The sequence below is a fragment of the Sphingomonas sp. genome (assembly GCF_042096255.1).
Classification (GTDB): domain Bacteria; phylum Pseudomonadota; class Alphaproteobacteria; order Sphingomonadales; family Sphingomonadaceae; genus Sphingomonas.
The window spans coordinates 1-48,076 of sequence record NZ_JBELLZ010000018.1; the positions used below are offsets into that span (position 1 = coordinate 1).

Consider the following 48,076-nt stretch of genomic DNA (forward strand, 5'->3'; position numbering starts at 1 on the left):
CAGGTGGCGGCGCTGGTAACGGCGTGGAGGTTCGAGTCCTCTTCTGGGCACCATTCTCCGACATCGTCAGGATCCCGATGGCTGCGGCGCCCATCTGCTAGTCGTTCCGACTAGCCGTCTAGTCGGAATGCTGAGCGCGGCCGTGGGGGAATGGCGGCATAGGTCCGCTCGAAGGCTTTGGGCGCCCGCATCCGGCGGGACGCAGCTTCGGGAGGAAATCGCGATGACCGGTATCACCGCCAACATGTTCGCCGCAGGGCTCAATACCGCCCGCGCGGGTTCGCCGCTCGACACGCTCGCCGGGCAGATCGCCGTGGGCATTTTCGCCAGCTTCGCCAAGCCGCTGGGCTGCGGGCCGTTCGCGCAGGCAATGCTGCCCAGCCTGTTAATGTTCCAGGGCTGCCGCTGCCCGCAGGGCGGCGGGCAGGGCGCGACACCCCAACCGGTTGAGACCGCCAAATGGACTGCGACGCTGCAGGGCGGCGGCAAGGGCGCGATCGACCTGGGCGATGGCTACACCCTGGATCTGAATGAGCATAACTCCGAGATCACCATCCACAACGCCAACACCGGCGAGACCACGCAGATCTGGGGCGATCCGCACGTCAACGTCGACGGCAAGCACGCGTTCGACTTCTGGGGCACCACCACCTTCGAGCTGGAGAACGGCACCAAGATCACCATCGACACCGAGCAGTTCGCCGGCAACCCGGACATGTACGTCGCTAGCGGGGTGACGATCACCAAGGGCAATCAGGCGCTGGAGGTGAAGGGCATCAGCCAGAACGAGATCGGCGACCTTTCGATCACCCAGTCCAACAATGGCCGTTCGATCGACGACCGGACCCGCGACGGCTTCGTGCTGCACGAGAACGCCACCGGATCGGGATGGCGCTCCGAGTTCACCGGCCAGATTGCGACGCAGGAGGACCTGAACGCGACCAAGGTGGGCGAACTCTACGGCCCGGGCAGCACCATGCCGAGCCTTGGCGAGGTGAGCGAACTGCTGTCCGCCTTCCTGCTGCTCGGTGCGCTGGGCGCGCTGGCGGATGACGTGGGCGGCGGCCGCGCCGCGCGCCACTGAGGTCCACCGCAAGACACCGTGCGCCCCGGGGTGTTGCCGCACCTCGGGGCGTTTTGCGTCTGAAATCTGCGGGTTGCCTCAGCTAGGCGCGGTTTACCGCCAATCAAGCACGGCTGGTCGTGGTGTATCCGCAACGCTTTGATCGCGATCCGTCACGCCAGCGCGATTGTAGCAAAACTGCCATCAACCTGAAGGGAAAGCGTCACCTTCCGGTTCCAGGGGGTCTCGCGTGTCGGCTGCGGAACGCGCTGGCTTGCGGTGCAAGGCGCCGGGGAAATCAGGGAGATACATCATGGTGCGACTGTCGCGTAAGAGCGCAATGCTGCTCGGTACGGCCCTTCTTCTGTCTGGCTGCGGTGCGGATGACGTCGCCTCGCCGGGTGAGGGCGTGATCGTTCAGCCGGCTCCTACCCCGTCGCCGTCTCCCAGCCCGTCGCCCTCGCCGACTCCCGGTGGTGTGACCCCGGCCGCCAGCTGCCCGACCCTGCCGGGCGCCAACCAGCTCGTCGATCGCGGCACCATCCAGGGCCCGACCGGCACGTGGCGCAACTGCGCCTTCCCGGCGCGCTTCACCGCCTCCACCCAGATCCCGAAGGTCGCGGGCGTCATCTATTCGCTCGACGGCCGCGTAGACGTCGGCACTGACCAGGGTGCCGCCTCCACCGGCACCCAAGTCCGGTTGGACATCGATCCGGGCGTCATCGTGTTCGGCGCCACCGGCGTGTCCTATCTCGTCGTCAACCGCGGCAACCAGATCAACGCGGTGGGCACCCAGACCCAGCCGATCATCTTCACCGGCCGCGGCAACGTGGTCGGTACCGCGGATGACCAGACCTCGCAGCAGTGGGGCGGCGTGGTGCTGCTCGGCCGTGCGCCGATCACCGACTGTCTCGCCCCGGGCGCAGCGCCGGGCACCGTGGATTGCGAGCGTGACACCGAAGGCACGTCGAACGCGCTCTACGGCGGTGCGACCCCAACCGATAACTCGGGCCGGATGAGCTACGTCCAGATCCGCTATTCGGGCTTCGCGCTGGCGCCCAACAACGAGCTCCAGGGCCTGACCCCGTCGGGCGTCGGCTCGGCCACCCAGCTCGATCATATCCAGGTCCACAACTCGTCGGACGACGGCATCGAGATCTTCGGCGGCCGCCCCAACCTGAAGTATCTGGTGCTGACAGGTAACGAGGATGACAACCTCGATACCGACGTCGGCTACAAGGGCTTCATCCAGTTCGTGCTCACCATCCAGCGCGCCGGCGGCGCGGTCGGCGACACGATGATCGAGGCCGACTCGAACGGCAACGAGAATGCGGTGCCGCGCCAGAACGTGCGCCTCGCCAACTTCACCTTCATCCAGCGCTCGACTTCGGGGACGGGCACTGCGGTGCTGCTGCGCGGCGGCACCGACTATACCGCGGTCAACGGCCTGATCGTCACCCCTGCGAACATCGGCTGCCTCAGCCTGGGCGGTTCGACGGTGGCGCAGGCGGCTGACGCCAGCCTGGACGAGCAGGGTCCGCCGGTGTTCAACTCGGTGCTGCTGTCGGGTTGCAACCCGGCGTTCGTCCAGAACAGCGCCACCGGCAGCCCGTCGGCGTCCGACATCCAGACGATCTTTAACCGCGGCAGCAACAACAACGCCTCGTTCACCTCGACGCTGACCAACCTGTTCGTCAACGGCGCGGGTGAGAGCGCGGCGACCGCGTTCGACGCGTCGACGCTGAACGACAGCACCAACTTCCTGGTGCGCACCAACTATGTCGGCGCGGTCAGCGGCGCGGACGACACCTGGTACCAGAACTGGACCTGCAACTCGGCCACGGCGAACTTCGGTGGCAGCGGCACCGCCTGCACCACCCTGCCGACCAACTGACCTGATCCGGCGGGCACGGCATGAACCCCGTGCCCGCCGGTCAACCGACATGCGGGATGCGCCCATGCTGAAAACCAGTCTTGCGAGCCTTTTGCTCGTTTCCACCGCGATCGTCGCCCCGGCGGCGCTCGCCCAGTCTGCAAGCGGCCCGCAGACCGGCACTACTCCTTCGCCCAGCGTGGACGCCGATCCCAGCCCGTCCGCGGACGGCAGCCAACCGCAACCGGACAGCGCGGTGGCCGGTCCCGGTGCGACGCCGGAAGCCGCCGGTGCTCCCGAAGCGACGGACCCCGCCGCCGAGGACGCGCAGGCCGCCGACCAGCCAGATGTCTCGGTTCCCGGCGGCGACATCGTCGTGGTCGGCCGCTCGCGCCGCAACATCGTCGAACAGTCGCCCCAGGTCGTCTCGGTCCTCTCCACCGAGGACATCGCGCGCACCGGCGAGGGCGACATCGCCGGCGCGCTCCAGCGCGTCACCGGCCTTTCGGTAGTCGGCTCGGGCTTCGTCTATGTCCGTGGCCTGGGCGATCGCTACAGCCTTGCGCTGCTCAACGGCTCGCCGCTGCCCAGCCCCGAGCCGCTGCGCCGCGTCGTGCCGCTGGACCTGTTCCCGACCGACGTGATCGCGTCCAGCCTGGTGCAGAAGAGCTATTCGGCCAACTTCCCCGGCGAGTTCGGCGGCGGTGTGATCAACCTCACCACCACCTCGACGCCGAAGGAGTCGTTCCTGTCGATCAGCGGCGGCATTTCCGGGGACAGCGTTACCACCGGCAATCTCGGCTACGATTATTACGGCAGCCCGAGCGACTGGACCGGCTTCGACAACGGCACCCGTGACGTGCCCGGCATCCTCCAGCAGGCGCTGAACAGCGGCAACCCGATCCTGGAAGGCGCGGCCTTCAGCCGGCAGGACCTCCAGGCCATCGGCATGAGCCTGGTCAACGCGCGCACCTCGGTGCTCCAGCGAATCCAGACGCCGGTGAATTTCTCGGGCAACGCCACCGGCGGCACCGCCTTCGACGCGGGCAGCGTCCGCTTCGGCGTGATCGCCACCGCCGGCATCGACAACAAGTGGCGCACGCGCCAGACGCTACAGCAGCTGTCGCTCGACCCCGAATTGCAGGGGACGCCGCAGACCGACTTCGATCGCGTCATTACCGACAATCGCGTCGTGGTGAACGGCCTGCTCGGCCTGTCGGCGGAGTTTGGCGACCACACGATCCGCTCGACCAGCCTCTACATCCGCGACACGATCAAGCAGTCGCGCCTGGCAGTCGGCACCGACGAGAACCAGCCGGGCCGCGACCTCCAGGTGCAGGACACCGCCTGGTACGAGCGGCAGCTGATCAACACCCAGCTGGTCGGCGAATTCCGCTTTGGCGACCTCGGCCTGGACCTGCGCGGCAGCTACGCCAACTCGCAGCGCGAGGCACCGTACGAGCGCAGCTTCACCTATGTGCGCACCAACCTGCCCAACGACCCGATCGGTGACCGCTACGTCAACGATCTCGGCGGCAACAAGGGCGATGCGACCATCGCGTTCAGCGACCTGAACGAGGATCTGTGGTCCGGCGGCGCCGACGTGACCTATGCGATCACGCCGGACATCCGCCTGGGTGCGGGCTATGCCTATCAGGACAACCAGCGCACCTCGGTCCGCCGGTCGTTCCAGTTCCGCGCCAACGGCCTGCCGATCACCGTCCAGCAGCTGCGGCCGGACTATCTGCTGTCGGATGCGTCGATCCAGAACTTCGACATCATCCTCCAGGAGACGTCGGCGCAGGACGGCACCGCGGCGTTCGACGCCGGCCTCACCGTCCATGCGGGCTATGGCCAGGTCGTCGCCGACCTGACCGACGCGTTGAATGTGACGGCGGGCGTACGCTTCGAGGACGGAAAGCAGACCGTCACCGCGCTCGACCTGTTCAACACCGGCCAGACCACCGGCTTCAACACCAACCTGAAGAACGACTATTGGCTGCCAGCGGTCACGCTGACCTACAAGCTGGCGCCGGCGATGCAGGTGCGCCTGTCGGGTTCGAAGACCATCGCCCGCCCGCAGTTCCGCGAGCTGATCCGCCAGGTCTATATCGACACGGACACCAACCGCGTGTTCCAGGGCAACCCCAGCCTGGTCGACAGCGAGCTGTGGAACGCCGAGGCCCGGTACGAATGGTTCTTCGCGCGTGACCAGCGCTTCACCCTCGCCGGCTTCTACAAGAAGATCGACAACCCGACCGAGACCTATTCGTCGATCTCCTCGTCCAACATCACCACCAGCTTCGCGACCGCTCCGGAAGCGACTTTGTGGGGTATCGAGGTCGAGGCACAGAAGTACATCCCGCTCAACGGCATCTCGGACGGCGACTTCTTCGCCGACCGCCGCCTGTCGCTGATCGGCAATTACACCTTCACCGACTCGAAGCTGAAGGTGAATGCGGGCGACACTACGGTGATCAACGGCGTCACCCAGGCCGCATCGAACTTCTTCCGTGACGGCGCGCCGCTGACCGGCCAGTCGGACCATCTGGTCAACGTGCAGCTGGGCATGGAATCGACCGACCATCTGTCGCAGCAGACGTTCCTGTTCAACTATGCCACCGATCGCGTCACCACCCGCGGCCCCTCGGGCCAGTCGGACGTATACGAGCGGCCGGGCCTGCGCATCGACTTCGTCGCGCGCGAGGGCATCACGATCGCGGGGCTGGAGAGCGAGATCAAGTTCGAGGCGCGCAACATCACCGCGACCAAATATCAGGAGTTCCAGGAATTCGACTCGCGGCGGATCTACTACAACCGCTATGATGTCGGCGCTTCGGTGGCGCTGGGCCTGGGCGTGAAGTTCTGATCCGACGCGCCTGATCTGAACACATGAGGCCGCACGTGTCGCCCGATACGTGCGGCCTCTTCGTGTTCAGAGTGGGTTGTCGGCATTCCCGTTTGGAGGAAAGGACGCGCCGACATGCGCCTCGCCGCGTTTCTCGGCGAGCGCGGTCTGACGGTGACGCTCGGCATAGCCGGCGCGCTGTTCCTCGCTGCGTGCGTCGTGGCAGCGCGGGCAGCTGATCCCCTCGCGGTAGAGCGGCGACGCGCGAGCCGCTTCGTTCACCGGCATGCGGCAGGCATGGCACAGCACATGGCTGCCTGGCGCAAGGCCATGGCCGACCGCGACGCGCTGGTCGAAGACGAAGCATTCGCCCTGCCAGCGGCTGTCTTCGGGCGCGACCCGCTCCAGATAGGCGAGGATGCCGCCCTTGAGGTGGTGGACGTCGTCCAGTCCTTCCGCCTTGAGCAGGGCTGTCGCCTTCTCGCAGCGGATGCCGCCGGTGCAGAACATCGCGATGGTCGGCTGGCGGCCCTCCGCAAGCAGCGCGTCCTTGCGCTCGCGCAGCCAGGTGGGGAATTCGCCGAAGCTGCGCGTGCCGGGGTCGATCGCGTTCCGGAAAGTGCCGACCGCGACTTCATAGTCGTTGCGCGTGTCGATCAGGATCGTGTCCGGCGCGTCGATCAGCGTGTTCCAGTCCTCCGGCGCGACATAGCGGCCGGCGGCGAGCGGATCGATGCCGGGCTCGCCCATGGTGACGATCTCGCGCTTGAGCCGCACCTTCATCCGGTGGAACGGCATCGCCGCGGCCCGGCTCTCGGCGACATCGAGGTCGGCGCAGCCGGGCAGCGCGCGGATGTGCGCCAGGACTTGGTCGATCGCCGCATCGCTGCCCGCGATGGTGCCGTTGATCCCCTCCGAAGCCAGCAGCAGGGTGCCGCGGACACCCTCCGCGACGCAGGCACGTAGCAGCGGTGCACGCAGCGCCTGCGGATCGGTAAAGCGCGTGAAGCGATAGAGCGCGACGACGCGGATCGGCGGCATGGACTCGGGGACGTTGGTCAAGCGCGCTCCCATAGCCGAGGGCGCCGCTGCCGCCCAGCTCTGCAATGGCGTGGACCCGCCCTCCGCGCGGCGGCATAGTGCGACCGAACAGCGGGAGCAGGATGATGTCGTTTTCCCTATACGAAGCCGTGGTGCCGTCCAACCTCCAGATCCTGGGCGCCGTGGACGGCCTGCTCGACAAGGCGGAGGCGTTCTGCGCCGAACGCGGCCGGACCGCGACCGACCTGATCGATGCGCGCCTCGCGCCCGACATGCTGCCGTTCGGCTATCAGGTGAAGTCCTGCGCCGTGCATTCGGTAGGCGGCATCGAAGGCGTGCGCGCCGGCTCCTTCTCGCCTGACCGGTCCGCTTGGCCCACCGACTTCGCCGGACTGCATGCGGTGCTGCGGGCCGCCATCGAGGAACTGAACGGCATCGACCGTGACGCCTTTGATGCTCTTGCGGAGAATGACACGCAGTTCCTGTTCGGCGAGAGGAGCATGCCGTTCACCGGCGCCAACTTCCTGCTCTCCTTCTCGCAGCCCAACTTCTACTTCCACGCTACCACCGCTTACGCGATCCTGCGCGCGCAGGGCGTGACGCTGGGCAAGCGCGACTTCATGGGCATGCCGCGCATCAAGCGCTAAGGTGCGGGCGCGGCAGCCGCCTGCCGCGCCGCCTCGCGCTCCGCCGCCTCCATCACGCGCAGCACGTTGCCGCCGGCAAGCTTGGCGATGTTCGCGTCGCTCCAGCCGCGGCGCATCAGCTCGGCGAGGAGGGCGGGGTAGGTGGACACGTCCTTGAGCCCGGTGGGCAGCTGACCGCCGACACCGTCGAAGTCGGAGCCGATGCCGACATGGTCGTGCCCCGCCACCCTGGCGACATGCTCGATATGGTCGGCGACCTGGGAGAGCGTCACTTCGGGCGCGGGGTGCGCCGCGAGCCAGGCGGCATAGTCCGCCTTGGCCTTCTCGGGCTGGCCGATGTCCAGCCCGGCATAAGGCGGCGCGTTGAGCCGGGTCTTCTCCGCCGCCGAGTCCGCCGCCCAGCGGCGGTAGGCATCGGAGACATAGGGCAGGGCGTAGTCAACCATCACCACCCCGCCATTGGCAAGCAGGAGGCGCAGCACGTCATCAGGCACATTGCGCGGATGATCGTTGAGCGCGCGCGCGCCCGAATGCGAGAAGATCACCGGTGCCTTCGACTCGGCGATGGCATCGCGCATCGTGTCGGGCGAGACGTGGCTGAGATCAACCAGCATGCCCAGGCGGTTGAGCTCGCGCACCACCTGCCGGCCGAAATCAGTGAGGCCGCCGTGCTTGGGATCGTCGGTCGCCGAATCGGCCCATTCGATGGTGCGGGCGTGGGTGAGGGTGAGGTAGCCCGCACCCAGCGCCGCGTAGCTGCGCAGCACCGACAGGTTGCCGTCGATCTGGCCGCCGCCTTCGACGCCGATCATCGAGGCGATCCGGCCCGCCTTGTGCGCGCGGCGGACATCCGCGGCGGTGCGGGCAAGCGCGAACCTGTCCGGATGGCGGGCGACGATCGCGCGGACGAGATCGATCTGCTCCAGCGTCTGGATCACCTGCTCGTGCCCGGGCAGGTCGGGAGACACCCAGACCGACCAAAATTGCCCGCCAAGTCCGCTGCGCTTCAAACGGGCGAGATCGGTGTCATAGCCGTCCACGCCGGATGGAAGCTCGGCGAGATCCAGCGTCCAGCGCGTCTCCGGCGCCTTCTCGCGCAGCGCCTCCGCCCAATCGTTGTGGCCGTCGATCAGCGGCGTCGCCTTAAGGATGCGCGCGACGCGGGTTGAATAGTCCTGCGCAGTGGCCGGCGACGCCGCGACGAGCGCGACGGAGAGGGCGGTAGGGAGAAGCCGGCGCATCAGCGCTTCGCCTTCAGGCGGCGCGGGGCGGGGCCGTCCTCGTTGGCCGGTACCGCAGCCTGGCGCTGTTCCTCGTGCAGGTGGAGCATCGCCTCCATCAGCGATTCCTCGGAGCTGGACATCACGCCGAGCACCTCGGCCTCGTCGCAGCCTTCGGCAGCGAGATAGGCGTGACCCATGTTCGAATCGATGTAGATCGACTGGCCCGTATCCAGCACCACCGGATCGTAGAATTCGGTCTGCACCACGATCCTGCCGCTGAGGACATAGATGAACTCCTCGCCCGAATGGCGCACCAGCTCGCCGAACTGCTCGGCCGAACGCGCGCGGATCTTGGTGACTACCGGGATCATCCGCTTCCGCCGCAGCTCGGTGCACAGATAATAATAGTCGTAATTGGGCGTCTCCACGCGCACCGAGCGGGCGACATCGCCCAGGCTGCGGCGGGCGGTGACCGGCTGCGGCGCCTCGCCGTCGTCCTCGGCGAACAGCTCCGACATGCGCAACCCCAGTCTTTGGCCGAGCGACTGAAGCTTGTCATAGGTCAGCGTCAGACGGTCGTGCTCGATCTTGGACAGCGTCGAAACCGGGATGGCGGTCTTCGCGCTCATTTCCTTGAGCGTCCAGCCCTCGCGGGCGCGCAGGCCCTTTAGCAGGGCGCCCAATGTTGGGGGCGAGGTTGGCACGGGAAATCCTTTCAAGGCCATTGACGCATTTTCCAATCAGGATAACACTCGCCCGATCGGATCAACTTTCCCGATAGTATCGACGCGATCTTGTGGCGGCAACGGGCAGAAAGAAGGGCGATGGGGATGAAGCGGATAGGGACCATAATGGCCTTGGCCGTGGCGCTGATCGGCAGCGCGGTGGCCGCGCAGGGGCCGGCCTCAGGCCCGGGAGCGCCGTTGACGCCGGAGCCAGCCGCCACCGCCCCGCAGGTGCCCGTGCGGGGCGGCGGCGTCCATCCGCTCACCTCTGAGGACCTGAGCGGCTGGCTCGACGGCTACATGCCTTTCGCGCTCCGCTCGGGCGACATCGCCGGCGCAGTGGTGACGGTGGTGCAGGACGGCCGGGTGGTTGCCGCCAAAGGCTATGGCTATGCCGACATTGCCAAGCGCAGGCCCGTCGATCCCGCGACCACGCTGTTCCGCCCCGGCTCGGTTTCCAAGCTGATCACCTGGACCGCGGTGATGCAGCAGGTGGAGCAGGGCAAGATCGACCTCGACCGCGACATCAACACCTATCTCGACTTCAAGATACCGCCGCGGAATGGCCAGCCGGTCACCATGCGCCAGGTGATGACGCACACCGCCGGCTTCGAGGAAGCGATCAAGGACCTGATCAACACCGATCCCAACGGATCGCTTCCCCTAGGCACTTATCTCAAGCGCTGGGTGCCAACGCGGATCTTTGATGCGGGCACGACCCCGGCCTATTCGAACTGGGCGACCTCGCTGGCCGGCTATGTCGTCCAGCGGGTATCGGGCATGCCGTTCGACGATTATGTCGAGCGACGCATCTTCGCCCCGATCGGCATGCGCACCGCCACCTTCCGTCAGCCGCTGCCCGCGCGTCTCCGGCCGCTGATGGCCACGGGCTATCCGCGCGCGTCCGAACCAGCAGAGAAATTCGAGATGGTGGTGCCCGCACCGGCGGGGTCGATGTCCGCTTCGGGTCTCGACATGGCGAAGTTCATGGCCGCGCACCTCAATCAGGGCCGCGGCCTTTTGCGGCCCGAAACCGCGGCGGCGATGCACGACAGTTCGCTCGCGCGCGTCGACCCGATGTCGCTGATCCCGCCCTTGAACCGGATGGAACTCGGTTTCTTTGAGACGGACATCAACGGCCGCTCGGTCATCGCGCACCTTGGCGATACCGAGAATTTCCACACCTCGCTGCACCTGTTCATGTACGAGCGCACCGGCCTCTACGTTTCGTTCAACAGCGCGGGTAAGGAAGGCGCGGCGCATACCGTCCGCAGCCAGCTGTTCCAGGACTTCGCGGACCGCTACTTCCCCGGCCCGGCGCCGACCGGCCGCGTCGATGCGGAGACTGCGAAGCGGCACGCACAGATGATGGTGGGGCTGTGGGAAGGCAGCCGTCACTCGCAATCGAACTTCGTCGATATCCTCAATCTGGTTGGTCAGACCGCAATCTCGCTGGACGACAAGGGCGGGCTGGTGATCGCCGACCTCAAGGGACCGGGCGGCGAAGTGCGCAAGTGGGACGAGATCGCGCCGTTCGTGTGGCGCGACCGCAATGGCCATGACCGGCTCGCCGCCAAGGTGATCGATGGACGTGTCGTGCGCTGGAGCTTCGACATGGTGTCGCCGTTCACCGTGTTCGATCCGGTGCCCGCGCACCGCGCGCTGTCGTGGCTCAAGCCTGCGCTGATCGCCGCCCTCGCCGTGCTACTGCTGAGCGTGCTCTACTGGCCCGCGGCGGCGATCCTCCGCTGGCGGTTCAAGGCGGCACCGTCGGTGAGCGGACCGGCGCTGCGCACCTATCGTGCCACCCGGCTGATGGCGCTGCTGACGCTGGTGATGCTGGGCGGCTGGGCGTGGTTCATCATTTCCGCCTTCTCCGACCTCGACAAGCTGAGCAGCAAGGCGAACGGCACGCTCTGGTTCCTCCAGATCGCCAGTGCGATCGTCTTCGTCGGGGCGGTGGGCGTGGCGGCGTGGAATGTGTGGCTGACATGGACCGACGGGCGGAAATGGACGCGCAAGCTGTGGAGCGTGCTCGTTCTGCTCGCCGCCTTGCTGGTGCTCTACGTCGCCGCCACCTTCCACCTGCTCGCGATGACGGTGAACTACTGATGTGGCTGTCGGTGGAAACGCAGACGCTGCGGCTGGCCGAGCCGTTCCGCATCTCGGGCTATCTGTTCGAGACCGCGGACGTGCTGGCGGTGACGCTGGCGGACGGGCGGCACCGCGGCCGCGGCGAGGCGGCGGGGGTCTATTATCTGGGGGACGACCTGCCGCACATGCGCCGCGAGATCGAGCGGGCGCGCGGCGCGGTCGAGGCCGGGGTGACGCGCGAGGCGCTGCGCGCGATCCTGCCACCGGGCGGCGCGCGCAACGCGGTGGATGCGGCACTGTGGGAGCTGGAGGCGGCGCGCGCCGGGCGACCGGTGTGGGCGCTCGCCGGCATCGACACGCCGCGCGCGATGCGCACCACCTTTACCGTCAGCGCCGACACGCCCGAGGCGATGGCCGCGCGCGCGACCGGCTATGCGTCCGCCAAGGCGGTCAAGGTGAAGCTGACCGGCGAACTCGACCTCGATCTCGCCCGCGTCGCCGCGATCCGCGCCGCGCGGCCGGAGGTGTGGCTGGGAGTGGACGGCAACCAGGGCTTCGCGCGCGGCGACCTCGATGCGTTGATTCAGGGGCTGGTCGGGCAGGGGGTCGCGCTGCTCGAACAACCGCTGCCGCGCGGTGAGGAGGCGGCGCTGGAGGGGCTGGACTCACCTATCCCGATCGCGGGCGACGAGAGCCTGCTGTCGCTCGCCGACGTGGCCGGCGCGGTCGGTCGATTCGACGTGGTCAACATCAAGCTCGACAAGTGCGGCGGGCTTACCGAGGGGCTGCTGATGGCCGCCGAGGCGCGGCGGCTCGGGCTGGGCGTGATGGTCGGTACGATGATCGGCACCAGCCTTGCCACCGCCACCGGCTTCGTGCTGGCGCAGCTGGCGGACCTGGTCGACCTCGATGGACCGACCTTCCTGGCGCAGGATCGTTCGCCCAGCGTCACCTATGCCGACGGCGCCCTGTTCGCCGGCGACGAGGTGTGGGGCGCGGGAGCGCTCGCCGCCGCATGACCATGGTGAGGGCAGGGGCGCAGCCGACCTGGTTCGGCCAGCCGCGCGGGCTGACGATCCTGTTCCTCACCAATATGTGGGAGCAATTCTCCTATTACGGCATGCGCGCGCTGCTGGTCTATTACATGACCAAGCAGCTGCTGTTCGCGCAGGGCCATGCCTCGATGGTCTATGGCGCCTATACCGCCTGCGCCTATTTCACGCCGATCGTCGGCGGCGTGATCGCCGACCGCTATCTCGGCAAGCGGCGCGCGATCGTGATCGGCGGATCGATCATGGCGGCGGGCCATTTCCTCATGGCGTTCGAGCCGCTGTTCTACCTGGCGCTCGGCACGATCGCGTTGGGCAACGGGCTGTTCCTGCCCAGCCTGCCCAGCCAGATCGACGACCTATACGAGCCCGGCGACCCGCGCGTCGGCTGGGCGTACAACGTTTATTACGTCGGGGTGAACATCGGCGGCTTCCTAGCGCCGCTGGTGTGCGGGACCTTGGGCGAGCTCTACGGCTGGCATTGGGGGTTTGGCGCGGCGGGCGTCGGCATGCTCGCCGGCCTCGCGATCTATCTGTGGGGTCAGCGCTACCTGCCCGCGCAGGTCCGCCACCCGCCTGCCGAGCGGGGCGCGGCGCCGCGCGGGCGGTTCGACCGGGCGACGGTGCTGCTGCTGGCGGCGATCGCTCTGGCCGTTACCGTGTTCCGCGGCGCCTATGAGCAGGTCGGGAACACGGTCGCCTTGTGGGCGGACGTCGGCGTCGATCGGCGTGCGGGCAGCGCGACCATCCCGATGACCTGGTTCCAGTCGCTGAATCCGCTGCTGGTGATGCTGATGACGCCGCCTTTGCTCGCCTGGTGGCGGCGGCGGGCTGAGGCGGGTGCGGCGGAGCGGCCGGCGCGCAAGATGGCGGCGGGGGCGCTGATCGTCGGCGCCGCCTATCTGCTGCTCGCCGCGCTCGAGGCGGCCGGAGGGGCGGCCCACTGGCTGTGGCTCGCCGCCTTCTTCCTGGTCTTTACCTTCGGGGAGCTGTTCATCCTGCCGACCGGCCTGGGCCTGTTCGCCCGGCTTGCACCCGCAGGTCTTGGCGCCACCACCGTCGCCTGCTGGTATCTCGCGATCTTCACCGGCAGCCTGTCCGCAGGGGCGGTCGGCGCTTTGTGGAGTGGGATGAACCACGCCGCCTATTTCCTGCTGCTCGCCGGTATCGCCACGGTCGCCGCCGCCCTGCTGTGGCTGATCGATCCCATCGAGCGCGGCGTCGAGCAGAGACGTGTCGAATTGCGTTGACAGTTTTCTGATTGGAACAATAGTTCTCACATTGGGATGGACGCGCAGCGAACGGACGTGCGCGAGGAATAGGGGACAGGCGATGAGGGCACGCGATCTCGGCTTCGTGATTACCGGCACGCTGGCCGTGCTGCTCGCCGCCGCACCGGCGCAGGCGCAGGAAGCGACCGCTGCCGCCGCCAGCGGCCCCGCCGCGGAGCCCGCGCCCAGCGAGGACATCATCGTCACTGCCCTGAAGCGCGAGCAGACGCTGATCGACGTGCCGCAATCGGTGTCGGTGGTCAGCGGCGCCGCGCTGGAGCGCAACCAGGCGACCAGCTTCCAGGATTACGCCAAGCTGATCCCCGGCTTCCAGATCAGCCAGAGCAACCCCGGCGAGGCGCGGCTGGTGCTGCGCGGCATCAACACCGGCGGCGTCGCCGCCACCGTCGCCACCTATGTCGACGAGACGCCGTTCGGATCGTCGAGCGGGCAGGTCAACGCCGCGATCCTGGCGGGCGAGTTCGACACGTTCGACGTCGCACGCGTGGAGGTGCTGCGCGGCCCGCAGGGCACGCTTTACGGCGCCAGTTCGCTGGGCGGCGTGGTGAAGTTCGTCACCGCCACGCCGCGCACCGATAAGGTCGAGGCGCGCGCGCGCGGCAGCATCGAGACGGTGGAGGGCGGCGACCTGTCCTACATGGGCTCGGCGCTGCTCAACGTGCCGATCAGCGATACGTTGGCGATCCGCGGATCGGGCTTCTACCGCAGCTTCGCCGGCTTCATCGATTCGGTCGGCACCGGCGGGTCCGACCGCGCCGAGGAGATCAACGATTCGCAGAGCTATGGCGGGCGCATCTCGGCGCTGTTCACGCCCAGCAGCGATGTCTCGATCCGGCTGACGGCGATCCTCCAGAACCTGAAGACCGATGCCGCCAACGTGGTGGAGAGCGATCCTACGACGCTGCGCACGCTCTACGGCCGCTTTACCCAGTCGCAGTTCGTGCCCGAGTTCACCGACATCCGCTATCGCCTGTACAACGGCACGATCACCGCGAACCTGGGCTTCGCGGACCTCACCTCCGCCACCAGCTATTCGACCCTCAAGCAGCGGCTGCGCGACGACACCACGGTGCTCTACGGATCGCAGCTCGGCCTGTACGATCCCGACGCCGGGCCGGCGGCGGACATCGGGCTGAACCAGCAGACCAATGTCGAGCGCTGGACCCAGGAAGTGCGCCTGTCCAACGAGGGGCCGGTGTTCGACTGGCTGGTCGGCGGCTATTACAGCCATGAGAAGGGCGCGATCCTGCAGCGGCTGGAGGTCTTCGATCCGGGCACGCTGACCCCCACCGCCGCCTTTCCGCCGCTGGAGGCGGCGCTGCCCGGCTTCCCGCTGCTGGCGGACATCTTCACCCGTTCGACCTATGAGGAGTTCGCCGGCTTCGCCAACGGCACGCTCCATCTCGGCGAGCGCTTCGACCTGACCTTCGGCGGGCGGTACAGCCACAACAATCAGGATGCGAACCAAGGCGGTGTTGGCCCGCTCGCGCCGCCGGCTTTGTCCTCGGAGTCGAAGGAGGACGTGTTCACCTGGTCGGTCGCGCCCAAGGTGAAGTTCGGCGACGACGCTTCGCTCTATGCACGCGTCGCCAAGGGCTTCCGCCCCGGCGGGCCCAACATCGTGCCGGTGGTGCCGCCGGGCGAGGAGCAGCCGCCCTTCACCTACGACTCCGATTCGCTGGTCAGCTATGAAGTGGGCTTCAAGGCGGAGACCGCCGATCGTCGCTTCGGCATCGACATCGCCGCCTTCCATATCGACTGGAGCGACATCCAGCTGTTCGCGCAGGTGGGCAATTACGGCGTCAACGCCAACGGTGGCAGCGCCCGGAGCGACGGCGTGGAGTTCACCGCGACGATGCGGCCGACGCCCGGCCTGACCACCTCGGTCAACGGCGCCTATACCGATGCCAGGCTGACCGACGACACCAGCCCGCTGGTCGGCGGGCGCGACGGCGACCGGCTGCCCTTCACGCCCGAATGGAGCGTCAACGTCAACGGCGACTATGAATGGGCGCTGGGCCGCGAGGTCATGGCCTATGTCGGCGGCTCGATCCGCCTGCTCGACCGGCAAATCGCCGATTATGACGCCGCCTTCGTCGCGGCCAACAACCGCCAAATTGAGGTGCCGTCCTATACCGTGATAGACCTGCGCGCCGGCGTCGACTTCGGCCGCTTCTCGATCGAGGCCTATGCCAAGAACCTGGGCAACAGCGCGGGCAAGACCAGCGTCGTGGGCATCGGCAACTTCCCGAATGGGGCGGTCGGCACCGGCGTGATCCGCCCGCGCACCATCGGCGTCACCCTCGGCGCCGGCTTCTGATCGTGGCCGACGCGAGCGTGGCGGCGCATCTGCTGCCCGCGCCATACCTCTTGTTCCTGGGGGACACCACCGAGGCAGGCTTCGCCAAGACCGCGTTTGGCCTACGCGACTGGGCGGGAGACAAGTGCCTCGCGGAGCATGCGCTGCCCGGCGCCACCGTCTCTACCGGGCTGCCGGCAATGACGCCGCGCAAGGCGGCGGCGGCGGGCGCGGGGGCGATGGTGATCGGGGTGGCCAACCAGGGCGGAGTGGTGCCCAACAGCTGGATGCCCGCGCTGCTGGAGGCGATCGACGCTGGACTGGCGCTGATCGCGGGCATGCACGTCCGCCTCGCTGATTTGCCCGAACTCGCCGAAGCCGCGGCGCGGCGCGGCACGCAGCTGATCGACCTGCGCACGCCGCCCGCCGGCCTGCCGATCGCCAGCGGGCGCAAACGGAGCGGGCGTCGGCTGCTCACCGTCGGCACCGATTGCGCGCTGGGCAAGAAATATACCGCGCTGGCGATCGCGCGGGGTTTGCAGGCGCGCGGGCTGGACGCGACCTTCCGCGCCAGCGGGCAGACCGGGATCATGATCGCCGGGGAGGGCATCGCCATCGACGCGGTGATCGCGGATTTCGCCGCGGGTGCGGCCGAGCTGCTGAGCCCCGATGCAGCGCCCGATCACCTCGACGTGATCGAGGGGCAGGGCTCGCTGTTCCACCCCGCCTATGCGCCGGTGTCGCTGGCGCTGCTCCACGGCAGCCAGCCCGACCTGTTCGTGGTCTGTCACCAGCCGGGGCGCGAGGCGATCCTGGGTACGCCCGGTTACCGCGTGCCGCCGATCGAGGCGGTGATCGAGATGACAGTGGCAGCGGGACGGCTGACCAACCCCGCCATTCGCTGCGCCGGGGTGAGCCTCAATACCGGCGCGCTCGGCGCGCAGGCGGCGGCGCGGGTGATCTCCGAGACCGCCGACCGCCTGGGCCTCCCCGCCGCCGATCCGATCCGCGGCGGCGAGCGGTTCGAGCATCTGCTGGATGCGTGCGCGTGAGGACGGCCCTTTCTACTCCCCTCCCTTCACGGGAGGGGTCGGGGGTGGGTGGCGTGTTCGCGATATCGAGGACACAGGCAAACGGGCGGCCGTATCACCTGGCCTCCACCCACCCCCAGGCCCTCCCTTCCAGGGAGGGGAGGTAGTGGACCGCCTGCGCCGCTTCATCCTGCCGGGACTGGCGTTCAAGGCGGTGGTGATCGGCGGCGGCTATGCCACCGGGCGCGAGATCGCCGAGTTCTTCCTGCCGGCAGGGCCGTGGGGCGGGCTGGCGGCGATGCTGCTGGCGACCGCGATCTGGTCGCTGGTCGCCGCCGCCACCTTCCGTTTCGCCCTGGCGACCGGCGCACGCGATTACCGCCACTTCTTCGCTGGCCTGCTCGGACGCGGGTGGGTGGCATTCGAGATCGCCTATGCCTTGTTCCTGGTACTGATCCTGGCGGTGTTCGGCGCCGCCGCGGGGGCGATCGGCGCCGCCACTCTGGGCATCGCGCCGATCGCGGGCACGCTCGCGCTGATGCTGGGGATCGTCGCCTGCGTCGCCTTCGGCAACACCGGGGTGGAGCGGATGTTCGTCTGGGTGTCGGTGCTGCTCTATGCCACTTATGCGGCGTTCCTGGTGCTCGCGCTCGCCGGCTTCGGCGACCGGATCGCGGCGGCCTTCGCTGCCGGCGCGGCGCCGTCAGGCGGCGGCTGGGCGCTGGGCGGGATCACCTATGCCGGGTACAATATCATCGGTGCGGTGGTGGTGCTGCCGGTGGTGCGCCACCTGCGCGAGCCGCGCGACGCGGTGGTCGCGGGGCTGATCGCGGGGCCGCTCGCCATGCTGCCGGCGCTGCTGTTCTTCGTCGCGATGGTCGCCTTCCTGCCCGACATTGCCGGCGCGACCCTGCCGTCCGACTATATCCTCTCGCGGCTCGGGCACCCCGGCTTTCACCTGCTGTTCCAGGGCATGATCTTCGCCGCCTTGCTGGAGAGCGGCACCGGCGCGGTGCATGCGATCAACGAGCGGGTGGCGCGCGCCGGGGTGACGCTCGGCGCCGGCGGCCGCGCGCTCGCCGCGGCGGCGCTGCTCGCGCCCTGCATGCTGATCGCCGACCGGATCGGCCTCGTCACCCTGATCGCGGGCGGCTACCGCCTGCTCGCCTGGGTGCTGATCCTCCTCTACGTCCTGCCGTTGCTGCTCACCGTCGCGCTTCGCCGCGGGAGCCCGCCGGCGCTTCGCCCGGAGATACCATGAAGACGCTGCTTGCCCCGCTGCTGCTCGCACTCGCCACCCCAGCGCTCGCCGCGCCGCCCGCCGGGCTCGACGCGCGCATCGAGGCGCTGCGTCAGGGCTCGGAGACGCCCGGCATGGCGGTGGCGATCGTCGAGGACGGCAAGGTCGTGCTCGCCAAGGGTTATGGCCTGCGCAAGATCGGTGCGCCCGAGCCGGTCGATGCCGACACGTTGTTCATGATCGGCTCGACCGGCAAGGCGTTCACGTCGGCGGCGCTCGCCACCCTGGTCGATGCCGGCAAGATCGGCTGGGACGACAAGGTGATCGATCATCTGCCCGGCTTCCAGATGCACGACGCCTGGGTAACGCGCGAGATGACGGTGCGCGACCTTTTGGTCCACCGCAGCGGGCTGGGGCTGGGCGCGGGCGACCTCCTCATGGTGCCGCGCGGCAAGCTCAGCCGCGCCGAGGTGGTCCGCCGCTTGCGCTACATCAAGCCGGCGACCAGCTTCCGCAGCGGCTATGCCTATGACAACATCCTCTACATCGTCGCGGGTGCACTGATCGAGGCGGTGAGCGGGCAGGCTTACGAGGAGTACATGCGCGACCATGTGTTCGCGCCCGCCGGCCTGCCCAACGCCACTGCCGAGATGGCGCGCCAGCTCTCCGCGCCCGATCGCGCGCATCCGCACGGCCGCTTTGGCGGGCCGGTTCGCGGCGTCGGCAAGCAGCGGCTGATCGACGAGCGCGATCGGCTCGGCCAGGCGGGCGCCCCCGCGGGGCTGATCGCGGCGAGCGCCAACGACCTCGCGCGCTGGCTCCAGATTCAGCTGGCCGGCGGAGCGCTGCCCGAGGGCGCCGGTCGGCTGTTCAGCGCGGCGGCGGGCAAGGAGATGTGGACGCCGGTCACGCCCATGCCGATCGAGCCCTTCCCCGGCCCGCTCGCCGCCACCGCGCCCCAGTTCTCGGCTTACGCGCTGGGCTGGGACGTGCAGGACTACCGCGGTACCAAGGTGGTCTGGCATGCTGGCGGGCTGTTCGGCTTCACCACCATCGTGGTGACCATCCCCGAGAAGAAGGTCGGCTTCGCGATCGCGCTCAACAGCGAGGAGATCGAGCCGCGCTACGGGCTGATGTACGAGTTGCTCGATCATTATCTGGGGTTGCCCGCGCAGGACTGGCCCGCCAAGTTCGGCGCCTTCCGCCGCGAACGGATCGCCGCCGCGCAGAAGGCGGTGGCGGCGGCGCGGGCGACCCCGGCGAAGGTCGGCCCGTCACTGCCGGTGGCGCGCTATGCGGGGCGCTATGTCGACCCGTGGTACGGCACTTTGGTGGTCGGCCGGGACGCCAAGGGCCTTACCGTGGATTTCACCACCACGCCGCAGATGACCGGCCGGCTGACGCATTATCAGTACGACACGTTCGTGGCGAAGTTCGCCGATCCGGCGATCGAACCCGCCTATCTCACCTTCGCACTGGACGCCGAGGGCAAGGTGGCGCGAATCACCGCCAAGCCGGTCTCCCCGATCGCGGACTTCAGCTTCGACTATCAGGATCTGGATTTCACGCCCGAGCCTGCCCGGAACCCACGCGTGGACTGATGCGGCTGGAGCGCCTATATTCCGGCCATATTCTGTCCGGAGTCGAGACGATGCGCTATTCCACCCAGATCAAGCCGATCAGCGAGCTCAAGGCGAATGCCGCCGGGCTGATCGAGGAGATCGCCGAAACGCGCAACCCGGTGATCATCACCCAGAACGGCCGCGCCAAGGCGGTGCTGATCGACGTAAAGACCTATGAGGAGCGCGAGGAGACGCTGGCGCTGCTGCAGCTGCTGCTCCTTCGCCAGAGGGAAGCACGGAAGGGCAACACCCGGGATGCGCGCGAGGTCCTGGAAGAGCTGCGCGGCAAGGTCGCCGATAGGTGAGCGCCCCGCCCTATACGGTTCGCCTCCTTGAGGATGCCGCCGACGACCTGCGGGACATCCACACCTATCTGGTCGATCAGGGAGCCCAAGAGGCGGCCGACTCACTGGTGGATGCGCTGCTGGAAAAGATCGAAACGCTGCGCCACTTCCCCAGTCGGGGCAGCGTGCCGCGCGAGTTCGAAGAACTGGGTTTCGCCGATTTCCGGCAGATCGTCATGCCGTCTTACCGGATCTTCTACGAGGTGGTCGAACAGGAGGTCGTGATCCTCCTGGTTGCCGACGCGCGACGCGACATGCGGGCCTTGATCCAGGCCTTCCTGCTCAATCACCGTCCGGAAGATCCATGACCCGCCGCTACGACGCCCTGATCATCGGCGGCGGGCACAATGGCCTGGTCTGCGCCTTCTATCTCGCGCGCGCGGGCATGAAGGTGCGCGTGCTGGAGCGGCGGCATGTCGTCGGCGGTGCGGCGGTGACCGAGGAATTCCACCCCGGCTTCCGCAACTCGACGGCCAGCTACACCGTCAGCCTGCTCCGCCCGGAGGTGATCCGCGACATGCGGCTGCACGACCGCGGCTATCGAGTGATCGAGCGGCAGGTCAGCAACTTCCTGCCGTTTGAGGACGGGTACCTGAAGCTCGGCGGCGGCACCGCGCGCACCCAGGTGGAGTTCGCGCGCTTCTCGGCCCGCGATGCCGAGGCCTATCCGCGCTACGACGCCGCGCTGGAGCGGGTCGCCCAGGTGCTGCGCGACCTCGCGCTCAAGGCACCGCCCAACGCGGGCGGCGGTCTCGCCGCGCTCGCCGCCGCCGGGCGCCAGGGCTGGCCGCTCGCGCGCCTGTCGATCGAGGCGCAGCGCGATTTGCTCGACGTCTTCACCCGCTCCGCGCGCGAGTTCCTGGACGGCTGGTTCGAGGACGACCGGGTCAAGTCCGCCTTCGCCTTCGATGCGGTGGTCGGCAACTTCGCGGGTGTCTCGACGCCCGGCTCCGCTTATGTCCTGCTCCACCACGTCTTCGGCGAGGTGAACGGCCGCAAGGGCGCCTGGGGCCACGCGGTCGGCGGCATGGGCGCGATCACGCAGGCGATGGCGTGCGCCTGCGAGGAAGCGGGGGTCGAGATCACGCTGGAGGCGCCGGTGGCTCGCGTGCTGGTCGATGACGGACGGGCGGCGGGTGTGCAGCTGGTTTCGGGCGAGGAGATCGCCGCGCCGGTGATCGCTGCAAACGTCGGCCCGGCGTTGCTCTATCGGCGCATGGTCGATCCCGCGGACCTGCCCGCCGAGTTCAACCGGCGGATGACGGGCTATAAGACCGGCTCAGGCACCTTCCGGATGAACGTCGCGCTTTCGGAATTGCCCGACTTCACCGTGTTGCCCGGCCGCGCGCAGGCCGAGCATCACGGGGCGGGCATCGTCATCGCGCCGGGGCTCGACTATATGGACCGCGCCTATGACGATGCCCGCGCGCATGGCTGGTCGCGCCAGCCGATCGTCGAGATGCTGATCCCCTCCACGGTGGACGACAGCCTCGCCCCGCCCGGCGCGCATGTCGCCAGCCTGTTCTGCCAGCAGTTCGATCCCGCGGTGGACTGGAACACGCATCGCGAGGCCGCGGCGGACCTGATCGTCGACACAATTGACGCGCATGCCCCCAACTTCAAGGCAAGCGTGATCGCGCGCCAAATTCATGCGCCACTCGACCTCGAACGCAAGTTCGGCCTGGTCGATGGCGACATCTTTCACGGCCGCATGAGCCTCGACCAGCTGTGGGCGGCGCGGCCGATGCTGGGCCATGGCGACTATCGCGCGCCGATCGCCGGCCTTTACATGTGCGGATCGGGTACGCATCCCGGTGGCGGCGTCACCGGTGCGCCCGGCCACAATGCCGCGCACGCGATCCTGCGTGACCGTCCGCTGCTAAGTTGGTTCCGATGACCGCCTAGCGGCGCGTGCTTCCCGCTCGGCGCGGCGCAAGGTCGCGCACCGGCTCGGGCAACGCGGCGCCGGTGGTCCAGCCGAGGTGCGGCAGGCTGATCGAGCGCTTGCCGGTCAGATCGATGCGGACCACGATCAGCCCCTTGTCCTGGATGTCCTCCAGCATGCGCCGCGCGCGCCGCGGCGAGACGGTGCCGTAGAGCTCCGCCAGCGCCGCATCGTCGGGACAGTCCTCGCCCGAGCGCCCGGCGCGTGCCAGCGCCAGGAACGGCGCCCACATGTCCTCGGGCAGCGCCGCCGCCAGCACCAGCGCCTCGCCCCAATCCTCCGCCGGATCGAGCCCGGCCTGCGCCATCGCCAGGCGGCGGCGGAACCGGTCGAGCGGCTCGCTCGCGGCAACGCCGCGCATCCGGCAGCGCACCTCATAATCCTGGTAGAGCTGCGCCACCGCCACGCGCGCGCGCTCGGCTGCGATCGCGGCGGCCACCTCGGTGCGCACCGCCTCGGCCTCCTCCTCGCCCAGCGGCGGCATCTCGGGAACCGGCGCGGCGGGCGCCGGCTCGGTCACGCGGCGCATCAGTTCGTGCAGCGGCATGGGTGCGGGCGGCGGGGGAGGGGGCGGCGGCGCCTCCGTCTCGGCGAACAGCCGCTCGCGCAAATCCTCCTCGTCCGCCTTCGGCAGCGGGATCAGCTTGGGGCTGACGTTCTTGGCCGCGGTGGCGACGCTGCCGATCCTGACGCTGATCGGCCGGCGCGAGATGGCCGGGCCCAGCGCCATGAACTCGCCGCGCGACAGGTCCCGGATCGTGTCCGCCTGGCGCCGATCCATGCCCAGCAGGTCCGCGGCGCGCGCCATGTCGATGTCGAGAAAGGTGCGGCCCATCAGGAAGTTGGACGCTTCCGCCGCGACGTTCTTGGCCAGCTTGGCGAGCCGCTGGGTGGCGATCACCCCGGCGAGGCCGCGCTTGCGCCCGCGGCACATCAGGTTGGTCATGGCGGCGAGCGACACCCGCCGTGCCTCCTCCGAGACCTCGCCCGCGGCGGCGGGGGCGAACAACTGCGCCTCGTCCACCACCACAAGCACCGGGAACCATTGCTCGCGGGGCGCATCGAACAGCGCCGAGAGGAAGGCGGCGGCGCAGCGCATCTGCTCGTCCACCTCCAGCCCCTCCAGGTTCAGCACCACCGAGGCGCGGTGCTCGCGCGCGCGCTGGGCGAGGCGGGTGACCTCGCCCAGGCTGTAGGCCGCCGCATCCACCGCGATGTGATCGAATGCGTCCGCCAGCGAGACGAAATCGCCCTCGGGATCGATCACCACCTGCTGGACCAGCCCGGCGCTGCCTTCAAGCAGGCGACGCAGCAGGTGCGACTTGCCGGACCCCGAATTGCCTTGGACGAGCAGGCGGGTGGCGAGCAGTTCCTCCAGGTCGAGCTCGACGGTGCGGGCCGACGAGTCCGATCCCATGTCGATCTTGGCAGTCATCTGCAGCGTCGATGGCGGCGGGTGGGGGCAAGGGCAAGGGGGTTGCGCATCCCGAGCCCGGCGCGCCGCCCCCGCGTCAGACCTGCGCGAGACCGCCGTCTACGAACATCTCGCTGCCGGTCATGAAGCTGCTGTCGTCCGATGCCAGGAAGGCGGCGGCGGCGGCGACCTCCTCGGGCGCGCCGATGCGGCCGATCGGTGTGGTCGCTCCCAGCGCCTCCATCGCTTCCGCGCCGACTACCTCCTGAGCCAGCTCGGTGCGGGTGGGCCCGGGCGAGAGGACGTTGACGCGGATGCCGGTGCCGGCAAGGTCAAGCGCCCAGCTGCGGGCGAAATTGCGCACCGCCGCCTTGCTGGCGCTGTAGGTGCTGAACCGCGGCGTGCCCATCACCCCCGTGGTGGAGCCGGTGAGGATGATCGATCCGCCCCGATCCATCAGCGGCAGCGCCTTCTGCACGGTGAACAGTGTGCCCTTCACATTGGTACCGAAGGTTCGGTCATATTCCTCCGGCGTGATTTCCCCCAGCGGCGCCAGCTCGCCGGTGCCGGCATTGGCGAAGACGATGTCGAGCCCACGTCCCTCCGCCTTCACCGCATCGTAGAGCCGGTCGAGATCGGCGAGGTCGCTCACCGAGCCCGTCACCGCGCGCGCGTTCGGACCCAACCGTGTCAGTGCCGCATCCAGCGGCGCCTGGCGCCGGCCGAAGAGGAAGACGAATGCGCCTTCGTTCACGAAGCGCTGCGCCGTCGCGAAGCCGATGCCGCTGCCGCCGCCGGTCACCACCGCGGTCCGGCCATGCAACCTGTCCATGTCATGCCTTTCCTGTTCAAGGTGGCGGACAGCTGGCGGTGCACCCACCTGTGGACAAGTATGCACCTTTTGGTAAGTATCGAAGAATGAGTTCCGACCCGTCACCCGGCTTCACCTGCGGGCTGGACGTCACGCTGCGTGTCATCTCCGGTAAGTGGAAGCCGCTGATCCTCTACTTTCTGCTTCAGCAGCCGAACCGCTATGGCGCGCTCAAGCGCGCAGTTCGCGGTGTCAGCGACAAGGTGCTGATTCAGCAGTTGAAGGAGCTGGAGGCGGACGGCGTGCTGGTCCGAACCGATTACAAGGAAGTGCCGCCGCGTGTGGATTATGCGCTGACGCCGCTCGGCCGCACCCTGGCCGATGCGCTGGTGCCCCTTTGCACCTGGGGAACGGAGAACATGGCGGAGGTGACTCGCATCTTCGCCCAACGCGAGGGCTGGCATGCCGGCCTCGGCTGACCGGCCGGGCATCATCGGGCGGTTGAAGCGCGTCTTCGCCGAGGAGGATTGGGCGTTCGCGCCGCATGAGGTGCCGGTGATGCCCGGCTCCCCCGGCTCGCCCGAACATCCGCCGCGCCGCCGCATCGCCTATGCGCTGATCGGCATCCTGGTCGGGCTGACCGGCGGCTTCGGCAATGCGCTGATCGCCGCCAACACGACCACGCTGGCCGGGGCGCTGGGGCTCGATCCGGCCGAGATCGCCTGGCTGCCGACCGTCTATGTAATGACCAACGTCAGTGCCAACCTGCTGCTGATCAAGTTCCGCCAGCAGTTCGGTCTCCGCCCCTTCGCGCTGATCTTCCTCGGCCTCTATGTCGCGCTCACCTTCGCGCACCTGTTCGTGCTCGACTTCGCCTCTGCGGTGCTGGTGCGCGCGGCGAGCGGGCTGGCGGGGGCGCCGCTGTCCAGCCTGGCGCTCTATTATCTGATGCAGGCGGTGCCCGCGCAGCACCGGCTGCGCGCGGTGATCCTGGGGATCGGCGTGCCCCAATGCGCGACGCCGCTGGCGCGGCTGTTCTCACCCGAGCTGCTGGCGATGAGCCAGTGGCGCACGCTCTACCTGTTCGAGCTGGGGCTGGCGGCGCTCAGCCTCGCGGCGGTGCTGGCGCTGCGGCTGCCGCCGACGGTGCGTCAGAAGGCGTTCGAGCCGCTCGATTTCGTCACCTTCACCCTGTTCGGTGGTGGGCTGGCGCTGATCGCGGCGGTGCTGGGTCTGGGCCGGATCGTGTGGTGGACGGAGGCGGCGTGGATCGGCTGGGCGCTCGCCGCCGCCATCCCGATGCTCGCCGCCGCGCTGGCGATCGAGCATGGCCGCGCCAAGCCGCTGCTCAACACCCGCTGGCTGGCGAGCGCGGACGTCCTGCGCTTCGCGATCGTCACGCTGATGGCGCGCATCGTGCTGAGCGAGCAGAGCTTTGGCGCGGTCGGGCTGCTGACCGTGCTGGGGCAGAACAACGACCAGCTGATCCCCTTCTTCCTGCTGATCTTCGTGGCAACAGTGGTGGGGTTCCTGCTGAGTGCGGCGACCTTGGACATCGAGAAACTGGCCCATCCGGTCATGCTGGCGATCGGCATCGTCGCGGTGGCGGCATGGTTCGACGCGCAATCGACCAGCCTCACGCGCGCACCGCAACTCTACGTCACGCAGACGCTGATCGCCTTCTCGGGCGCGTTCTTCCTCGGCCCTTCACTGCTGTTCGGCATGACCCGCGCGCTCAAGGAAGGCACCGGCCACGTCATCAGCTTCATCGCGCTGTTCGGCATCCTCAACTCGATCGGCGGGCTTGCCGGTTCGGCGTTGGTCGGCAGCTATCAGGTGGTACGCGAGAAGGCGAACAGCGCCGCACTGGTCCAGGCGATCGACACCACTAGTCCGCTTACCCAGGCTCGGCTCCAGGCAGGTGCGGCGGGGGTTGGGGGCGTGGTAAGCGATCCGGCGCTGCGCTCTGCCCAGGGCGGCGCGTTGCTGTCGCGCACCGCGACGCGCGAAGCCAACGTGCTGGCCTATAACGATATGTTTCGCATGATTGCCTTGCTGGCGACGCTGACCTTCCTCTATCTCGCCGCGCTTCTGATCCGCCGCGAGATCCGTGCCCGGCGGGAGGCCCGATGACCGACACTGCCGTAAGCTCCACGCCCGTTACCGAGGAACGCGCCGCCGAACCGCCCGCCGGTTCCGGCTGGCGCCCGCCGGCCTTGTCGCCGGCCGCGATCGTGGTGATTGTCGCGCTGACGCTGGCTGGGGTGCTCGCGGTGCTGGCGGCATGGCGGATGTGGCCGTTCACCAGCGATTTCGAGTCGACCGACAACGCCTATGTCCGCGGCCGGGTGACGGTGATCGCGCCGCAGGTGTCCGGCTATGTGACGCAGGTGCTGGTGCGCGACTTCGCCGAGGTGAAGCCCGGTCAGCCATTGGTGGTGATCGACCAACGCATCTACCGCCAGCGGGTCGAACAGGCACAGGCGCAGGTGGCGGCGCAGCAGGCGACGTTGGCGAACAGCCGCCAGGCCGCGGCGAGCCGAACCGCCAGCTTCGGCGGGCAGGAGGCGGCGGTGGCCAATGCCGAGGCGCAGCTGATGCGTGCGCAGGCGGACATGGCGCGCGTCAACGATCTCGTCACCGATGGCTCGGTTTCCTTGCGCGAGCGTGACCAGACGCTCGCCGCGCTGCGCCAGGCGGAAGCGGGCGTGCGCCAGGCCCGCGCCGCACGCGAGATCGCCCGGCAGGACATCCGCACGGTGGAGGTCGGCCGCGGCGGGCAGGAGGCGGGCGTTTCGGGCGCCGAGGCCGCGCTGCGCCTCGCCCGCATCGACCTGGCCAACACCGTGATCCGCGCGCCGGAGGCAGGGCGGCTGAGCGAGGTGGGCGTGCGCGTCGGCCAGTACGTCACCGCCGGATCGCAGCTGATGTTCCTGGTGCCGCCGGAGGTGTGGGTGATCGCCAACCTGAAGGAAGCGCAGACCGCGCGCGTTTCGGTCGGCCAGCCGGCGAGCTTCACCGTCGACGCGCTCGCCAATGCACGCCTCACTGGCCGGGTCGAGCGGATCGCGCCCGCCGCGGGCAGCGAGTTCGCGGTGCTCAAGTCCGACAATGCCACGGGCAATTTCACCAAGGTGCCGCAGCGGATCGCGGTGCGCATCCGCATCGATCCCGGCCAGCCGCTCGCCCGCCGCCTGCGTCCGGGCATGTCGGTGCAGGCGCGCGTCGACACCGCCGGCACGCCGACGCCGCGATGAGGCGCCTTGCACTACGCCAACCCCCGTTCGCCCTGAGCGAAGTCGAAGGGTGCGCGCCAAGTGCTTCGACTTCGCTCAGCACGAACGGGAGTAGGTGCTGGACTCTAGCATCGGCTGCATTGATGCTCGCGCTCTCCGGCTGCGTGTCCGCCGGCCCGCGCGCGCCGGTCCCGGAGGAGGCGCATGTCGCGGCACCCGCCGGCTGGCGCACGCCGCTCGCCGCGTCGGGCGACATCGCGCCCGACTGGTGGCGCGCGTTCGGCGATCCCGTGCTCGCCGATCTCGTCGCCCGCGCGCTCGCGAACAACGTCGATATCGCGCTCGCCGCCACCCGCGTCGAGGAGGCACGCGCGGCCGAGGCGCTCGCCCGTGCGCAGCTGTCGCCGCAGATCGGTGGCACCCTGCCCGAGACCCAGGGGCAGACCTTGAGCCCGTTCGGCACCCCCAGCCAGGCGGTCGGCTTCCAACCCGCGCTCACCGCCAGCTACGACCTCGACCTGTTCGGCCGCCTGCGCCAGGCGAGCCGCGCCGCGCGCGCGCAGCTGCTCGCCAGCGAGGGCGCGCACGACACGGTACGGCTCGCCACGATCGCCAGCACCGCGAGCGGCTATGTCACGCTGCGCGCGCTCGACCAGAGGCTCGCCATCGCCCGCGACACCCTCGCCGCCCGGGCCGAAGCGCTGCGCATCGCCCGCCGCCGGTTCGAGGCGGGCTATTCCTCACGCCTCGAATACCGCCAGGCACAGGCCGAGTACGCCGCCACCGCGCAGCTCGTCCCCGCGGCCGAGCTCGCCATCGCCCGCCAGGAGAATGCGCTGGCGCTGCTGACCGGCGATCCGCCCCGCGCGATCCCGCGCGGCCTGCCGCTGGACCGGCTCGCCGCCCCCGCCATTCCCGATGGCCTGCCCGCCGACCTGCTCCGCCGCCGGCCGGACCTGTTCCAGGCCGAGCAGGCGCTGGTCGCCGCCGACCGCACGTTGGACAGCCAGCGCGCCGCCTTCCTGCCCAATCTGTCGCTCACCGGCTCGGCCGGACTGGTGCTGTCCACTGCGCTCGCCGATCCGGTCGGCGTCTTCTCGCTCGGCGCCAGCGTGCTCGCGCCGATCTTCGACGGCGGACGGCTGCGCGCGCAGGCCGATGCCGCGACCGCCCGCCGCGACGGCGCCGCCTTCGCCTATCGCCGCGCCGCTTTGGTCGCCTTTCGCGAGGTGGACGACGCGCTCGCCGGCGTCCGCCGCACCGGCGAACAGGCGCAGGACCTGACCCAACAGGCGGAGGCCGCGCGCGGTGCGCTCGCCAACGCCACCAGCCGCTACCGCGCCGGCTATTCGAGCTATCTCGAACAGCTCGACGCACAGCGCAGTCTGCTCACCGCCGAACTCTCGCTGGTCCAGGCCGAGGCCGACCGCCTGACCAGCCACGTCGCGCTCTACCAGGCGATGGGCGGCGGGTGGCGGCGGCCCTGAGGCGGATCGACTCTTTGTGTGTGCTCGCATACCCGTTGTGCTCCCGCGAAGGCGGGAGCCCAGACTGGGTCCCCGCCGTCGCGGGGACACAAAGGCGGGATCGTCCGGTTTCCACTAACGGGGAGACTCAGCGGTATGGGCTCACGCCTGCTTCGGTCCGCCCGGCTGGGCCTGCTCATTCTCGTGCTGCCGCCCGCCGCCAGCGTCACGCTTGCCGAGCCGGTCGCCGCAGGTCCGCCCACCAGCCTTGCGGACACTTTGCCGTTCACGAGCTATGTCGTCGATCAGGCCGGTGTGCTCACCCGGGAAGAGCGGCGGCGGCTCATCGATCGGCTCGGCCGGTTCCAGCGCGAGACGGGGCACCAGATGGCGGTGGCGACGGTGGACAGCCTCGCGGGCGAGCAGGTCGCGGCCTTCAGCCTTCGCCTCGCCAGGCGCTGGGGCGTGGGCCGGAAGGACGCCAATGATGGCATCCTCATCCTGCTCGCACCGCAGGATCGCTCGGCGCGGATCGAAGTGGGCCTCGGGCTGGAGCAGCGCCTGACCAACGCCTTCTGCGCGACCGTGATGAGCGGACACATGGTGCCGGAGTTTGCGCAAGGCCGCTACGGATCGGGTCTTGAGCGTGGCGTCACCGCCATCATCGCGAAGCTGGCGAGCAATCGCGCGGAGCCGAACGCACGTCGCCGCTGAGCCGCTTGCGCGCTACCCGCCCCGCTTCATCGTCTCGCGGGCGATGATCACCTGCTGGATCTGGCTGGTGCCCTCGTAGATGCGGAACAGGCGGACGTCGCGATAGAGGCGCTCGATGCCGTAATCGGCGATATAGCCCGCGCCGCCGTGGATCTGCACCGCGCGGTCGGCGACGCGGCCGACCATCTCGCTGGCGTAATATTTGGCGGCGGCGCTCTCCAGCACGACATCCTCGCCGGCATCTTTGCGTGCCGCGGTCTCCAGCACCAGCGCGCGGGAGACCAGCGCCTCCGTCTTCGAATCGGCGATCATCCCCTGGATCAGCTGGTGCTCGGCGATCGGCTTGCCGAACTGCTTGCGCTCGCCGGCATAAGCGACGCAGTCGGCGATCAGTCGCTCGGCGACGCCGACGCATACCGCGGCGATGTGGAGCCGCCCGCGGTCGAGCACGCGCATCGCGATCTTGAAGCCCTCACCCTCCGCGCCCAGCCGGTTGGCGGCAGGCACGGGCACGTCGTCGAGGTTGAGGTCGGCGACCTTCGCGCCCTTCTGCCCCATCTTCTTTTCGGGCGCGCCGATCGAGACACCAGGCAGGTCGCGCGGCACCAGGAAGGCGGAGACGCCGCGGGCGCCCGGCTCGTCGCCGGTGCGCGCCATCACCGTGAACAGGTCCGCCTTATCGGCATTGGTGATGTAGCGCTTGGTGCCGGACAGGCGGTAGACGTCGCCATCCTTCACCGCGCGGGTCTTCACGCTGCCCGAATCGCTGCCGACATCGGGCTCGGTCAGCGCGAAGCTGGTGACGATCTCGCCGCTGGCGATCCGCGGCAGCCACTCCGCCTTCTGCTCGGGCGTGCCCGCCATCACCAGGCCCTGGCTGCCGATGCCGACATTGGTGCCGAAGGTGGAGCGGAAGGCAGGAGTGGTGCGGCCGAACTCCATCGCGACGCGCACCTCCTCCGCCATGGTCAACCCGAGGCCGCCGTGCTCCTCGGCGATCGACAGGCCGAACAGGCCCATGTCCTTCATCTCGGCGACGATCGCGGACGGGATCGCGTCGTCCTCCTCCACCTGCGCTTCCAGCGGGCGCAACCGCTCGGCGACGAAGCGGCGAATGGTGTCGATCAACGCGTCGAAGGTCTCAGGATCAAGGGCCATGGCAGCGGTTCCAGGTTGCTCGTACCCGGCTCCGCTAGCCGTCGCGGCGCCCTACCGCAACTTCGAACCGAACCTTGTTGACGGGGGGAATGGCCATACTATCCTGCCGAAAACAGGAGAGAGAGGATGCGCTTCGAGGGAAAGCGTGCCGTGGTGACGGGCGGCGCCTCGGGGATTGGCCGCGCCACCGCGCTGCGACTCGCGGAGGAGGGCGCCTTCGTGCTGATCGGCGATGTCGACCAGGCGGGCGGGCGCGCGCTGGCCGAAAGCTCCAACCGGATCGGCTTTCGGCGCTGCGACGTGACGGAGGAAAGCGACATTGCGGAGCTGCTCGCCGAATGCGATGGGGGCGGCGGACTCGACGTGCTGTTCAACAACGCTGGCGCGGGCGGGGCGCCCGACCGGATCGACGAGATCGCCGCCGCCGACTGGGACCGCACCCAGAGCCTGCTGCTCCGCTCGGTCGCACTCGGCATCCGCCATGCCGCGCCGCTGATGGCGAAACGCGGCGGCGGCGCGATCGTCAACACCTCCAGCATCTCGGCGATGCAGAGCGGCTATGCCCCGATCGCTTATTCCACCGCCAAGGCCGCGGTGCTCCACCTGACCCAGGTCGCCGCCGCGGAGCTGGCGCGACACCGCGTCCGGGTCAACGCGGTGGTGCCCGGCTTCATCGCCACCAACATCTTTGCGCGCCACCTCGACGTGCCAGAGGCGCAGCGCGCGCAGGCCAATGCGCTGATCGCGCAGGTGGCGGGCAAAGTGCAGCCGGTGCAGCGCACCGGCCAGCCCGAGGATATCGCCGCCGCGGTCGCCTATCTCGCCAGCGACGACGCCTCCTTCGTCACCGGCACCCACCTCGTCGTCGACGGCGGGCTGACGATCGGTACGCGCGCGAGCTGGGATGCCGAGGCGCCCTCGCTGTTTGCCGCGCTGGAGGCGTTCCGGTGAGCGGCACCCCCGCCGCGCGCCGCCTGCCCACGGGCACCATGGCCAGCTACGGCTTCGGCGCCGCCGCTTATGGCGTGAAGGACTCCGGGTTCGGCACCTTCCTGCTGCTATTCTACAACCAGGTGGTCGGCGTGCCCGCCGCCACCGTCGGCCTGATCATCATGATCGCGCTGATCGTCGATGCGTTCATCGATCCCACCGTCGGCTTCCTGTCGGACCGGACGCGCAGCCGCTGGGGCCGCCGCCATCCGTGGATGTATGGCGCCGCGGTGCCGATCATGATCGGCTGGATCGCGCTGTGGAACCCGCCGGCGATGAGCGAGCCGGCGACGCTCGCCTGGCTGTTCGTGATCGCAGTGCTGGTCCGCAGCGCGGTGAGCGCCTACGAAGTGCCCAGCCAGGCGCTCACGCCCGAGCTGACCGGCGATTATGACGAGCGGACGCGGATCATGGCGTTCCGCTACCTGTTCGGCTGGGCTGGGGGGCTGGCGATGCTGGTCTCCGCGTACCTTTACTTCCTCGCGCCCGCGCCCGGCTATCCCAACGGACTGCTCAACCGCGCGGGCTATTCGGGCTTTGCGATCGCCGGCGCTTTGTTCATGGGCCTCGCCATCCTCGTCTCGGCGCTGGGCACGCATCGCGAGATCCCGCGCCTGCCGCGGCCACCGGCACGCGCCGGCTCGCTCGGCGACAATTTCCGCGAGTTGCGCGAGACGTTGCGCAACCGCGCCTTCCTGGTGCTGATCCTCGCGGGTGTGTGCGCCTATACCTCGCAGGGCGTCGCCTATGCGATTTCCAACTATCTCTATTCCTATGTCTGGGGCTTTACCGGCTTCACCTTCCTGTACCTCAGCCTGTCGCTGTTCGCCGGGGTGATGGTCGCCTTCGTCGCCGCGCAGGCGATCGGACGGCGAGCGAGCAAGCCGCGTGCCGCGACGATCGCGATGCTGCTCGCCGCCACTTTGGTCACCTCGCCTTATTGGCTGCGGCTCGCCGGGCTGTTCCCGCCGGTGGGTGACCCGCGGACACTGCCCTTGCTGTTCCTGCTCACCTCGCTGGGCACCACCTGCGGGGTGACCAGCTACATCCTCGGCTCGTCGATGATGGCCGATGTCGCCGAGGATTCGGAGATGCGCACCGGCCGCCGATCAGAGGGCGTGTTCTACGCTGGCGGCTTCTTCGTGCAGAAATGCACTTCGGGCATTGGCATCTTCGTCACCGGGCTGATCCTCAGCGTCTCGGGCTTCCCGGCCAAGGCGGTGCCGGGGCAGGTGCCAGTGGCGACGCTCGACCGACTGACGTTGATCTACATTCTGGTCTATGGCGGTTTCGCGACGCTGGCGGCGCTGGCCTATTCGCGCTTCCCCTTCGGCCGGCACGAGCATGAGGCGCGGCTGGCGCATCTCGCCGCGGTGCCGGTGCCCGCCGATATTCAGACGTGAAGGGGCAGACCTGACCCGCAAACCTGAACGGGAGCTGTCGATTCCGCCGCTCGTCGGCACTGCAACACAGTTCGTCGGTTTCGGTTCCCGTGCATATTGGAGTCTTTAACCCTCCCGGATAGCCAGGAATCACCAGTTCCCGACCGGGGGGTCGCAAGTGATTTTTGGTGGTTTCGCAGCGCGTTGTGCGCTGACCGTGGCGTGCGTTCTGATGACGGCGGCTCCTGCGGCAGCGCAGTTCTGGCAGTGTGCGCCGTTTGCGCGCGAAGTCAGCGGCATCCAGATCCGCGGCAATGCCAACACCTGGTGGGGCCAGGCCGCCGGCCGCTACGAGCGCGGGCGCACGCCCAAGCCGGGCTCGGTGCTTTCCTTCCGCTCCACCCGCCGCATGCGCGTCGGCCATGTCGCGATGGTCAGCCAGGTGGTCAGCGACCGCGAGGTGCTGCTCACCCACGCAAACTGGTCGCGCCGCGGCGGCGTCGAGCGCGACGTGCGCGCGGTGGATGTGTCGGCCGCGGGCGACTGGAGCCTGGTCAAAGTGTGGTACGCACCGCAGCATGGCCTGGGCACCTCGTCCTACCCCACCGACGGCTTCATCTACGCCGACGGCGCGCCGGCCGAGACGACCGAGCCGGTCGTGTCTCCCGCCCCGGTCGTGATGGCCTCCGCGAACCCGTCGGCCGGTGCCTGGGGCGTGCCGCTGGCGCGCTGAGCGCCGACCTCGTCAGGCGAGGCCGGGCGTCTGCGGACCCGCATTGAACGCGGTGAAGATCGAGCCATCCTCGATCGCATAGTCCGTGATCACATGGCCGCCCAGGTCTTCGTAGATGTGCGGCACCACCTTGGGAGATCGCTCCCTGAGAGCGTTCAGTTGTGCCATGTCGAACGGCGACTGGCCCGCCACGAAGAAATCGATCCGGTCGATGGCGCTTGCGTTCACCTTGGCGGCTAGGTCGATCCTCTCGATCACGCCGGCTTCGATGTCCGCGGAAATCAGGCGATAGGCTTGCCGATCAGAATTCGCTTCGCCGATCTCGATCGTTGTCGGTCCGGAGAATGCGACGATGTGCCGCACGCCGAGGTCCGCGGAGAAGTTGATGGCGCCGAACACTCCGCCGGAGCAGCCCGTTGCCACGATGCGCGTGTGCGCGAACTCCTTCAGCAGCTCGCGGACCTTCGCGATGCTCGTCTGGTAGTCCCCGAGCGACTCGATACCTTTGAGATAGATCCGGCGATTGCGATCGCGCAGAAGGATGATGTTCGCGTTCAGGGGCTCGGCGATCGCACGATCGAACAATGTCCAGCCGACTCCGGTGAAGCCGCCCTTGATGTCGCCGAACCCGATGATCGTCATGGTGGCGTCGGGTCGTCGATAGATCTGAACGTCGCCGGAACCCGCCTTGAACCGGGAGCGCGAGTGCGAGATCGTCCCAAGCACACGCTGGAAGAGGCGAAAGCCGCGCCGATCGGGGAATCGCTCTACCGCCTCGTCGACGAACCGGCGCTTATAGTCTAGAATCGCGCAATGTTCGTCCAACTCCCAAAACTGGATACGAGCGGTAACAACATCCTCGAACGGCGTCGTGAACCGGCCGGTCCGCTTCCACGCGATGACCGAACGGTATAGATGCAACTGCGGGAGTGCCCGCCTGACCCGGCCACGGGGTCTGTTCAACAGGGCCTGGAGTTCGTCATCCACCGCGAGCAGGACGTCGTCATCATCCACATCTGCCGCATGTCGTGCTCGGGTCAGTGCCGCCTGCCAGACAGGTTGGGTACGCTCGTCGTCAGTCGTATCAGACTCTGCCTCAGCTCCACTCACGATTGCGCCTGCTCCACGAACTTCACGATTTCGCCAAGCGTGTCGAAATCGTCTTCCTGATCCTCCGGGATCGTTACTCCGAACTCTTCCTGCACTTCGAGCAGGATTGTCGCAACATCGAGTGAGTCGAGGCCGGTCTCCATCAGCTTGGCGTCGAGCGGGATCTGATTGCCGTCGATGTCGTTGGCATTATCAGTGATGATCTGACGAATTTTGGCTTCAACCGACATGTCACTTCTCCGATGTGAGAACACAGGTCGACCAGCCGAGGCCGACGCCAAATCCCGATACGAGCACGGTGGGGGATGCGTGCGGGTCCATGTCCGCCAGGATCAGCGGAATGGACGAGGATACGGTGTTGCCGTACCCTGCGCAGGGCAGTTCGTTCGGCGCCGGAATGCCGATCCGCTTGACCACCGTGTCGACGATATACTTCGATCCGGGATGGAGCGCGAAGGCGTCCACCTCCTCCAGAGTCAGGTCGTTGAGCTCGAGCGTGCGCTTGACGCTGCCCGGCACGTTGAGCGCGCAGAAATCGAACACCGCGCGGCCGTTCATCCGCAGCACGCCCTCGGCGTCGCGTTCCAGCGCGCGGCTCGCCTTGGTGCCCGCATCGAACCGTCCGATGCGCCACGTCGCGCCTTCCTCGATCAGCGTCGCAGTCGCGGCGTCGCCGAAGATCATCGAGGTGTTCTTGTCGTCCTCGCTCATCGACTTCGAATAGGGATCGGCGGTGAAGATCACCGCGCGCTTGCCGCCGGTCGCCATCAGATAGCCGGACACGGTCGCGAGCGCGGCGACGAAGCCCGAACAGCCGAGCGACAGGTCGAAGGCGAAGCAGGTCTTGGGTAGGTCCAGCTTGCCATGCACGATCGCCGCTGTGTGCGGCAGGCCGAACCCGTCGGGATGCTGGGTGACGACGACGATCAGGTCCAGCGTTTCGGGGCTCAGCGCGTCGCCGCACTTCGCCGCCAGGTCCTGGTAGGCCAGCACGCACAGATCGGATGTCTCTTGCCCGGCTTCCTTGCGCGCGGTCGCGAGCACGCCAATCTTGGTGCGCAGCGAATCCTGATCATAGGCGAAACGCTCCGCGCGCGGCACGTTGTCCAGGCGCTCGGACGCGACATGGGTGCCGATCGCGGCGATGCTGAAGGGGTTACTGCCCATAGAAGACGACCTCTCCGATCTTGTCCCCGCCAAGCAGGACGGAGGAGCGAAAGATGCGTGTGCCCAGGTGCGAATCCAACCGCAGCCGGAAGGCCTGGTCGTCAAGAGGGAAGCGCTCGATCACGATCTTGGAGGCGATCAGCCGCACGCCGGGATCGAGTGACCGGTTGATCAGCGCCTTGTTGGCGGAGATCAGCCGGTCGAAGAAGGTACCCGCGAGGTTTGCCGCGACCGTGATGACCCGGTCCTCCAGCGGCGCGCCCGCCACCAGCCCGTCCTCGTCGAACGGCTCGCGCGTTGTCACCGGATGCGCCTTGTCGTCGGTGAGCCCGAAGCGCTTCGACGTGCCGTCCGCGAAATCCAGCCGCAGCGTCGCTTTGGCGCCGGTCATCCCGTCGATCGGCGCGAACAGCACGCGGCCGTCCATCCACTCGCGCATCACCAGTTCCAGACGCGCGACCGGCCCGAACCGCTCGCGCAGGTGGTTGCAGATCGACGTGCTGTGCACATAGGTGCGGCTGCCGCGGAAGGGCAGGTCGACGTGCCAACGATCGGAAGGCATAATCGCGCTAGTCCTGCCTGATTCCCCCGGCTGCCGCGCTTAGCACCTGTCCTTTGGAACTCAAGCCCGGCAACGGCATCATGGCGTTCGGACGATTTCAGGCGAGGCCGGTCGTCTGCGGTCCGGCCCTGAACGCCTCGAAGAGTGATCCGTCCTCGATCGCATAATCGGTGACGATGTGGCCGCTGCGGTCCTCATAGATGTGTGGCACCACCTTCGTGCAGCGGCTGCGCAGCGCATCCAGCTGGCGCATATCGAACGCCTCCTGGCCGGCCACGAAGAAGTCGATCCGTTCGATCGCGCTGTTGTTCACCTTGGTCGGCAGGTCGATGCGCGCGAACCGGCCGGCCTCGATGTCCTCGCTGATGCGGCGATAGACCTGCCGGTCCTCATTCTCCTCTCCCACCTCGATCGAGGTGGGGCCGGCGAAGGCGACGACATGGCGGACGCCGAGGTCCGCTGCAAAGGCGGTGGCGCCGAACACGCCGCCCGACGCGCCGGTCGCCACCACGCGCGTGTCGGCAAACTCGCCGAGAATCTCGCGCACCTTGGCGACGCTGGACGAATAATCCCCCAGCGACGCGATGCCGGCGAGATAAATTCGCTTGTTGTCGTCGCGCAGCACCACGAGATTGGCGTTGAGCGGCTCGGCGACCGCGCGGTCGAACAGCATCCAGCCGACGCCGGCGAACCCGCCCTTGATTCCGCTGAACCCGACAATGGTGAGCGTCGCGCCCGGCCGGCGATGGATTTGCACGTCCTCGGAGCCGAAACGAAAGCGGGACTGAGCCTTCTCGATCGTCGTCAGCACGCGCCTGATCATGTTGAAGCCGCGGCGATTGGGATAGCGCTCGGCCGCGTGGTCGATGAACTGGCGCTTGTATTCGAGGTCGCTGCTATGGGCGTCGAGATCCCAGAACTGGATGCGTGCCGTCTGCGGGTCTTCGAACGGGGGCTTGAAGATTCCGTCGCGCTTCCAGGCGATCACCGATCGGTAAAGGGTGATCTGCCTTGCCCCACGCTGAAGCGCACGGGGCGGCAACTGCAGCAGCGATTGCAGCTCGTCATCAAGCGCGATCAGCGCGGCATCGTCGTTATCGGCCATTGCGCGCCGGACGCGATCAATCGAAGGCTGCCACACCGGCACTGCATCAGCCTGGTTATGGCGCACCTCATCCGGCGACGGTTCTGCGCTTGCGTCGCTCACGATCAGGCCTTCTTCAGACGAGACTGAACAGGTGACCCTTCCGGGCATTGCGGAGGAAGTGGCGCGATCAAGCCGCCGACGGCATGCCAACGATCCCGAGGCAAGTTCGTCCTCCCACCCTGACAGTCAGGTAGGCGCATAGCACGGGACCTCGCCAACTCAAGCCCTGACCGGCGTCCCTCGGTTGCCCAGCTACGCCGGTCGGAACGTCATGGCCGCACCGTTCATGCAATAGCGCTTGCCGGTCGGCTTGGGCCCGTCGTCGAAGACATGGCCCAGGTGCCCGCCGCAACGTGCGCAATGCACCTCCACCCTCGCCATCATCAGCGACCGGTCGGTCTTCGTGCCGACCGCGCGCGGCAGCGGCGCCCAGAAGCTGGGCCAGCCGGTGCCGCTCTCGAACTTGGTCTTTGAGCTGAACAGCGCGTTGGCGCAGCCCGCGCAGGCGAAGATGCCGGCGCGATGCTCGCTGTTGAGCGGGCTAGAATAGGGCCGCTCGGTCGCCTCGTGGCGGAGCACGCGATAGGCGGCGGGCGACAGCTTCGCCTTCCATTGCGCGTCGCTTAGCTGGACGGGAAAGCGTTTCGCGGTCTCGGCGGGGGCGGCGCGGCAGCCGAGGGCAGTCGCGAGAACGCCGATACCGGCAAGCGACAGAAAGGAGCGGCGATCGGTCATGCCATCGAAGATAGGAGGTTTCCTGCGCTGTTCCAGCGGCTTGGCGGAACCCGGCCATGGGATCGGCGCTTTAGCGGCATGGCCTTCCAGCAGCTCGATCCGCCGCTTCCCGTCCATGTCCTCGACAAGGGCGCGGGCTATGCCTTCGCGGTGATCGACTATGGGCAGGAGCACAACCTGATCTGGGTCACCGCGATCAACGAGACCGGCGAGATCTGGTGCGCGCCCAATCCGCGCGTGCGCATGCAGGCGAACTGGACGATGGGACGGGCGAAGCCGGCGGCGGTGGCGGCCAGCGCGGGCGAGTGCTCGGCACCAGCGGCAGCCCTGCAGGCGGAACCGATCGAAAAGCCCAACTGACTCATGCGCTCACGCGTGATAGCGTCGCGCACATGCTCGACCCCCAGGCTCCCGCCGCGCTGGTCGCCACGCTCGCCGCCGATGCGCGGCGTGCGTCGCAGCGCCTTTCCCGCCTTTCGACCGAAGAGCGCCGCGCCGGCTTACGCGCCGCCGCCGCCGCGATCCGGGCGGAGGCGGACGCGATCCTCGCCGCCAATGCGGTCGATCTGGAGCGCGCCGAAGGTCTGTCTCCGGCACTGCGCGACCGTCTCCGGTTGGATGGCGCGCGGGTCGCCGCGATGGCGGACGGAGTCGATGCGGTGGCCGGGCTCGCCGACCCGGTCGGCCAGGTGATCGACGAGAGCGTGCGCCCCAACGGCCTCGCCTTGTCGCGCGTGCGCGTGCCGATCGGCGTCATCGGCATCATCTATGAGAGCCGCCCGAACGTTACCGCCGACGCCGCCGCCTTGTGCGTGATGGCGGGCAATGCGGTGATCCTGCGCGGCGGCTCCGAGGCAGCCGAGAGCAACGCCGCCATCCACCGCGCCTTTGCCGCAGGGCTCGAAGCCGCCGGCCTGCCCGCGGCCGCGGCGCAGCGCGTGCCCACCACCGATCGCGCCGCGGTGGGCGCGATGCTCCAGGCGGAGGGCGCCATCGACCTGATCGTCCCGCGCGGCGGCAAGAGCCTGGTCGCGCGCGTGCAGGCGGAGGCGCGCGTCCCCGTGCTCGCGCACCTCGACGGCATCAACCACGTCTATGTCGACGGCTCGGCCGATCCGGCGATGGCGGAACAGGTGGTTCTCGATGCCAAGATGCGCCGCACCGGCATCTGCGGCGCGATGGAGACGCTGCTGATCGACCGCGCCTATGCGCATGCGCCCGCGCTCGTCGCGGCACTTGCCGCGCGCGGCTGCGCGATTCGCGGCGATGCGGCGGTGCAGGCGATGGGCCACGCCGCGGCAGAAGAGGTCGATTGGGACACCGAATATCTTGATGCGATTGCCGCGGTCGCGCTGGTCGACGGCCTGGACGGTGCGCTCGTGCATATCGCCCGCCACGGCTCGCATCATACCGACGCGATCGTCGCCGCGGATCCGGCGATCGCCGAACGCTTCCTTGCCGAGGTCGATTCGGCGATCGTGCTGTGGAACGCCTCCACCCAATTTGCCGACGGCGGCGAGTTCGGGCTGGGCGCGGAGATCGGCATCGCCACCGGCCGGCTCCACGCGCGCGGGCCGGTCGCGCTGGAAGGGCTGACCACCTACAAATGGATCGGCCGCGGCACCGGGCAGGTGCGCGGATAGCTGTCCTACAGGCGGTCGTTCATGCTATGTTCGTCGCCATGTCGCTTCTCAGTGCCCGTTCCTTCTCGCTGACGCCGATCGCACGTCTCGGGACGATCAGTCGCGTCCGCGTGGCCAGGCGGACGCGTCCTGTCGCGGGGCGGGCGCGCAGGTGTCGCTTTGCCGGTGCGTTGACCGCGTCAGCGCCTAAACCGCCTCAATTCGTCTCGCCTGACCGGCATGGTGGCGGTGGCCGGTTGCGCCGCCGTTCGGGCGTGCCCACTTCCGCCGCGCCGGCGGGGGCCGATCCAGGGACATCACATGCGCTACAACCAGTTCGGCCGCACCGGCCTGTTCGTTTCCGAACTGTGCCTCGGCACCATGACCTTCGGCGGTGCGGGCTATTTCAAGTCCATCGGACAGGTCCAGCAGGGCGACGCCGATGCGCTGCTCCGCCGGGCGGTGGACGCCGGCGTCAACTTCATCGACACCGCCAACGTCTATTCCGAAGGCCTCTCGGAAGAGATCACCGGCCAGGCGATCCGCAACCTTGGCCTGAAGCGTGACGAGATCGTCGTCGCCACCAAGGTGATGGGGCCGATGGGTCAGGCGCCCAACAGCAACGGCACCTCGCGTTACCACATCATGGCGCAGGTGGAGGCCAGCCTCGGGCGGCTCGGGCTCGACCATATCGACCTCTACCAGATCCACGGCTGGGACTCGGTGACGCCGATCGAGGAGACGCTGCGCGCGCTCGACGATCTCGTCCGTACCGGCAAGGTCCGCTATATCGGCGTCTCGAACTGGGCGGCGTGGCAGATGGTCAAGGCGCTGGGCGTGTCCGAGCGGCTCGGCCTCGCGCGCTTCGAGAGCACGCAGAGCTATTACACCATCGCCGGGCGCGAGCTGGAACGCGAGATCGTGCCGATGCTCGCCTCCGAGAAGATGGGGCTGATGGTGTGGAGCCCGCTCGCCGGCGGTTATCTCTCGGGCAAGTACCGCAACGGCAAGTCCGCGGACGGCCGCCGCGCGCAGTTCGACTTCCCGCCGGTGGATATCGCTCGCGGCGACAAGGTGCTCGACGCGATGGCGCCGATCGCCGAGGCCAAGGGCGTGTCGGTGGCACGGATCGCGCTGGCCTGGCTGCTCCACCAGCCTGTGGTGACCAGCGTGATCGTCGGCGCCAAGCGCGTCGACCAACTCGACGACAATCTCGCCGCGACCGAGGTGGCGCTCTCCGCCGAGGAGCTCAAGACGCTCGATGAGGCGAGCGCGCTGCCGCGCGAATATCCCGGCTGGATGCTGCAACGGCAGGGCAGCTATCGCGCGGAGATGGTGAACCAGCCGCGGCGCGGCGGTTGAGCGTCGGGCGCGGCTCAGATAGGAAAGGCGGATGGCATCGCTTCCGATCGCAACCGAGATCGATCCTGAGGTCATGGCGCTGGTCGACCGTGTCGCCCAGCGCCGCGGTATCAGCAGCCGCGCCTATGCTGCCGAGGCGATCCGTCGTGCAGCGGAAAGCGACGACGACTTCGACGCCTTCGTCCAGGTGGGCCTGGATGCCATCGAACGTGGCGACGTGATCTCACACGAAGAGATGATGGCCGAGCTGGACCAGATGATCGCAGCGCATCGGGCCCGATGCGCATAATCTGGTCGATTCCGGCGCGGAACGATTTGCGAGGGATCAACGACTGGCTGGAACGGGAAGCTTCCCCAGAGTTCGCTATGCGAACGCTGGCGGCCATCCGTTATCGCGCCAAGGTGCTTGAGGACTTTCCGCGGAGCGGGCGGCCCCATCTGGATGGTCAGCGCATTCTGCCTGTCTACGGCACGCCGTACCTGATCCGCTATCAGGTGGATGATCGGAGGGTTGAAGTGGTACGTGTCCACCACGAACGTCAGGCTTGGCAGCTGGAGGATTGACCCGCACCGGCCTCCTCGGCGGCTCCTTCAATCCCGCCCATCGCGGTCACCGCCACGTCACGCTCGCCGCGATGCGCGCGTTGGGGCTGGACGAGGTGTGGTGGCTGGTCTCGCCCGGCAATCCGCTCAAGGCGCCCGAGACGATGGCGCCCTTCGCTGCCCGGCTTGCCTCGGCGCGTGCGATGGCGGCGCGGGCGCCGATCGTCGCCAGCGACATCGAGGCACGGCTCGGCACCCGTTTCACCGCCGATACGGTGGCGGCGATCGTCCGCCGCTATCCCAAGCGGCGCTTCATCTGGCTGATGGGCGCGGACAATCTCGCCCAGTTCCACTTGTGGCGCGACTGGCGGGGGATCGCCCGTACGCTGCCGATTGCAGCCATCGCCCGACCTGGCTATGATGACGATGCCCTCGCGGCTCCCGCGATGGGTTGGCTGCGGCGCTTCCAGAGGCCCGCACGCCAGGCGAGCGACTGGACCGAGTGGAGTGTGCCAGCCCTGGTGCTGCTGCGTTTCCGCCCTGACCCGACCTCGGCGACACGGCTGCGTGCCGCCGATCCCGCCTGGCATTCGCGCCTTGCGCCTCCCACATCAGCCAGTCCTACAGCCCAGGAGTAACCTTGCCCGCCACCCAGCCCGCCTATCGAACGTCCGATGCCGATGGCGTCGCGGCGCTCCATCGCCTCGTGCTGGACAGCCTGGACGACGACCAGGCGGTCGACACGATCTCCATCCCGCTCGCCGGCAAATCCTCGATCGCCGATCACATGGTGATCGCCAGCGGCCGCTCGACACGCCAGGTCGCGTCGATGGCCTCCAAGCTTGCCGAGAAGATCAAGGGTGAGTGCGGCCGTTCGGTGCGGATCGAGGGTCTGCCCACCGCGGACTGGGTGCTGATCGACGCGGGCGACGTGATCGTCCACCTGTTCCGTCCCGAGGTGCGCACCTTCTACAATCTGGAGAAGATGTGGTCCTTCGGCGACGCTCCGGCGGCCGGTGTGGCGTGAGCGATCAGGCCTGACGGCCGTTTAACTGTTCGCGGCACGAGTGTAGCGGGGAAGGCGTGAGCCTGCTCCTCCACATCGTCGCGCGCGGCAAGATCGGGCGGTCGCCCGAGGCGGAGCTGGTCGCGCGCTATCTCGGCCGGATCGCCTGGCCGACGCGGGTGAGCGAGCTGCCAGACGTAGGCGGCAAGATGCCGGAGATCGCCGGCCTGACCCGCACGATCGCGCTCGATGAGCGCGGCAAGGTGCTCGGCTCGGTGGAGTTCGCCGAGCAGCTCGGCCGCTGGCGGGACGAGGGGGTGCGCGAGGCGCGGTTCCTGATCGGCGCCGCGGACGGGCATGACGCCGCGCTCCGCGACTCCGCCGACCTGCTGCTCTCCTTAGGTCGCGCCACCTGGCCGCACATGCTCGCGCGCGCGATGCTGGCCGAGCAACTGTTCCGCGCCACCGCGATCCTTTCCGGTCATCCCTATCACCGCGAGGGATGATGCGCTGGCTCGCCCTTCTCGCCGCGCTGGCGTTGAGCAGCAGTGTGGTGGCGGCGCCGGCGTTGGATGTGGAACGACGACGGCTCGCCGAGGCGAAAGCGGCGTCAGCGGCGGCGAAGGCGCGCGCTGCGCAGCTCCAGCGGGATGCGGATGCCGAGCGCAACGCGCAGCGCCGTGCCGAGCGCCAGCGCGCCGCGGTGATCGAGCGGATCCGTGCGGGCGAGGCGGACCTTGCCGCGGCCAAGGCGCGGGTGGCGGTGGTGGCCGCGCTGGTCGGGCGTCAGCGTGCCGAGCTTGCTGCGCGCCAGCGCCCGGTCGAGGGGTTGCTGGCCGCGCTCCAGTCGTTCGCGCGCCGGCCGGCGATCGTCGCGGTGGCGCAGCCCGGCACGGTCGGCGATCTCGTCCACATTCGTGCGGTGCTCGGCAGCACCATTCCGGTGATCCGTTCCCGCACCGCCGCGCTTCGCGGTGAACTGGCCGAGAGTCGCCGCCTGCGTCGCGATGCCGCGCTCGCCGCCGATGCGCTCGCCGCCGCGCGCGCGCGGCTGGAAGGCGAGCGCGAGGCGCTGGCCGCGCTCGGCGAGCGGCATGGCGCGCGTGCGCTGGCGTTGGGCCGCGACGCGCTCGACCAGTCTGACCGCGCGATCGCGATGGGCGAGGCCGCGCGCGACATCGTCGATCGGATCGCCGGTGCGGGGACGCGGGCCGAGGTGCTTGCGGGGCTGGAGCGCCTGCCCGGGCCACCCGCTGGGCCGCAGGTTCCCGCGGGAACGCCGGCCTATCGCCTGCCGGTGACGGGCCAGTTGGTCACCGGCCTGGGCGAACTGGCGTCTAGCGGCGCGCGCGCGCGCGGCCTGACCTTCGCGGTCGCCCCCTCCACACCGGTCCGTGTCCCCGCGGCCGGCACCGTGCGCTTCGCCCGTCGCTTCCGCAGCTATGGTATCGTGGTGATCCTGGATCATGGTGCCGGCTGGACCAGCGTGGTGACCGGGCTCGCCGGGACCTCGCTCAAGCGTAGCGAACAGGTCCGCGCGGGCCAGCAACTCGGCACCGCCCCCGCCGGCGACGATCCCACCATCACCGTCGAGCTCTACCGCCGCGGCCGCCCGGTCGACATCGCGGCATTGGTCGGCTGAGCGATCAGCCCGCGTTCAGGCGCGGGATGCTTTTGCGCAGCAGTGTTTGGCGCTACGATCGCCCTGATCGACGCAAAGGCATTCCACCGATGACCAGGCTCCTCAAGACCACCGCCGCACTCGCCCTCGTCGGCACCGCCGCGGTCGCCTATGCCGCGCAGAGCGAGACCGCACGCGCGATGGACGAGTTCATCGAGGTGTTCGCCGAGGTGAAGCGCAACTACGTCGATCAGGTCAGCGACGCGCAGCTGATCAAGGGTGCGATCGGCGGCATGCTCTCCAGCCTGGATCCGCACTCCAGCTATGTCGACGCGCTCGACTTCGATAACCTGCGCCTCCAGACCGAGGGGCAGTATGGCGGTCTCGGCCTCACCGTCTCGATGGAGGATGGTGCGGTCAAGGTGATCACGCCGCAAGAGGACACGCCCGCCGACCGCGCCGGGATCAAGTCCGGCGACTATATCACCCATATCGACGGGAAGCTGCTGTTCGGCGGCACGCTGGACGAGGCGGTGACGGCGATGCGCGGCAAGCCCGGCACCAAGATCGCACTGACTCTGGTCCGCCCCGGCCGCGACAAGCCGCTCGACGTGTCGATCACTCGTGAGGTGATCGTCCAGCGCCCAGTGAAGTGGGAAGTGAAGGGCGACGTCGGCTATATCAACATCAACACCTTCTCTGAGAATACGGGTGCGGACACGCGCGGTGCGATCATGGCGATCGACAAGGCGCTCGGGCACAAGCCCTTGGGCTATGTGGTCGATCTGCGCGCGAATGGCGGAGGGCTCCTCAGCCAGGCCATCGAAGTGTCGGACGCGTTCCTGAACGCGGGCGAGATCGTCTCGCAGCGGGGCCGCGCCAAGACCGATATCGAGCGCTATTTCGCCAAGCCGGGCGATGACGCGCGCGGGCTGCCCGTGGTGGTGCTGACCGATTCGGGTACCGCTTCGGCGAGCGAGATCGTCGCCGGCGCGCTCCAGGACCATCACCGCGGCATCGTGATGGGCGAGAAGACCTTCGGCAAGGGATCGGTGCAGACTTTGCTCCAGCTGGGGCCGCAGACTGCGCTGCGCCTCACCACCGCGCGCTACTACACGCCTTCGGGCCGCAGCGTGCAGGAGGGCGGGATCGAGCCGGACATCCGCGTGCCCCAGCTGTCCGACCCCGACTACAAGACCCGCCCGGTCTTCCGCGAGGCCGACCTGCGCCGCCATCTGATCAACGAGATCAAGGCGGACAATGCCGTGCTGGAGGAGGATACCAAGGACGATCCCCGCTTCAGCATGACGCCCGAGCAGCTCAAGAAGATCAGGATTGACGACTTCCAGCTCTGGTATGCGCTCAAGACCGTAGCGCGGGTCGGCGGGCCCACCCAGGTGGCGGCGGTGACCGCGGCGATGGCCAAGGACTTCAAGCCCGAGCCGGAGCTGAAGTGACCCCCGGCCTGATCCGCGCCCGCTGGGTCGCGTTGCTGCTGCCCGCCGCATTGCTGGCGGTGGCGTGGGGATCGCAGCTGATCGGCGGGCTCTATCCGTGCGAGATGTGCCATTGGCAACGCTGGCCGCATTATGGCGCGGTCGCGGTGGCGGCGCTGGCATTCGTGACCGGAGGGCCGGCGGTCAAGCGCACCCTTGTGGCGGGAGCGGGGGCGCTGATCGCGGTGTCGGGGCTGATCGGCGTCTTCCACGCCGGGGTGGAATATCACTGGTGGCAGGGGATCACCGCCTGTTCGCGGACCGTTGAGACCGCCGGAATGACCACGGACGATATGCTCAAGTCGATCCTCGCCGCGCCGGTGGTGCGCTGCGACGCCGCGCAATGGACGCTGGGCGGCGTCTCGCTCGCCGGGTTTAACGCGCTGATCTCGCTGGGCGGCGCGGGGGTGATCGGCTGGCTGCTCGGGAGGCGTGGATGAGCTGGATGCCCGGAGACCGGCGCGAGCCGGTCGAGTCGATGATCCGCGTCGATCAGGCGGGCGAGTTCGGCGCGATCCGTATCTACGCCGGCCAGCTCGCGATCATGGGGTCGCGCAGCCCGATGTCGGGCAAGATCGCCGGCATGGCGGCGCAGGAGGAGCGCCACCGTGCCTATTTCGACCGCGAAATCGTCGCCCGCGGCGTCCGACCGACGCTGCTCCAGCCGTTCTGGAGCGTCGCCGGCTTTGCGCTCGGCGCGGTGACTGCGGCGATTGGTCCCGAGGCCGCGATGGCCTGCACCGCCGCGGTCGAGACCGAGATCGATAAGCATTACGACGACCAGCTCAAGGCGCTCGGCACGTCGGAGCCGGCGCTGTCGGAGGCGATCGCCGAGTTCCAGGCCGAGGAACTCGAACACCGCGACACCGCGCTGGCGCATGGCGCGGAGCAGGCGCCGGCCTATCCGCTGATGTCCGCCGTCATCCGTCTCGGCTGCCGCGTCGCTATCGCAGCGGCCAAGCGGATATGATAGGGCGGAGGACGAGGATTCTCATGATGCGCGCATTGCTGCTTTCCCTTCTGGTCGCCGCCCCCGCGATGGCGCAGACCGCCGGCCCGGCCGCACCCGGCACGCCGCGCGCCCGCCCCGTGGAGGCCGCGACGGAGACCTCTCGCAACGCCCCTGTCAACGGCGTGCTCGTGCTCTACGGCAACCAGCGCTGCCCGACCAATGACGCGGGTGAGGAAGTGGTGGTCTGCGTCCGCCGCGGCGCCGAGGAGCAGTTCCGCATTCCCAAGGAGCTGCGTGAGTTCGAGGTGACGCCGCAGAACGAGAGCTGGGCGGTGCGCGAGAAGTCCACCCTCGCCGAGGGCACCGGCGTCAACAGCATCGGCAGCTGCTCCACGGTCGGGCCGGGTGGGCAGACCGGCTGCTTCGTCCAGAACGCGCGCCGTTCGCGTGCCGAGGCCAAGCAGCGCAACGAGGCGGCGACCCCCGACCTCACACCTTATTGAGGCGACAGGC

At 68.6% G+C, this 48,076-nt stretch carries 47 protein-coding genes; 35 read left to right on the forward strand and 12 right to left on the reverse strand.

The window, feature by feature from the left end; all coding sequences use genetic code 11:
• The first annotated feature begins 223 nt into the window (after positions 1-223).
• The 3 genes from ACFDTH_RS05495 (at position 224) to ACFDTH_RS05505 (ending at position 5,805) form a co-directional block, all read left to right on the forward strand.
• The gene (locus ACFDTH_RS05495; protein WP_375286507.1) at positions 224-1,084 is read left to right on the forward strand and encodes a DUF1521 domain-containing protein; all 861 of its coding nucleotides are present in this window, start codon (positions 224-226) and stop codon (positions 1,082-1,084) included.
• A 292-nt stretch (positions 1,085-1,376) separates the two neighbouring features.
• On the forward strand, positions 1,377-2,957 hold the full coding sequence (locus tag ACFDTH_RS05500) for a hypothetical protein (protein ID WP_375286508.1): 1,581 nt from the start codon (positions 1,377-1,379) through the stop codon (positions 2,955-2,957).
• Positions 2,958-3,021: 64 nt separating this feature from the next.
• Positions 3,022-5,805 (forward strand): TonB-dependent receptor domain-containing protein, encoded by a 2,784-nt coding sequence (locus tag ACFDTH_RS05505; protein ID WP_375286509.1) that lies wholly within the window; start codon positions 3,022-3,024, stop codon positions 5,803-5,805.
• Between the two features lie 66 nt (positions 5,806-5,871).
• Here ACFDTH_RS05505 and ACFDTH_RS05510 read toward each other — a convergent pair whose 3' ends face one another.
• Positions 5,872-6,858, reverse strand: a complete 987-nt coding sequence (locus ACFDTH_RS05510) for a rhodanese-related sulfurtransferase (protein WP_375286510.1) — start codon at positions 6,856-6,858, stop codon at positions 5,872-5,874.
• 92 nt (positions 6,859-6,950) lie between these two features.
• Here ACFDTH_RS05510 and ACFDTH_RS05515 point away from each other — a divergent pair, with 92 nt between their 5' ends.
• Positions 6,951-7,472, forward strand: a complete 522-nt coding sequence (locus tag ACFDTH_RS05515; protein WP_375286511.1) for a DUF1993 family protein — start codon at positions 6,951-6,953, stop codon at positions 7,470-7,472.
• Here the strand turns inward: ACFDTH_RS05515 and ACFDTH_RS05520 are convergent.
• Together ACFDTH_RS05520 and ACFDTH_RS05525 are read right to left on the reverse strand one after the other, a co-directional pair.
• A complete protein-coding gene (locus tag ACFDTH_RS05520) occupies positions 7,469-8,713 on the reverse strand; it encodes a dipeptidase (RefSeq protein ID WP_375286512.1) in 1,245 nt (414 codons plus the stop codon). The genes ACFDTH_RS05515 and ACFDTH_RS05520 overlap by 4 nt on opposite strands.
• Positions 8,713-9,420 carry a helix-turn-helix domain-containing protein gene (locus ACFDTH_RS05525; RefSeq protein ID WP_375286513.1) on the reverse strand — a complete coding sequence of 236 codons (708 nt, stop codon included), beginning with the start codon at positions 9,418-9,420 and terminating at the stop codon, positions 8,713-8,715. The genes ACFDTH_RS05520 and ACFDTH_RS05525 overlap by 1 nt, the downstream gene beginning before the upstream one ends.
• A gap of 126 nt (positions 9,421-9,546) precedes the next feature.
• Here ACFDTH_RS05525 and ACFDTH_RS05530 point away from each other — a divergent pair, with 126 nt between their 5' ends.
• From ACFDTH_RS05530 to ACFDTH_RS05575, 10 genes are all read left to right on the forward strand, one after another.
• Positions 9,547-11,532: a serine hydrolase domain-containing protein gene (locus tag ACFDTH_RS05530; RefSeq protein WP_375286514.1), complete on the forward strand. Its 1,986-nt coding sequence runs from the start codon at positions 9,547-9,549 to the stop codon at positions 11,530-11,532.
• Positions 11,532-12,533 carry a dipeptide epimerase gene (locus ACFDTH_RS05535; protein ID WP_375286515.1) on the forward strand — a complete coding sequence of 334 codons (1,002 nt, stop codon included), beginning with the start codon at positions 11,532-11,534 and terminating at the stop codon, positions 12,531-12,533. Before ACFDTH_RS05530 ends, ACFDTH_RS05535 begins: the two co-directional genes overlap by 1 nt.
• Complete coding sequence (locus tag ACFDTH_RS05540) at positions 12,530-13,813, forward strand: peptide MFS transporter (RefSeq protein WP_375286516.1); 1,284 nt, start codon at positions 12,530-12,532, stop codon at positions 13,811-13,813. Before ACFDTH_RS05535 ends, ACFDTH_RS05540 begins: the two co-directional genes overlap by 4 nt.
• Positions 13,814-13,895: 82 nt before the next feature.
• Positions 13,896-16,175 carry a TonB-dependent receptor gene (locus tag ACFDTH_RS05545; RefSeq protein ID WP_375286517.1) on the forward strand — a complete coding sequence of 760 codons (2,280 nt, stop codon included), beginning with the start codon at positions 13,896-13,898 and terminating at the stop codon, positions 16,173-16,175.
• A 2-nt stretch (positions 16,176-16,177) separates the two neighbouring features.
• Entirely contained in the window at positions 16,178-17,206 is a 1,029-nt protein-coding gene (locus ACFDTH_RS05550; RefSeq protein WP_375286518.1) for a DUF1611 domain-containing protein, read from the forward strand.
• A gap of 145 nt (positions 17,207-17,351) precedes the next feature.
• On the forward strand, positions 17,352-18,446 hold the full coding sequence (locus tag ACFDTH_RS05555) for a hypothetical protein (protein WP_375286519.1): 1,095 nt from the start codon (positions 17,352-17,354) through the stop codon (positions 18,444-18,446).
• Entirely contained in the window at positions 18,443-20,026 is a 1,584-nt protein-coding gene (locus ACFDTH_RS05560) for a serine hydrolase (protein WP_375286520.1), read from the forward strand. Before ACFDTH_RS05555 ends, ACFDTH_RS05560 begins: the two co-directional genes overlap by 4 nt.
• Entirely contained in the window at positions 20,026-20,352 is a 327-nt protein-coding gene (locus ACFDTH_RS05565; protein WP_375286521.1) for a type II toxin-antitoxin system Phd/YefM family antitoxin, read from the forward strand. Before ACFDTH_RS05560 ends, ACFDTH_RS05565 begins: the two co-directional genes overlap by 1 nt.
• A complete protein-coding gene (locus ACFDTH_RS05570; protein ID WP_375286522.1) occupies positions 20,349-20,699 on the forward strand; it encodes a type II toxin-antitoxin system RelE/ParE family toxin in 351 nt (116 codons plus the stop codon). The genes ACFDTH_RS05565 and ACFDTH_RS05570 overlap by 4 nt, the downstream gene beginning before the upstream one ends.
• On the forward strand, positions 20,696-22,288 hold the full coding sequence (locus ACFDTH_RS05575; protein WP_375286523.1) for a phytoene desaturase family protein: 1,593 nt from the start codon (positions 20,696-20,698) through the stop codon (positions 22,286-22,288). Before ACFDTH_RS05570 ends, ACFDTH_RS05575 begins: the two co-directional genes overlap by 4 nt.
• A 4-nt stretch (positions 22,289-22,292) precedes the next feature.
• Here the strand turns inward: ACFDTH_RS05575 and ACFDTH_RS05580 are convergent, their stop codons facing one another.
• Together ACFDTH_RS05580 and ACFDTH_RS05585 are read right to left on the reverse strand one after the other, a co-directional pair.
• Complete coding sequence (locus ACFDTH_RS05580; RefSeq protein ID WP_375286524.1) at positions 22,293-23,771, reverse strand: helicase HerA domain-containing protein; 1,479 nt, start codon at positions 23,769-23,771, stop codon at positions 22,293-22,295.
• A 76-nt stretch (positions 23,772-23,847) separates the two neighbouring features.
• Positions 23,848-24,582, reverse strand: coding sequence for an SDR family NAD(P)-dependent oxidoreductase (locus tag ACFDTH_RS05585; protein WP_375286525.1), 735 nt, complete (start codon positions 24,580-24,582; stop codon positions 23,848-23,850).
• 86 nt (positions 24,583-24,668) lie between these two features.
• Here ACFDTH_RS05585 and ACFDTH_RS05590 point away from each other — a divergent pair, with 86 nt between their 5' ends.
• The 5 genes from ACFDTH_RS05590 to ACFDTH_RS05610 all read left to right on the forward strand — a co-directional run bounded on the left by ACFDTH_RS05590 (position 24,669) and on the right by ACFDTH_RS05610 (position 29,977).
• Positions 24,669-25,040: a winged helix-turn-helix transcriptional regulator gene (locus ACFDTH_RS05590; RefSeq protein ID WP_375286526.1), complete on the forward strand. Its 372-nt coding sequence runs from the start codon at positions 24,669-24,671 to the stop codon at positions 25,038-25,040.
• Positions 25,024-26,694 (forward strand): MFS transporter, encoded by a 1,671-nt coding sequence (locus ACFDTH_RS05595; protein ID WP_375286527.1) that lies wholly within the window; start codon positions 25,024-25,026, stop codon positions 26,692-26,694. The genes ACFDTH_RS05590 and ACFDTH_RS05595 overlap by 17 nt, the downstream gene beginning before the upstream one ends.
• Entirely contained in the window at positions 26,691-27,818 is a 1,128-nt protein-coding gene (locus ACFDTH_RS05600) for an HlyD family secretion protein (protein ID WP_375286528.1), read from the forward strand. The genes ACFDTH_RS05595 and ACFDTH_RS05600 overlap by 4 nt, the downstream gene beginning before the upstream one ends.
• 122 nt (positions 27,819-27,940) lie before the next feature.
• Positions 27,941-29,284, forward strand: a complete 1,344-nt coding sequence (locus ACFDTH_RS05605) for an efflux transporter outer membrane subunit (RefSeq protein WP_375286529.1) — start codon at positions 27,941-27,943, stop codon at positions 29,282-29,284.
• A 135-nt stretch (positions 29,285-29,419) separates the two neighbouring features.
• A complete protein-coding gene (locus ACFDTH_RS05610; protein ID WP_375286530.1) occupies positions 29,420-29,977 on the forward strand; it encodes a TPM domain-containing protein in 558 nt (185 codons plus the stop codon).
• A gap of 12 nt (positions 29,978-29,989) precedes the next feature.
• Here the strand turns inward: ACFDTH_RS05610 and ACFDTH_RS05615 are convergent, their stop codons facing one another.
• A complete protein-coding gene (locus ACFDTH_RS05615; RefSeq protein ID WP_375286531.1) occupies positions 29,990-31,135 on the reverse strand; it encodes an acyl-CoA dehydrogenase family protein in 1,146 nt (381 codons plus the stop codon).
• Between the two features lie 126 nt (positions 31,136-31,261).
• Here ACFDTH_RS05615 and ACFDTH_RS05620 point away from each other — a divergent pair, with 126 nt between their 5' ends.
• The 3 genes from ACFDTH_RS05620 to ACFDTH_RS05630 all read left to right on the forward strand — a co-directional run bounded on the left by ACFDTH_RS05620 (position 31,262) and on the right by ACFDTH_RS05630 (position 34,240).
• Complete coding sequence (locus ACFDTH_RS05620; protein ID WP_375286532.1) at positions 31,262-32,086, forward strand: SDR family NAD(P)-dependent oxidoreductase; 825 nt, start codon at positions 31,262-31,264, stop codon at positions 32,084-32,086.
• On the forward strand, positions 32,083-33,528 hold the full coding sequence (locus ACFDTH_RS05625; protein WP_375286533.1) for an MFS transporter: 1,446 nt from the start codon (positions 32,083-32,085) through the stop codon (positions 33,526-33,528). Before ACFDTH_RS05620 ends, ACFDTH_RS05625 begins: the two co-directional genes overlap by 4 nt.
• Before the next feature lie 211 nt (positions 33,529-33,739).
• Positions 33,740-34,240 (forward strand): CHAP domain-containing protein, encoded by a 501-nt coding sequence (locus ACFDTH_RS05630; RefSeq protein ID WP_375286534.1) that lies wholly within the window; start codon positions 33,740-33,742, stop codon positions 34,238-34,240.
• A gap of 12 nt (positions 34,241-34,252) precedes the next feature.
• On the opposite strand, the gene ACFDTH_RS05635 is transcribed toward ACFDTH_RS05630, so the two are convergent.
• From ACFDTH_RS05635 to msrB, 6 genes are all read right to left on the reverse strand, one after another.
• Complete coding sequence (locus tag ACFDTH_RS05635) at positions 34,253-35,254, reverse strand: hypothetical protein (protein WP_375286535.1); 1,002 nt, start codon at positions 35,252-35,254, stop codon at positions 34,253-34,255.
• Between the two features lie 92 nt (positions 35,255-35,346).
• Complete coding sequence (locus ACFDTH_RS05640; RefSeq protein WP_375286536.1) at positions 35,347-35,580, reverse strand: acyl carrier protein; 234 nt, start codon at positions 35,578-35,580, stop codon at positions 35,347-35,349.
• A gap of 1 nt (position 35,581) precedes the next feature.
• Positions 35,582-36,517, reverse strand: coding sequence for a 3-oxoacyl-[acyl-carrier-protein] synthase III C-terminal domain-containing protein (locus ACFDTH_RS05645; RefSeq protein ID WP_375286537.1), 936 nt, complete (start codon positions 36,515-36,517; stop codon positions 35,582-35,584).
• Complete coding sequence (locus ACFDTH_RS05650) at positions 36,507-37,079, reverse strand: hypothetical protein (RefSeq protein WP_375286538.1); 573 nt, start codon at positions 37,077-37,079, stop codon at positions 36,507-36,509. The genes ACFDTH_RS05645 and ACFDTH_RS05650 overlap by 11 nt, the downstream gene beginning before the upstream one ends.
• 97 nt (positions 37,080-37,176) lie before the next feature.
• Complete coding sequence (locus tag ACFDTH_RS05655) at positions 37,177-38,184, reverse strand: hypothetical protein (RefSeq protein WP_375286539.1); 1,008 nt, start codon at positions 38,182-38,184, stop codon at positions 37,177-37,179.
• Between the two features lie 294 nt (positions 38,185-38,478).
• Positions 38,479-38,961: a peptide-methionine (R)-S-oxide reductase MsrB gene (gene msrB, locus ACFDTH_RS05660; protein WP_375286540.1), complete on the reverse strand. Its 483-nt coding sequence runs from the start codon at positions 38,959-38,961 to the stop codon at positions 38,479-38,481.
• A gap of 78 nt (positions 38,962-39,039) precedes the next feature.
• Here msrB and ACFDTH_RS05665 point away from each other — a divergent pair, with 78 nt between their 5' ends.
• From ACFDTH_RS05665 to ACFDTH_RS05725, 13 genes are all read left to right on the forward strand, one after another.
• Positions 39,040-39,321, forward strand: a complete 282-nt coding sequence (locus tag ACFDTH_RS05665) for a hypothetical protein (protein ID WP_375286541.1) — start codon at positions 39,040-39,042, stop codon at positions 39,319-39,321.
• Positions 39,318-40,604 (forward strand): glutamate-5-semialdehyde dehydrogenase, encoded by a 1,287-nt coding sequence (locus tag ACFDTH_RS05670; RefSeq protein WP_375286552.1) that lies wholly within the window; start codon positions 39,318-39,320, stop codon positions 40,602-40,604. The genes ACFDTH_RS05665 and ACFDTH_RS05670 overlap by 4 nt, the downstream gene beginning before the upstream one ends.
• Before the next feature lie 300 nt (positions 40,605-40,904).
• Positions 40,905-41,945 carry an aldo/keto reductase gene (locus tag ACFDTH_RS05675; protein WP_375286542.1) on the forward strand — a complete coding sequence of 347 codons (1,041 nt, stop codon included), beginning with the start codon at positions 40,905-40,907 and terminating at the stop codon, positions 41,943-41,945.
• 31 nt (positions 41,946-41,976) lie between these two features.
• Complete coding sequence (locus ACFDTH_RS05680) at positions 41,977-42,234, forward strand: hypothetical protein (RefSeq protein ID WP_375286543.1); 258 nt, start codon at positions 41,977-41,979, stop codon at positions 42,232-42,234.
• Positions 42,225-42,509, forward strand: a complete 285-nt coding sequence (locus ACFDTH_RS05685) for a type II toxin-antitoxin system RelE/ParE family toxin (protein ID WP_375286544.1) — start codon at positions 42,225-42,227, stop codon at positions 42,507-42,509. Before ACFDTH_RS05680 ends, ACFDTH_RS05685 begins: the two co-directional genes overlap by 10 nt.
• Entirely contained in the window at positions 42,506-43,126 is a 621-nt protein-coding gene (locus ACFDTH_RS05690) for a nicotinate-nucleotide adenylyltransferase (protein ID WP_375286545.1), read from the forward strand. The genes ACFDTH_RS05685 and ACFDTH_RS05690 overlap by 4 nt, the downstream gene beginning before the upstream one ends.
• A gap of 2 nt (positions 43,127-43,128) precedes the next feature.
• Positions 43,129-43,515 carry a ribosome silencing factor gene (gene rsfS / locus ACFDTH_RS05695; protein ID WP_375286546.1) on the forward strand — a complete coding sequence of 129 codons (387 nt, stop codon included), beginning with the start codon at positions 43,129-43,131 and terminating at the stop codon, positions 43,513-43,515.
• A 62-nt stretch (positions 43,516-43,577) separates the two neighbouring features.
• Positions 43,578-44,000, forward strand: coding sequence for a 23S rRNA (pseudouridine(1915)-N(3))-methyltransferase RlmH (locus ACFDTH_RS05700; RefSeq protein WP_375286553.1), 423 nt, complete (start codon positions 43,578-43,580; stop codon positions 43,998-44,000).
• Complete coding sequence (locus ACFDTH_RS05705) at positions 44,000-45,136, forward strand: murein hydrolase activator EnvC family protein (protein ID WP_375286547.1); 1,137 nt, start codon at positions 44,000-44,002, stop codon at positions 45,134-45,136. Before ACFDTH_RS05700 ends, ACFDTH_RS05705 begins: the two co-directional genes overlap by 1 nt.
• Positions 45,137-45,225: 89 nt before the next feature.
• Positions 45,226-46,572, forward strand: a complete 1,347-nt coding sequence (locus ACFDTH_RS05710) for a S41 family peptidase (RefSeq protein WP_375286548.1) — start codon at positions 45,226-45,228, stop codon at positions 46,570-46,572.
• Positions 46,569-47,051: a disulfide bond formation protein B gene (locus tag ACFDTH_RS05715; protein ID WP_375286549.1), complete on the forward strand. Its 483-nt coding sequence runs from the start codon at positions 46,569-46,571 to the stop codon at positions 47,049-47,051. The genes ACFDTH_RS05710 and ACFDTH_RS05715 overlap by 4 nt, the downstream gene beginning before the upstream one ends.
• The gene (locus ACFDTH_RS05720; RefSeq protein ID WP_375286550.1) at positions 47,048-47,581 is read left to right on the forward strand and encodes a demethoxyubiquinone hydroxylase family protein; all 534 of its coding nucleotides are present in this window, start codon (positions 47,048-47,050) and stop codon (positions 47,579-47,581) included. The genes ACFDTH_RS05715 and ACFDTH_RS05720 overlap by 4 nt, the downstream gene beginning before the upstream one ends.
• 26 nt (positions 47,582-47,607) lie before the next feature.
• Entirely contained in the window at positions 47,608-48,066 is a 459-nt protein-coding gene (locus ACFDTH_RS05725) for a hypothetical protein (RefSeq protein ID WP_375286551.1), read from the forward strand.
• Positions 48,067-48,076: the final 10 nt, after the last annotated feature.

What these genes read in the sequence shown, in the direction of transcription:
- ACFDTH_RS05495 (WP_375286507.1), top strand. Translation starts at nt 224, where the DNA reads ATGACCGGTATCACCGCCAACATGTTCGCCGCAGGGCTCAATACCGCC.
- ACFDTH_RS05500 (WP_375286508.1), top strand. Translation starts at nt 1,377, where the DNA reads ATGGTGCGACTGTCGCGTAAGAGCGCAATGCTGCTCGGTACGGCCCTT.
- ACFDTH_RS05505 (WP_375286509.1), top strand. Translation starts at nt 3,022, where the DNA reads ATGCTGAAAACCAGTCTTGCGAGCCTTTTGCTCGTTTCCACCGCGATC.
- ACFDTH_RS05510 (WP_375286510.1), bottom strand. Translation starts at nt 6,858, where the DNA reads ATGGGAGCGCGCTTGACCAACGTCCCCGAGTCCATGCCGCCGATCCGC.
- ACFDTH_RS05515 (WP_375286511.1), top strand. Translation starts at nt 6,951, where the DNA reads ATGTCGTTTTCCCTATACGAAGCCGTGGTGCCGTCCAACCTCCAGATC.
- ACFDTH_RS05520 (WP_375286512.1), bottom strand. Translation starts at nt 8,713, where the DNA reads ATGCGCCGGCTTCTCCCTACCGCCCTCTCCGTCGCGCTCGTCGCGGCG.
- ACFDTH_RS05525 (WP_375286513.1), bottom strand. Translation starts at nt 9,420, where the DNA reads ATGGCCTTGAAAGGATTTCCCGTGCCAACCTCGCCCCCAACATTGGGC.
- ACFDTH_RS05530 (WP_375286514.1), top strand. Translation starts at nt 9,547, where the DNA reads ATGGCCTTGGCCGTGGCGCTGATCGGCAGCGCGGTGGCCGCGCAGGGG.
- ACFDTH_RS05535 (WP_375286515.1), top strand. Translation starts at nt 11,532, where the DNA reads ATGTGGCTGTCGGTGGAAACGCAGACGCTGCGGCTGGCCGAGCCGTTC.
- ACFDTH_RS05540 (WP_375286516.1), top strand. Translation starts at nt 12,530, where the DNA reads ATGACCATGGTGAGGGCAGGGGCGCAGCCGACCTGGTTCGGCCAGCCG.
- ACFDTH_RS05545 (WP_375286517.1), top strand. Translation starts at nt 13,896, where the DNA reads ATGAGGGCACGCGATCTCGGCTTCGTGATTACCGGCACGCTGGCCGTG.
- ACFDTH_RS05560 (WP_375286520.1), top strand. Translation starts at nt 18,443, where the DNA reads ATGAAGACGCTGCTTGCCCCGCTGCTGCTCGCACTCGCCACCCCAGCG.
- ACFDTH_RS05565 (WP_375286521.1), top strand. Translation starts at nt 20,026, where the DNA reads ATGCGGCTGGAGCGCCTATATTCCGGCCATATTCTGTCCGGAGTCGAG.
- ACFDTH_RS05575 (WP_375286523.1), top strand. Translation starts at nt 20,696, where the DNA reads ATGACCCGCCGCTACGACGCCCTGATCATCGGCGGCGGGCACAATGGC.
- ACFDTH_RS05580 (WP_375286524.1), bottom strand. Translation starts at nt 23,771, where the DNA reads ATGACTGCCAAGATCGACATGGGATCGGACTCGTCGGCCCGCACCGTC.
- ACFDTH_RS05585 (WP_375286525.1), bottom strand. Translation starts at nt 24,582, where the DNA reads ATGGACAGGTTGCATGGCCGGACCGCGGTGGTGACCGGCGGCGGCAGC.
- ACFDTH_RS05590 (WP_375286526.1), top strand. Translation starts at nt 24,669, where the DNA reads ATGAGTTCCGACCCGTCACCCGGCTTCACCTGCGGGCTGGACGTCACG.
- ACFDTH_RS05595 (WP_375286527.1), top strand. Translation starts at nt 25,024, where the DNA reads ATGCCGGCCTCGGCTGACCGGCCGGGCATCATCGGGCGGTTGAAGCGC.
- ACFDTH_RS05600 (WP_375286528.1), top strand. Translation starts at nt 26,691, where the DNA reads ATGACCGACACTGCCGTAAGCTCCACGCCCGTTACCGAGGAACGCGCC.
- ACFDTH_RS05605 (WP_375286529.1), top strand. Translation starts at nt 27,941, where the DNA reads ATGCTCGCGCTCTCCGGCTGCGTGTCCGCCGGCCCGCGCGCGCCGGTC.
- ACFDTH_RS05610 (WP_375286530.1), top strand. Translation starts at nt 29,420, where the DNA reads ATGGGCTCACGCCTGCTTCGGTCCGCCCGGCTGGGCCTGCTCATTCTC.
- ACFDTH_RS05615 (WP_375286531.1), bottom strand. Translation starts at nt 31,135, where the DNA reads ATGGCCCTTGATCCTGAGACCTTCGACGCGTTGATCGACACCATTCGC.
- ACFDTH_RS05620 (WP_375286532.1), top strand. Translation starts at nt 31,262, where the DNA reads ATGCGCTTCGAGGGAAAGCGTGCCGTGGTGACGGGCGGCGCCTCGGGG.
- ACFDTH_RS05630 (WP_375286534.1), top strand. Translation starts at nt 33,740, where the DNA reads ATGACGGCGGCTCCTGCGGCAGCGCAGTTCTGGCAGTGTGCGCCGTTT.
- ACFDTH_RS05640 (WP_375286536.1), bottom strand. Translation starts at nt 35,580, where the DNA reads ATGTCGGTTGAAGCCAAAATTCGTCAGATCATCACTGATAATGCCAAC.
- ACFDTH_RS05645 (WP_375286537.1), bottom strand. Translation starts at nt 36,517, where the DNA reads ATGGGCAGTAACCCCTTCAGCATCGCCGCGATCGGCACCCATGTCGCG.
- ACFDTH_RS05650 (WP_375286538.1), bottom strand. Translation starts at nt 37,079, where the DNA reads ATGCCTTCCGATCGTTGGCACGTCGACCTGCCCTTCCGCGGCAGCCGC.
- ACFDTH_RS05655 (WP_375286539.1), bottom strand. Translation starts at nt 38,184, where the DNA reads ATGGCCGATAACGACGATGCCGCGCTGATCGCGCTTGATGACGAGCTG.
- msrB (WP_375286540.1), bottom strand. Translation starts at nt 38,961, where the DNA reads ATGACCGATCGCCGCTCCTTTCTGTCGCTTGCCGGTATCGGCGTTCTC.
- ACFDTH_RS05665 (WP_375286541.1), top strand. Translation starts at nt 39,040, where the DNA reads ATGGCCTTCCAGCAGCTCGATCCGCCGCTTCCCGTCCATGTCCTCGAC.
- ACFDTH_RS05675 (WP_375286542.1), top strand. Translation starts at nt 40,905, where the DNA reads ATGCGCTACAACCAGTTCGGCCGCACCGGCCTGTTCGTTTCCGAACTG.
- ACFDTH_RS05680 (WP_375286543.1), top strand. Translation starts at nt 41,977, where the DNA reads ATGGCATCGCTTCCGATCGCAACCGAGATCGATCCTGAGGTCATGGCG.
- ACFDTH_RS05685 (WP_375286544.1), top strand. Translation starts at nt 42,225, where the DNA reads ATGCGCATAATCTGGTCGATTCCGGCGCGGAACGATTTGCGAGGGATC.
- ACFDTH_RS05705 (WP_375286547.1), top strand. Translation starts at nt 44,000, where the DNA reads ATGCGCTGGCTCGCCCTTCTCGCCGCGCTGGCGTTGAGCAGCAGTGTG.
- ACFDTH_RS05710 (WP_375286548.1), top strand. Translation starts at nt 45,226, where the DNA reads ATGACCAGGCTCCTCAAGACCACCGCCGCACTCGCCCTCGTCGGCACC.
- ACFDTH_RS05720 (WP_375286550.1), top strand. Translation starts at nt 47,048, where the DNA reads ATGAGCTGGATGCCCGGAGACCGGCGCGAGCCGGTCGAGTCGATGATC.
- ACFDTH_RS05725 (WP_375286551.1), top strand. Translation starts at nt 47,608, where the DNA reads ATGCGCGCATTGCTGCTTTCCCTTCTGGTCGCCGCCCCCGCGATGGCG.